The organism is Pseudomonas sp. Irchel 3A7, assembly GCF_900187565.1.
GTDB lineage: Bacteria > Pseudomonadota > Gammaproteobacteria > Pseudomonadales > Pseudomonadaceae > Aquipseudomonas.
This window is the reverse complement of record NZ_FYED01000001.1, coordinates 1-55,162: the sequence shown is the minus strand read 5'-3', so window position 1 is coordinate 55,162 and position 55,162 is coordinate 1. Positions and strand designations below refer to the sequence as shown.

54 protein-coding genes and 1 pseudogene (1 of these 55 cut by a window edge) are annotated in these 55,162 nt (G+C 60.6%); 26 read left to right on the top strand and 29 right to left on the bottom strand.

Annotated elements, in window-relative coordinates; translation table 11 throughout:
* From CKW21_RS00280 to CKW21_RS00260, 5 genes are all read left to right on the top strand, one after another.
* Positions 1-178: the 3' end of an NUDIX hydrolase gene (locus tag CKW21_RS00280; RefSeq protein WP_095192036.1), read on the top strand. 392 nt of this gene lie to the left of the window's left edge; only the last 178 of its 570 coding nucleotides appear in the window; its start codon lies beyond the left edge, outside the window; its stop codon occupies positions 176-178.
* A gap of 272 nt (positions 179-450) precedes the next feature.
* Positions 451-822 carry a translation initiation factor Sui1 gene (locus tag CKW21_RS00275; protein WP_041068080.1) on the top strand — a complete coding sequence of 124 codons (372 nt, stop codon included), beginning with the start codon at positions 451-453 and terminating at the stop codon, positions 820-822.
* 219 nt (positions 823-1,041) lie between these two features.
* Positions 1,042-2,955, top strand: a complete 1,914-nt coding sequence (gene speA / locus CKW21_RS00270) for an arginine decarboxylase (protein WP_095192035.1) — start codon at positions 1,042-1,044, stop codon at positions 2,953-2,955.
* Positions 2,956-3,188: 233 nt separating this feature from the next.
* A complete protein-coding gene (locus tag CKW21_RS00265) occupies positions 3,189-4,511 on the top strand; it encodes a type VI secretion system Vgr family protein (protein WP_095192034.1) in 1,323 nt (440 codons plus the stop codon).
* Entirely contained in the window at positions 4,508-5,305 is a 798-nt protein-coding gene (locus tag CKW21_RS00260) for a DUF4123 domain-containing protein (protein ID WP_095192033.1), read from the top strand. The genes CKW21_RS00265 and CKW21_RS00260 overlap by 4 nt, the downstream gene beginning before the upstream one ends.
* Here the strand turns inward: CKW21_RS00260 and CKW21_RS00255 are convergent.
* Positions 5,302-6,660, bottom strand: coding sequence for an MATE family efflux transporter (locus tag CKW21_RS00255; protein ID WP_095192032.1), 1,359 nt, complete (start codon positions 6,658-6,660; stop codon positions 5,302-5,304). The genes CKW21_RS00260 and CKW21_RS00255 overlap by 4 nt on opposite strands.
* Before the next feature lie 166 nt (positions 6,661-6,826).
* Positions 6,827-7,120, bottom strand: a complete 294-nt coding sequence (locus tag CKW21_RS00250) for a hypothetical protein (RefSeq protein ID WP_095192031.1) — start codon at positions 7,118-7,120, stop codon at positions 6,827-6,829.
* Positions 7,121-7,379: 259 nt separating this feature from the next.
* Between CKW21_RS00250 and CKW21_RS00245 the strand changes: the two genes are divergently transcribed.
* The 5 genes from CKW21_RS00245 to CKW21_RS00225 all read left to right on the top strand — a co-directional run bounded on the left by CKW21_RS00245 (position 7,380) and on the right by CKW21_RS00225 (position 11,824).
* Positions 7,380-7,682: a MazG-like family protein gene (locus CKW21_RS00245; protein WP_095192030.1), complete on the top strand. Its 303-nt coding sequence runs from the start codon at positions 7,380-7,382 to the stop codon at positions 7,680-7,682.
* Positions 7,682-8,431, top strand: a complete 750-nt coding sequence (locus CKW21_RS00240) for a methyltransferase (protein ID WP_095192029.1) — start codon at positions 7,682-7,684, stop codon at positions 8,429-8,431. Before CKW21_RS00245 ends, CKW21_RS00240 begins: the two co-directional genes overlap by 1 nt.
* A gap of 12 nt (positions 8,432-8,443) precedes the next feature.
* On the top strand, positions 8,444-9,061 hold the full coding sequence (locus CKW21_RS00235) for a DUF4136 domain-containing protein (RefSeq protein ID WP_095192028.1): 618 nt from the start codon (positions 8,444-8,446) through the stop codon (positions 9,059-9,061).
* 54 nt (positions 9,062-9,115) lie between these two features.
* The gene (locus CKW21_RS00230; RefSeq protein ID WP_095192027.1) at positions 9,116-9,673 is read left to right on the top strand and encodes a DUF4136 domain-containing protein; all 558 of its coding nucleotides are present in this window, start codon (positions 9,116-9,118) and stop codon (positions 9,671-9,673) included.
* A gap of 228 nt (positions 9,674-9,901) precedes the next feature.
* Complete coding sequence (locus tag CKW21_RS00225; RefSeq protein WP_095192026.1) at positions 9,902-11,824, top strand: pilus assembly protein TadG-related protein; 1,923 nt, start codon at positions 9,902-9,904, stop codon at positions 11,822-11,824.
* On the opposite strand, the gene CKW21_RS00220 is transcribed toward CKW21_RS00225, so the two are convergent.
* Both CKW21_RS00220 and CKW21_RS00215 read right to left on the bottom strand, forming a co-directional pair.
* Entirely contained in the window at positions 11,809-14,562 is a 2,754-nt protein-coding gene (locus tag CKW21_RS00220) for an ATP-binding protein (protein ID WP_095192025.1), read from the bottom strand. The two genes, CKW21_RS00225 and CKW21_RS00220, sit on opposite strands and share 16 nt — an antisense overlap.
* Positions 14,559-14,999 (bottom strand): TadE/TadG family type IV pilus assembly protein, encoded by a 441-nt coding sequence (locus CKW21_RS00215; RefSeq protein WP_095192024.1) that lies wholly within the window; start codon positions 14,997-14,999, stop codon positions 14,559-14,561. Before CKW21_RS00215 ends, CKW21_RS00220 begins: the two co-directional genes overlap by 4 nt.
* A gap of 75 nt (positions 15,000-15,074) precedes the next feature.
* On the opposite strand from CKW21_RS00215, the gene CKW21_RS00210 reads away from it, so the two are divergent.
* From CKW21_RS00210 to CKW21_RS00195, 3 genes are all read left to right on the top strand, one after another.
* The gene (locus tag CKW21_RS00210; protein WP_095192023.1) at positions 15,075-15,545 is read left to right on the top strand and encodes a prepilin peptidase; all 471 of its coding nucleotides are present in this window, start codon (positions 15,075-15,077) and stop codon (positions 15,543-15,545) included.
* A gap of 101 nt (positions 15,546-15,646) precedes the next feature.
* Positions 15,647-16,438, top strand: a complete 792-nt coding sequence (locus tag CKW21_RS00205) for a response regulator transcription factor (RefSeq protein WP_095192022.1) — start codon at positions 15,647-15,649, stop codon at positions 16,436-16,438.
* A gap of 895 nt (positions 16,439-17,333) precedes the next feature.
* The gene (locus tag CKW21_RS00195) at positions 17,334-17,597 is read left to right on the top strand and encodes a DUF6124 family protein (protein WP_095192020.1); all 264 of its coding nucleotides are present in this window, start codon (positions 17,334-17,336) and stop codon (positions 17,595-17,597) included.
* Between the two features lie 130 nt (positions 17,598-17,727).
* On the opposite strand, the gene CKW21_RS00190 is transcribed toward CKW21_RS00195, so the two are convergent.
* The 8 genes from CKW21_RS00190 to cpaB are packed head-to-tail and all read right to left on the bottom strand — an operon-like array spanning position 17,728 to position 25,215.
* On the bottom strand, positions 17,728-18,003 hold the full coding sequence (locus CKW21_RS00190) for a DUF3613 domain-containing protein (RefSeq protein ID WP_095192019.1): 276 nt from the start codon (positions 18,001-18,003) through the stop codon (positions 17,728-17,730).
* A gap of 12 nt (positions 18,004-18,015) precedes the next feature.
* Complete coding sequence (locus tag CKW21_RS00185; protein WP_095192018.1) at positions 18,016-18,729, bottom strand: hypothetical protein; 714 nt, start codon at positions 18,727-18,729, stop codon at positions 18,016-18,018.
* A gap of 10 nt (positions 18,730-18,739) precedes the next feature.
* Entirely contained in the window at positions 18,740-19,618 is an 879-nt protein-coding gene (locus tag CKW21_RS00180; RefSeq protein ID WP_371917488.1) for a type II secretion system F family protein, read from the bottom strand.
* Between the two features lie 8 nt (positions 19,619-19,626).
* Positions 19,627-20,511, bottom strand: a complete 885-nt coding sequence (locus tag CKW21_RS00175; RefSeq protein WP_095192016.1) for a type II secretion system F family protein — start codon at positions 20,509-20,511, stop codon at positions 19,627-19,629.
* 10 nt (positions 20,512-20,521) lie between these two features.
* Entirely contained in the window at positions 20,522-21,802 is a 1,281-nt protein-coding gene (locus CKW21_RS00170) for a CpaF family protein (protein ID WP_095192015.1), read from the bottom strand.
* Positions 21,799-22,986, bottom strand: coding sequence for a pilus assembly protein (locus tag CKW21_RS00165; RefSeq protein WP_095192014.1), 1,188 nt, complete (start codon positions 22,984-22,986; stop codon positions 21,799-21,801). The genes CKW21_RS00170 and CKW21_RS00165 overlap by 4 nt, the downstream gene beginning before the upstream one ends.
* A complete protein-coding gene (locus CKW21_RS00160; RefSeq protein ID WP_095192013.1) occupies positions 22,983-24,245 on the bottom strand; it encodes a type II and III secretion system protein family protein in 1,263 nt (420 codons plus the stop codon). Before CKW21_RS00160 ends, CKW21_RS00165 begins: the two co-directional genes overlap by 4 nt.
* Positions 24,246-24,267: 22 nt before the next feature.
* A complete protein-coding gene (cpaB, locus tag CKW21_RS00155) occupies positions 24,268-25,215 on the bottom strand; it encodes a Flp pilus assembly protein CpaB (RefSeq protein ID WP_095192012.1) in 948 nt (315 codons plus the stop codon).
* 325 nt (positions 25,216-25,540) lie between these two features.
* Here cpaB and CKW21_RS00150 point away from each other — a divergent pair, with 325 nt between their 5' ends.
* Positions 25,541-25,750, top strand: coding sequence for a Flp family type IVb pilin (locus CKW21_RS00150; protein WP_095192011.1), 210 nt, complete (start codon positions 25,541-25,543; stop codon positions 25,748-25,750).
* A 74-nt stretch (positions 25,751-25,824) separates the two neighbouring features.
* Positions 25,825-26,253, top strand: a complete 429-nt coding sequence (locus CKW21_RS00145; protein WP_095192010.1) for a response regulator — start codon at positions 25,825-25,827, stop codon at positions 26,251-26,253.
* Between the two features lie 131 nt (positions 26,254-26,384).
* On the opposite strand, the gene CKW21_RS00140 is transcribed toward CKW21_RS00145, so the two are convergent.
* Together CKW21_RS00140 and CKW21_RS00135 are read right to left on the bottom strand one after the other, a co-directional pair.
* Positions 26,385-27,239 carry a MaoC/PaaZ C-terminal domain-containing protein gene (locus CKW21_RS00140; protein ID WP_095192009.1) on the bottom strand — a complete coding sequence of 285 codons (855 nt, stop codon included), beginning with the start codon at positions 27,237-27,239 and terminating at the stop codon, positions 26,385-26,387.
* 2 nt (positions 27,240-27,241) lie between these two features.
* On the bottom strand, positions 27,242-28,594 hold the full coding sequence (locus CKW21_RS00135) for a 3-oxoacyl-ACP reductase (protein WP_095192008.1): 1,353 nt from the start codon (positions 28,592-28,594) through the stop codon (positions 27,242-27,244).
* A 263-nt stretch (positions 28,595-28,857) separates the two neighbouring features.
* Between CKW21_RS00135 and CKW21_RS00130 the strand changes: the two genes are divergently transcribed.
* Positions 28,858-30,135, top strand: a complete 1,278-nt coding sequence (locus CKW21_RS00130) for an acetyl-CoA C-acetyltransferase (protein WP_095192007.1) — start codon at positions 28,858-28,860, stop codon at positions 30,133-30,135.
* Positions 30,136-30,326: 191 nt separating this feature from the next.
* A complete protein-coding gene (locus tag CKW21_RS00120) occupies positions 30,327-31,118 on the top strand; it encodes a helix-turn-helix transcriptional regulator (protein WP_095192005.1) in 792 nt (263 codons plus the stop codon).
* A gap of 102 nt (positions 31,119-31,220) precedes the next feature.
* Here CKW21_RS00120 and CKW21_RS32100 read toward each other — a convergent pair whose 3' ends face one another.
* Positions 31,221-31,949, bottom strand: a complete 729-nt coding sequence (locus tag CKW21_RS32100) for a methyl-accepting chemotaxis protein (protein WP_371917492.1) — start codon at positions 31,947-31,949, stop codon at positions 31,221-31,223.
* Positions 31,950-32,078: 129 nt separating this feature from the next.
* Positions 32,079-33,011, bottom strand: a pseudogene (locus CKW21_RS32095) (cache domain-containing protein); the annotation flags it as partial.
* A gap of 453 nt (positions 33,012-33,464) precedes the next feature.
* Here CKW21_RS32095 and CKW21_RS00110 point away from each other — a divergent pair.
* Complete coding sequence (locus CKW21_RS00110) at positions 33,465-34,358, top strand: PA4780 family RIO1-like protein kinase (RefSeq protein WP_095192003.1); 894 nt, start codon at positions 33,465-33,467, stop codon at positions 34,356-34,358.
* Between the two features lie 161 nt (positions 34,359-34,519).
* On the opposite strand, the gene cueR is transcribed toward CKW21_RS00110, so the two are convergent.
* The 3 genes from cueR to CKW21_RS00095 all read right to left on the bottom strand — a co-directional run bounded on the left by cueR (position 34,520) and on the right by CKW21_RS00095 (position 37,898).
* On the bottom strand, positions 34,520-34,933 hold the full coding sequence (gene cueR, locus CKW21_RS00105) for a Cu(I)-responsive transcriptional regulator (protein ID WP_095192002.1): 414 nt from the start codon (positions 34,931-34,933) through the stop codon (positions 34,520-34,522).
* The gene (locus CKW21_RS00100; RefSeq protein ID WP_095192001.1) at positions 34,930-37,323 is read right to left on the bottom strand and encodes a heavy metal translocating P-type ATPase; all 2,394 of its coding nucleotides are present in this window, start codon (positions 37,321-37,323) and stop codon (positions 34,930-34,932) included. Before CKW21_RS00100 ends, cueR begins: the two co-directional genes overlap by 4 nt.
* Before the next feature lie 191 nt (positions 37,324-37,514).
* The gene (locus CKW21_RS00095; protein ID WP_095192000.1) at positions 37,515-37,898 is read right to left on the bottom strand and encodes a hypothetical protein; all 384 of its coding nucleotides are present in this window, start codon (positions 37,896-37,898) and stop codon (positions 37,515-37,517) included.
* A gap of 161 nt (positions 37,899-38,059) precedes the next feature.
* Between CKW21_RS00095 and CKW21_RS00090 the strand changes: the two genes are divergently transcribed.
* Positions 38,060-38,257 carry a heavy-metal-associated domain-containing protein gene (locus tag CKW21_RS00090; RefSeq protein ID WP_095191999.1) on the top strand — a complete coding sequence of 66 codons (198 nt, stop codon included), beginning with the start codon at positions 38,060-38,062 and terminating at the stop codon, positions 38,255-38,257.
* A gap of 91 nt (positions 38,258-38,348) precedes the next feature.
* Complete coding sequence (locus CKW21_RS00085; RefSeq protein WP_095191998.1) at positions 38,349-39,545, top strand: multidrug effflux MFS transporter; 1,197 nt, start codon at positions 38,349-38,351, stop codon at positions 39,543-39,545.
* A gap of 8 nt (positions 39,546-39,553) precedes the next feature.
* On the opposite strand, the gene CKW21_RS31425 is transcribed toward CKW21_RS00085, so the two are convergent.
* The 3 genes from CKW21_RS31425 to CKW21_RS00075 all read right to left on the bottom strand — a co-directional run bounded on the left by CKW21_RS31425 (position 39,554) and on the right by CKW21_RS00075 (position 41,276).
* Complete coding sequence (locus tag CKW21_RS31425) at positions 39,554-39,724, bottom strand: hypothetical protein (RefSeq protein WP_008066222.1); 171 nt, start codon at positions 39,722-39,724, stop codon at positions 39,554-39,556.
* A gap of 213 nt (positions 39,725-39,937) precedes the next feature.
* Entirely contained in the window at positions 39,938-40,951 is a 1,014-nt protein-coding gene (locus tag CKW21_RS00080) for a zinc-binding alcohol dehydrogenase family protein (protein ID WP_095191997.1), read from the bottom strand.
* A gap of 31 nt (positions 40,952-40,982) precedes the next feature.
* Complete coding sequence (locus tag CKW21_RS00075) at positions 40,983-41,276, bottom strand: putative quinol monooxygenase (RefSeq protein ID WP_095191996.1); 294 nt, start codon at positions 41,274-41,276, stop codon at positions 40,983-40,985.
* A 116-nt stretch (positions 41,277-41,392) separates the two neighbouring features.
* Between CKW21_RS00075 and CKW21_RS00070 the strand changes: the two genes are divergently transcribed.
* Together CKW21_RS00070 and CKW21_RS00065 are read left to right on the top strand one after the other, a co-directional pair.
* Complete coding sequence (locus CKW21_RS00070) at positions 41,393-42,322, top strand: LysR family transcriptional regulator (RefSeq protein WP_095191995.1); 930 nt, start codon at positions 41,393-41,395, stop codon at positions 42,320-42,322.
* Positions 42,323-42,482: 160 nt separating this feature from the next.
* On the top strand, positions 42,483-43,217 hold the full coding sequence (locus CKW21_RS00065; RefSeq protein WP_095191994.1) for a helix-turn-helix transcriptional regulator: 735 nt from the start codon (positions 42,483-42,485) through the stop codon (positions 43,215-43,217).
* A gap of 141 nt (positions 43,218-43,358) precedes the next feature.
* Here CKW21_RS00065 and CKW21_RS00060 read toward each other — a convergent pair whose 3' ends face one another.
* A complete protein-coding gene (locus tag CKW21_RS00060) occupies positions 43,359-44,312 on the bottom strand; it encodes an adenosine deaminase (protein ID WP_095191993.1) in 954 nt (317 codons plus the stop codon).
* Positions 44,313-44,499: 187 nt separating this feature from the next.
* Here CKW21_RS00060 and CKW21_RS00055 point away from each other — a divergent pair, with 187 nt between their 5' ends.
* Positions 44,500-45,591, top strand: a complete 1,092-nt coding sequence (locus CKW21_RS00055; protein WP_095191992.1) for a calcium:proton antiporter — start codon at positions 44,500-44,502, stop codon at positions 45,589-45,591.
* Positions 45,592-45,712: 121 nt separating this feature from the next.
* Here the strand turns inward: CKW21_RS00055 and CKW21_RS00050 are convergent, their stop codons facing one another.
* The 3 genes from CKW21_RS00050 to CKW21_RS00040 all read right to left on the bottom strand — a co-directional run bounded on the left by CKW21_RS00050 (position 45,713) and on the right by CKW21_RS00040 (position 48,385).
* Positions 45,713-47,071 carry an 8-oxoguanine deaminase gene (locus CKW21_RS00050; RefSeq protein WP_095191991.1) on the bottom strand — a complete coding sequence of 453 codons (1,359 nt, stop codon included), beginning with the start codon at positions 47,069-47,071 and terminating at the stop codon, positions 45,713-45,715.
* Between the two features lie 252 nt (positions 47,072-47,323).
* Positions 47,324-48,010 (bottom strand): SDR family oxidoreductase, encoded by a 687-nt coding sequence (locus CKW21_RS00045; RefSeq protein WP_095191990.1) that lies wholly within the window; start codon positions 48,008-48,010, stop codon positions 47,324-47,326.
* A gap of 24 nt (positions 48,011-48,034) precedes the next feature.
* A complete protein-coding gene (locus tag CKW21_RS00040; protein WP_095192468.1) occupies positions 48,035-48,385 on the bottom strand; it encodes a MerR family transcriptional regulator in 351 nt (116 codons plus the stop codon).
* Between the two features lie 82 nt (positions 48,386-48,467).
* Here CKW21_RS00040 and CKW21_RS00035 point away from each other — a divergent pair, with 82 nt between their 5' ends.
* Positions 48,468-48,935, top strand: coding sequence for a hypothetical protein (locus CKW21_RS00035; RefSeq protein ID WP_095191989.1), 468 nt, complete (start codon positions 48,468-48,470; stop codon positions 48,933-48,935).
* Between the two features lie 379 nt (positions 48,936-49,314).
* On the opposite strand, the gene CKW21_RS00030 is transcribed toward CKW21_RS00035, so the two are convergent.
* The 3 genes from CKW21_RS00030 to CKW21_RS00020 all read right to left on the bottom strand — a co-directional run bounded on the left by CKW21_RS00030 (position 49,315) and on the right by CKW21_RS00020 (position 51,590).
* Positions 49,315-49,896: a YigZ family protein gene (locus CKW21_RS00030; RefSeq protein ID WP_095191988.1), complete on the bottom strand. Its 582-nt coding sequence runs from the start codon at positions 49,894-49,896 to the stop codon at positions 49,315-49,317.
* A 7-nt stretch (positions 49,897-49,903) separates the two neighbouring features.
* The gene (locus CKW21_RS00025) at positions 49,904-50,554 is read right to left on the bottom strand and encodes a TetR/AcrR family transcriptional regulator (protein ID WP_095191987.1); all 651 of its coding nucleotides are present in this window, start codon (positions 50,552-50,554) and stop codon (positions 49,904-49,906) included.
* A gap of 115 nt (positions 50,555-50,669) precedes the next feature.
* Positions 50,670-51,590 carry a LysR family transcriptional regulator gene (locus tag CKW21_RS00020; protein WP_095191986.1) on the bottom strand — a complete coding sequence of 307 codons (921 nt, stop codon included), beginning with the start codon at positions 51,588-51,590 and terminating at the stop codon, positions 50,670-50,672.
* A 138-nt stretch (positions 51,591-51,728) separates the two neighbouring features.
* On the opposite strand from CKW21_RS00020, the gene CKW21_RS00015 reads away from it, so the two are divergent.
* Entirely contained in the window at positions 51,729-53,078 is a 1,350-nt protein-coding gene (locus CKW21_RS00015) for an aspartate aminotransferase family protein (RefSeq protein ID WP_095191985.1), read from the top strand.
* Positions 53,079-53,152: 74 nt separating this feature from the next.
* Positions 53,153-54,646 (top strand): CoA-acylating methylmalonate-semialdehyde dehydrogenase, encoded by a 1,494-nt coding sequence (locus CKW21_RS00010; RefSeq protein ID WP_095191984.1) that lies wholly within the window; start codon positions 53,153-53,155, stop codon positions 54,644-54,646.
* The last annotated feature ends 516 nt before the right edge of the window (positions 54,647-55,162 follow it).

Here is a 55,162-nt window from a genome sequence, read left to right as displayed (position 1 = left end):
TTCGGCGGTGTGGGACGGTCCGTTGATCCTGCAACCGGAAGAGGTGCTCGAAGCGCGCTTTTTGCCGATCGGGCAAGTGCTGCGGGAAATCGAGGAAAAGCCTTATTGCCCGGACTCTTTGGCAGCATTGAAACGCTATCTGAGGTCTTGCGGGGAAGACGTCGCAAAAGAGCTATAAATTGGCGCCGATTGGCTCTTAGCAATCGGCGTTTTTGCCGTTACACTGCGCGACCTTTTGTAGGAGCGAGCTTGCTCGCGAAAAACGCATGGACGACATGTGCTGCCTGATGCCGCGCGTTATCGTTGACGTCCATCGCGAGCAAGCTCGCTCCTACAGTGAAATGAATGTTTTACCGTTTCAGTAGCGCTGCCCCTGCCTGAGTGGGGCTTCGCGGTCGATAGCCTTCCCAAGTGCTGCGACCAGTCTTTGTCCTCCCAAGAGGATTGCCGGTGGCCAAAAAAGCCGCATCCTTCGCCGCCCTTGGTGGCCTGGTATTTTCCACCGACGCAGGTCGTCATTGCCCGGAATGCAGTAAACCGGTGGACGCCTGCATCTGCAAACAGACCGTTATCCCGGCCGGCGACGGCATCGCTCGCGTGCGTCGCGAAAGCAAGGGCCGTGGCGGCAAGACGGTGACCACCATCACCGGCGTGCCGTTGGCCGAAGACGCACTCAAGGAACTGGCGACCACGTTGAAGAAACGTTGTGGTACCGGTGGGGCGTTGAAAGACGGGGTCATTGAAATCCAGGGCGATCATGTCGAGCTACTCTTGGCCGAGTTGATCAAGCACGGTTTCAAGGCGAAGAAGTCCGGCGGCTAGCAGCCTCTGTGAAAACCACCCGCGGCTTGATCCGGTCCTGATTGCCTTCAGGGCCGGCGTCGTCACCATGGTTTTCACAGAGCCTGTTCATGACCGGTTTCTAAACTCGTTGCGGTTGGCGGGGTCTACCCCCTCGTTGACGAACCGTCATTTTCATTCTTTAGACTGCGCCGGCCTGAATCCAGGCGACGCACCATGACTTCTTTATAGGGGACTTCGATGTCCGTACGACGCACACGCAAAGACGATGGCAGCCAATGGACAGTTGCGGACAGCCGCAGTGTTTATGGGATCCGCCATTGGGGGGCCGGGTATTTCGCGATCAATGACGCCGGTCGCGTCGAGGTTCGTCCGAACGGCCCGAGCAGTTCGCCTATCGACCTGTTCGAGCAAGTCGACGAGTTGCGCAAGAGCGGCTTGTCGTTGCCGTTGCTGGTGCGTTTCCCGGATATCCTGCAAGACCGCGTGCGTCAGCTGACCGGCGCGTTCGACGCCAACATCGAGCGCCTGGAATACCAGAGCAAGTACACCGCGCTGTACCCGATCAAGGTTAACCAGCAGGAAGCGGTGATCGAAAACATCATCGCGACCCAGAACGTGTCCATCGGTCTGGAAGCGGGCTCCAAGCCTGAGCTGTTGGCAGTGCTGGCGCTGGCGCCGAAGGGCGGCACCATTGTCTGCAACGGCTACAAGGACCGCGAGTTCATTCGCCTGGCCTTGATGGGCCAGAAGCTTGGTCACAACGTGTTCATTGTGATCGAGAAAGAATCCGAAGTCGGCCTGGTGATTGAAGAGGCCGCTTCGCTCAAGGTCAAGCCACAGGTCGGCTTGCGCGTGCGCCTGTCGTCCCTGGCGTCGAGCAAGTGGGCCGACACGGGTGGCGAGAAATCCAAGTTTGGTCTGTCGGCGGCGCAACTGCTGTCGGTGGTCGAGCGTTTCCGCGCAGCGGGCCTGGATCAGGGCATTCGCCTGCTGCACTTCCACATGGGGTCGCAGATCGCCAACCTGGCGGACTACCAGCATGGTTTCAAGGAAGCGATCCGTTACTACGGCGAATTGCGCAACCTTGGCCTGCCGGTGGACCACATCGATGTCGGTGGCGGTTTGGGCGTTGACTACGACGGTACGCACTCGCGTAACGCCAGTTCGATCAACTACGACATGGACGATTACGCCGGTGTCGTGGTCGGGATGCTCAAGGAGTTCTGCGACGCGCAGAGCCTGCCGCACCCGAACATCTTCTCCGAGAGTGGCCGCTCCCTGACTGCGCACCATGCGATGCTGGTGATCCAGGTGACCGACGTCGAGAAACACAACGACGACGTGCCGCAGATCGAAAACAAGGAAGCGCTACCGGAAACCGTGCAGTGGCTGGTGGACCTGCTGGGTCCGACCGATATCGAAATGGTCACCGAAACCTACTGGCGCGCCACGCACTACATGAGCGATGTCGCCGCCCAGTACGCCGATGGCAAGCTGACCCTGGCCGAAAAAGCCCTGGCCGAGCAATGCTACTTCGCCGTATGCCGTCGCCTGCACAACTCGTTGAAGGCGCGTCAGCGTTCCCACCGTCAGGTGCTGGACGAACTCAATGACAAGTTGGCCGACAAGTACATCTGCAACTTCTCGGTGTTCCAGAGCTTGCCGGACACCTGGGCCATCGACCAGGTACTGCCGATCATCCCGTTGCATCGCCTCGACGAAGAGCCGCTGCGCCGTGCGGTGCTGCAAGACCTGACTTGCGACTCCGACGGCAAGATCAACCAGTATGTCGATGAGCAGAGCATCGAAACCAGCCTGCCGGTGCACGCGCTGAAAGACGGTGAAGACTATCTGTTGGGCGTGTTCCTGGTGGGTGCTTACCAGGAAATTCTCGGCGATATGCATAACCTGTTCGGTGACACCGACTCGGTGAACATCTACCAGAACGCCGACGGCAGCGTGTACCACGCCGGTATCGAAACCCACGACACCATCGAAGACATGCTGCGTTACGTGCACCTGTCGCCGGAAGAGCTGATGACCCACTACCGCGACAAGTGCGCCAGTGCCCGCATCAGTGCCAGCGAGCGCACCCAGTTCCTCGACGCCTTGCGCCTGGGCCTGACCCGTTCGTCTTACCTGTCTTCCTGAGGTAAGCCGCGCTTTCATCAGGTTGTCTGAAAATGTTCCGCCAAGCTGCGGAAGTTTCAGATGACCTGGTGCGGCGATTCTCTTTTTTCCTATCGAAATTACCTACGACTTCGGCTTTTCCAGTCATTGGTCCTCTTTTCGCGTAGGTCATTTCCTAAGTTGTAGTTCGCCTCTCTACTCGGCCGTGCCTCTCGGCGAAAATCTTCGGCCGCCCCTCTTGTAGAGAATCGCCGATGTTCGATCCAGTCAACGAGTCTGAATTTCGTCTGGACGTAGCAGGTCTGTCCGACGCCTTCGAAGTCCTGGCCTTTACCGGTAGAGAAGCCATCAGCGAGCCGTTCGTGTTCGACGTGGATCTGCTGATCGATGACCCTGCCCTCGACCTCGCCAGCCTGATGTATCGCTCGGCCACCTTGCATTTCGGGCCGGCCGGAAACAGCGTCCAGGGACAATTGCATGAACTGGTCCAACGTGACCATGGCTCGACAGTCAGGCTTTGCCATGTGCGCCTGGGGCCGAAACTGGCGTGCCTGGCCCAGCGGTTCAGCCAGCGCATCTTCAGTGCACGTTCGGTGCCGCAAATCCTCGATCAGGTGCTCAAGGAGCACGGGATAGTCGGTCATGACCGGCGCTTTGAACTGGGCGGTGACTATCCACTGCGGGAGTTCTGCACCCAGTACCGAGAATCGGACCTGCAATTTCTTCAACGGCTGTGCGCCCAGGAACGGCTTCACTACCACTTTGAACGCCAGGCACGGGGTCATTGCCTGGTGTTCGCCGATGGACAGGGGCATTTCCCTGTGGGCGAAACGGCGGTTTTCAGCATCGACGCTGAACAACCGGCGGTACGTCGTTTCGAAGTTCAGCGATGTGCCGACAGCGTGCAGGACAGTGCCGAATGCCACACGGATCTGGCGGCGTTGCGCAGCGGTCAATTGATGCCGCTGGCCGACCATCCAGTGACCGAATGGAATCAGCTGTGGCTGCTGACCCATGTCGAGCATCAGGGTGGCCAGGATCCGCTCCTCCCTTACAGCAATAAGGTGCGTGCGATGCACTGGTCAACACCGTTCAAGTCTCGCCGTTGCGCGGTGAAACCCAGGATGCACAGCCTGCAACGGGGGTGGGTGGTGAGCGTTGATGAGCCTCAACCGGATCCTTCGCGACCGGTGGCCGTGCAGTTTGACTGGTCGTATCAGGGTGAGGGGGCGACGCCCGGTCACTGCTGGCTGCCGTTGGCGCCGCAGTTGCAGGCAGCCGGTGGTGCGCAGTTGGGCGAAGGCGCTGAGGTGGTGGTGAGCTTTATCGAAGGCGATCCGGATCAACCTCTGATTACCGGGGTTCTTCACCAGCCAGTGCCTGTTCAAGTGCTTGATGCGACGCCGGTGACGTGTGCCGCTGAGCACCCGCCTGAAGGGGTTGAGGGCTGGCTGCGTTCGGGGGAGCCCTTGCTGTTGTTGTGTCTGCTGCCCGGTGGAGGGAGCTTCAATCATTGTGCGCAGGCGTTCTGCACCTGTCGGGCGGCCGTGCGGCTTGGCCAGAGCGGTGCAGCATGATCGCCGTACAAACGGCCGATGCGACCCCGCAATGGTTGTTGCTGGATGCGTCGGAGGCGTCGCAGGCAGGGGTGACGTTGAAACACCGTTTTGCCCAGGCTCGGTGCTTCTGGCTGTTCGAAGGCACCGAATGGCACGCAGTGCGCGAACAAGGCCCGAGACTGGTCGACCTGCGGAGCTGCCCGATACTGGCCGAAGTGTGTCAGCGCGATACGCAGCACTGGCGGGGGTTGCTGTTGAACAGCGAGGCGTCGGCGTCGACATTGCTGGCGCACCTGCGACGCATGTTGACAGTCAGTTTCGGCCTGCACCATCGGGCCTTGCTGAGTTACTACAACCCGTACACCGCCAGTTACTTTTTCGATGCCTGTGACGCGGGTGAACTGAGTCGTTGGTTGGGGCCGATCAGCCAATTGCGTTGGTTTGGCGGTACATGGGCCGACCGGGCGATCGGCAGTCAGGGCTGGCAGCGATTGCTCAATCCGGGGCTTGCCGTTAGCTCCCTGGACGTCGAAGAGAGACTCAGCCCCAGACAGCGGGAAAAGCTGCAAACCTGTCTGATGGAGCAGCATGCCTGGCACTGGAGCCGTACCACCTCGACGGATTACACCCACCTGTGGAACTGTTTGCAGGAAGGGTTGGCGCTGGGTTTCAGTGAGCGGCCGGTGCTGGATGGCTGGTTATGGCTGCGTCTGCAGCACCCTGACGCAGTGGCTGAATCGCCGTTGTCGGGTCGCACGCAACAGGAACGGCTCGACAGCCTGCGCAACCGCTGGCAGAACGATCAGCCCTAAGCTCCAGGCCAGTGCGCGTGGGTGAACCAGCCGTCGTGGCGACGCAGGCGCCAGGCAATCACACCGAGGGTCAGGCTGCGCAGCAACATGAACAGCAGGAAGGTTATCCACAGGCCGTGATTGCCGAAACCTTGCAGCGCCCAACCAAACGGCACCAGCAAGGCCACCGTCAGCAGCATGCCGTTGCGCATTTCCCGAGCGCGGGTGGCGCCGATGAACAGCCCGTCGAGCAGGTAGCTCCAGACGGCGATCAGCGGCAGCGCGGCGAGGTAGGGCAGGTAGATGAATGCGGTGTCACGCACGCTGGCAATGTCGGTCTGCATCTCGATGAACAAATGCCCGGCAAAGAGAAACAACACCGCAAATCCCAGGCTCGCCAACAACGACCAGCCGCAGGCTACCACCAGCGAGCGGCGCAGGGCGTCACGGTCGCGAGCGCCGATGGCATGCCCGCACAGGGCTTCCACGGCATGGGCCAGGCCATCGAGCGCGTGGGCGGTCAACAGCAAACCATTGAGCAGCAGGGCGTTGGCGGCGACCGTGGCATCGCCCAATCGCGCGCCTTGCACGGTGATCAGAAAAAACACCGATTGCAGGGCCAGGCTACGGATGAATATGTCGCGATTGACCGCCAGCAGTGGACGCCAGCTCTGCCACAGCCCCAACGCAGCCCAGACGATATGGCCGGGGTAAGCGCGCAGGGCCTGGCGCGTCATCAGCAGGCCGATCAGGGCACCGGTCCATTCGGCAATCACCGAAGCCCTGGCCGCGCCGACCACGCCCCATTCCAGGCCGAGGACAAACCACAGGTTCAGGGCGATGTTCACCAGGTTGGTGCTCAGCAGAATCACCAGCGGCGCGCGGGCGTTTTGCGTGCCGAGAAACCAGCCGACCAGCGCATAACTGGCCAGCGCCGCGGGCAGGCCGAACAGCCGTGTGTGGAAGAATTCGCGGGTCATCTGGTCCAGCTCCGCCGACGGCTGCATGAAATGCAGCGCGACCCCGCTTAACGGTACGCCCACGGCACCCAGCACGATGGCCAGTCCCATGGCCAGCAGCAGGCCCTGCAACAGAATTTGCCTCAACGCCGCGCCATCTCCGCGCCCGGCGGCCTGGGCGGCAAATCCGGTGGAGCCCATGCGCAGAAAGCCCATGGCCCAGGCCAGAAAGGTGTACAGACTGGCCCCGACCGCGACGGCACCGAGCTGATGGGCATGGGGAAGATGACCGATGACGGTGCTGTCGACCAGCGCCACCAGCGGTACGGAAATATTCGAGAGAATCATCGGCGCAGCCAGCGCCCAGACCCGACGATGGGTAGGACGATCGCGCCAGTCGGCAATCAGGTTGGACATGCAGGCTCCTTGGGGGAGCGTGCATTGTAGCGGTGACCCAATCTTCCAGACACCAGAGATCCAATGTGGGAGCGAGCCTGCTCGCGAAAGCGATCTTTCAGTCACATCAATGTTGAATGTGCTGCCGCCTTCGCGAGCAGGCTCGCTCCCACAGTGTCTTGTGGTGTCAGTGGATGATCCAGCTGAGCAACCACAACCCCAGCATCAACCAGATGATCCCCATGATGAACGATGCATTCATGAACGCGCGGATCGCTGACCACAGCAGCACCAGGCCGATGATCAGTGTAATGATGCTGACGATCGAGGTGTCCATGCCCAGCGTGCGGGCCAGACCTTCGACAAAGTTGCTGCTGGCACGGCTCAGCAGTTCGAACAGGCCGCTGAGGGCGTCAACGATGAAACGGATGACAGAACCGAGGACCTGGCCGAGCCATTCGAAAAAACCTTCTACCTGCATGGAATGAGCGTCCTGATGAATTCGAGTGTTGGGCCATTGAGGGCGGTGGCGAGTTCCCCACAAGCATAGAGCGTTGCGCACAACCTGTGGGAGCGGGCTTGCTCGCGAAAGCGGTGTGTCAGTCAACGATGATGTCGACTGACACAGCGCTTTCGCGAGCAAGCCCGCTCCCACATAAAAAACAGGGCTGACCACTCAATCTTTGTCACTTGCCTTCACTCGCCATCCCCCCGAAGCTATACCCCTTCAGGAGAGCCCGATGAACCTTGTTGAATTGACCGAACGCCTGCACGCCATCCGTGACCGCAATGACTGGCAGCCCTTTCACAGTCCGAAAAACCTGGCCATGGCCGCGAGTGTCGAAATGGCCGAGCTGGTGGAGATTTTCCAGTGGCTGACCGAAGACCAGTCGCGGCAGTTGCCGGCGGAAAAACTGGCCCATGCCGGGCAGGAGATCGGCGACATCGTGCTTTATCTATTGCTGCTGTGCAGCGAGCTGGGTCTGGATATGAATGACGTAGTACGTAGCAAACTGGCCGACAGCGAACGGAGGTTCAGCTGATGAGCGACCGTCATTTCGATCAACTGGCAACGCGCTTCGCGGAAAAAATCTACGGCGGCGCCAAAGGTGCGATTCGCCTGGCGGTGTTGCAGGCTGATCTGGCCGAAATCCTGCCGGACCGGCCGCTACGGGTCCTGGATATCGGCGCCGGCCTGGGCCATATGTCATTGTGGCTGGCCGAGCGCGGGCATCAGGTGACCTTGGCCGAACCCGCCGAGCCCATGCTTGAAGGCGCCCGTCAGCGTTTCGCCGAGGCCGGGCAAACGGCAACGTTCATTCAGGCGCCGTGGCAGGACCTGCTCGGCCAGCTCCACGAACCTTACGACCTGGTGCTGTGCCACGCCGTGCTTGAATGGCTGGCCGAACCCCACGCGATCCTGCCGGTGCTGCATCAACTGACCAAGGCCGACGGCTGGCTGTCCCTGGCCTTCTATAACCGCGACGCGCTGATTTATCGCAACTTGCTCAAGGGCCATTTCCGCAAGATGCGCAAGAACGATATGGCCGGCGAGAAGCAGAGCCTGACCCCGCAACAACCCCTGGATCCACGGGAATTGGCGGCGCAACTTGAAGGCTTGTGGCAGGTCGAAACCCAGAGTGGAGTGCGGGTTTTTCACGATTACATGCCCGTGGAATTCCAGGCTCGCGCCGAGCTGCTGGATTTGCTGGAAATGGAACTGGCGCACCGCCGTCACCCAAGCTTTGCCGGGCTTGGGCGTTACTTGCACTGGATCTGCCGGCCGGTCTGATCGGAGCGCGAAATGAAAAGTCGTTCAGGGTTGTTGGTGATCTGCCTGGGTCTGGCTGCCTGCCAGGGCAGCAACCCGTATGTGGCGTCCTCCAACCCCATCCCACCGGCACCGCCGCAGGCGGCCAACACCTTCGACCGCAGCGCTTACCCGGCACCACCGCGAGACTACGGACGCTACCGCAGCTGGGCCTGGCTCAACGGGCATCTGCCGCCGGGCACTGCGTGGGCGGACTCGGCGCAAGTCGCCGAAGCGGTCAGCAATGCCCTGGACCAACGGGGTTTGCGCCCGTTGCATGACAATCGCCCGGCAGATCTGTTTGTCAGCGCCGACCTGCGTCTGGAAACCCGCTTGCGCCAGGTCCGGGACGACTACGGCTATTACGGCGGTTACGGCGGCTACAACCGCTATGGCTATGGCCCGGGCTACGGCATGTACGGCAGCGTACCGATCGTGCGGACTTATGAGGAACAGGTCGTCGTGGTGCAGGTGGACATGTTCGATGCACAAAGCGGTCAACCGGTGTGGAGTTCCAGCGCTGAAACCAGCAAGCGGGGCACCCAGAGCCAGCAAGCGGATGCCATCCGGGAGGCTGTGGAAAAGGCGATGTCGGCGTATCCTCCTAGTTAACTTCTGCAGATAAGAAGCGTTTCACAGGTGCATGTCTTCAACCGGAGAACCATCATGTTCCGCCGTCTCGTTCTACTGGCAGCGGCCGCGCTGCTCAGTGCCTGTGCCGCCAACCAGGTCAACCATGACTTCGATGCCAGCCGCGACTTCGCCGCCTATCGCAGCTGGAGCTGGAAAGAACCCGCCCTGCAATATCGCCCCGATGATCCACGGATCAAGAGCGACCTGACCGAGCAACGGGTGCGCCAATCGGTGGCCGATCAACTGGATCAGCGCGGCCTGCGCCCTGCCGGAGGGAGTGGCAAGGGTGATTTGAATGTGCAGACTTATCTGATTGTCGAGGAGCGCCAGCAACAGGTGACCACCAACTATGGCGGTGGTTGGGGTAATCCGTGGTACGGCTACTGGGGCGCGCCGATGTACAACGAAACCCGCAACGTCAGTTATAAAGTGGCGACCATCCAGATCGACCTGCTCGACGGCAAGGACGGCAAACTGGTGTGGCGGGGCAGTGACGAACAGATCCTCAGCCGCACACCAAACCCCTCCGATCGCAGCAATGCAATACGCGAAACCGTCACCCGGATACTGGCCAACTACCCACCCAAGTAACCACCACAAACCCCTGTAGGAGCGAGCTTGCTCGCGAAGAACGCAAGGACGACGCGTGCTGCCGGAAGGTGCGCGTTATCGTTGACGTCCATCGCGAGCAAGCTCGCTCCTACAGGGTTTTTTTGTTGTCAGGGGTGGCGAGTTGCCAGCAGTGGCCTGAACCCTTGTCTACACTGCTTCACACCAACGGAGGTAGCGCTCGGCAGTGCGCCGGCAAAGGAGTGCGCGATGTCACCTCGCATGCAGTTTCGCGGTCCGGCCCGGCAGCGGGGGGCGATCGGTTTGATGGCGGTGGGAACCCTGGCACTGGCGCTGGGCTTCATGCTGCTGGTCATCGATTCCGGCAGGCTGTATCTGGAACAGCGCAAACTGCAACGGGTGGCGGACACCGCGGCGCTCGAAGCCGTGACCCGCGATGGCAACTGCCAGTCCGGGCAGAGTGCCGCCGTTTACGCCACTGAAAGTGCGGCGCGCAACGGATTTACCGTCAGTACGGACAACACGCTGACGGTCAGTTGCGGCACCTTGCAGACGGGTGCCGAAAACCTGCGAACCTTCGCCGTCGACCCAACCAAAACCGCTACCGTACAAGTGATCGTCACACGTCCCGTTGTCACCAGCGTGGCCGCAGGGATCGGTGCGTTGCTGTCCGGCGGACCGGTCAGTCTCACGACCCGTCTCAGTGCCACCGCGGTTGCCGCCGAGCCCAAGCAGACGTTGGCGCAACTGAGTATCCGCAGCACATTGCTGGGGGCCGACAGTGCAAGGTCGAACCTTCTGAACCCGCTGTTCTCGACGCTGTTGGGGGGCAATGTCAACCTGACCGTCGGCGGCTGGGACGGCTTGATCAAGACCGATATCAACCTGCTGAAATTCATGGATCAGCTCGCCATTGAACTGGGCGTAGCGGCCGGCAACTACACCGCGTTGCTGAACACCCAGGCCAGTGTGACCTCATTCATCAAGGCCTCCGCCGAGGTGGCCAACCGCAGCGGCGCCACCGTTGAAGTCAAAGCGGCGTTGGTCAATCTACAGCTCGCGGCCACCAGCGCCTCGCCGATCAAACTGGGTGATTTACTGGCCTTGCAAACCGGCACGCAAGCCGCCGGGCTGGACGCCACGGTACAGCTGTTTCAATTGATTCAGGGCTTTGTCCAACTGGCGAACAAGAACAGCGCGGTGAACGCGGTGTTGCCGGTGAACGTGTTGGGATTGGCGGGCGTGACCACCCGCATCAAGGTCATTCAGCCGCCGCAGTTCTCGGCGGTCGGCAACCCGGCGCTGGCGAAACTCGCCCCGTTGGGGCCGAACAGAATTTACGTGCGCACCGCGCAGGTCCGTATTCTGGTCTCGGTTGACCTGTCGTTGATCAACAGCGTTCTGCAGTTGGTCAACACCTTGTTGACGCCTGTGGTCGGGCTGGTCAATACGTTGCTGGCACCCGGTTGCATCCTCGGCAACTGCACCCAGACCGATCTGAAAATACTGCCTAACGGACTGAACCTGGATCTCGGTCTTGAAGCCGGCACAGGCAGCAGCCATGTTACCGACTATTCCTGCGCCAGCCCGGCCAGCAAGAGCCTCACCGCCACCACCAACATTTCGGCCTTGCAAGTCAAAGTCGGTCAGATCGACGACGCGATCTGGCTCTCGTCCTCGCCGGCGCCAAGCCTGTCACCGCTGACCCTGGTCGATATCGGCTCGAAAACCTGCCACCTGTTGAACTGCGGCGCGCGCACCCCCTTCGGCGGTGGCGGCAGCCAAATCATGATCGACAGCCCGATCGCCGGCAAAAGCGAACCCAACTACACCTTTGCCAATCCCCATGAGGTCAATGTGCCGCCGATCCCGACGCATCCAGTCACGCTGTCCGGAGTGGTCGGCAGTTTGAAGAGCACGCTGGGAGGGATCACGCTGATTCAACACACCCCGACCATCGGCAGCCTGCTGGGGAGCCTGTTGAGTACGTTGCTGTCGACGCTGTCGAATGTGACTACGCTGTTGAACACGGCGATCAGCGGATTGCTCGCGCCGTTGGTTGACCCGATCGTGGACAGCCTGTTGATGAACCTGGGGATCGACGTCAACAAGGTCGACGTCGGTTTCAACCTGACCTGCGGCGAGAAAGGCAAAGCCTATCTGGTGATCTGATCGGCCGGCACAACCGGCAACTCGATGCAGAACCGCGCGCCCTGGGTCGAGTTTCTGACGCTGAGTTTGCCGCCCATGTTCTCGACGATGCCATAACTGACCGACAGCCCCAGACCAGTGCCGACGCCCACCGGTTTGGTGGTGAAAAACGGCTCGAAAATCCGCTCCAGCAACCGTGGATCGATGCCGCCGCCGTTGTCCTCGACCCACAGTCTCACCGACTGCGCATCCCGTTCGGCGTACAACGAAATCCACGGTTTGAACGCCGGATCTTTTTCGCACTTGCCCAGCAGTGCATCCCGCGCATTGACCATCAGGTTGATCAACACTTGTTCAAGCTGATCGACATGCCCGCGAACCTGCACCTCGAACCCTGTTTCGCTGACGCGCAAATCCACCCCTTTACCGCGCATGCCTTCGGCCAATAGCGAGAGCGTGCCTTCGATGGCCTGGGCCGGGTTGAACGGATGCTGCTCGATCTCCGAACGCCGGCCGAACACCCGCATGTGATCCACCACCCGCGCGGCGCGCTGCACCTGCGCATCGATGCGATTGAGTTTGTCGGTCAGGTAGTCGATCTGCGCATCGCCGTTGCCCAGGCGCTTGAGCACATTGACGATGGCCATGCGCATCACGTTCAGCGGCTGGTTGATTTCATGGGCGAGCCCCGTGGCCATTTCGCCGAGGGTGGCCATTTTCGCGCTTTGCGTGAGTTGCTGCTGGGAGCGACGGACTTCGGTGTTGTCGCGGCCCACGGCTTGAATCTCCAGCAACCGGCCTTGCTGATCGAACACCCCACGATCCGACCAGACCCACCAGGCGTGTTCCCGGCCGGGCAATTGCAGGTTGATTTCGGCGGTACTGACCGGGAACTCGGGACTCAACTGGCTCAGGCGCTGAGTGAAGGCATCACGCTGCTCCGCGGACATCCAGTTGCCCAGATTCACCCCCGGCAATTGTTCCGGCGAGCACTCCAGATAAGTCGCCAATGGTTTGTTGCCGAACGTCAGGGTCAGGTCAGGGAGGTAGCGGCAGATCATTGCCGGCGAGTCCTCCACCAAAATCCGATAACGCTCCTCGCTTTGCTTGACCTGCTCGGTGGCCAGGGTCGCTTCGGTGACGTCCAGCCACAGGCCCACGGCCTCGACCGGCAGGCCCAGATCGTCGCGCAGCAACTTGGCTTCATCGAGCAACCAGTGGTAATCGCCGCGATTGTCGCGCAGTCGATAACGGGCACTCACCGATCCCTCGCGCAACAACTGGCGGGTGCGCTCGAAATAGCCGTTGCGGTCGTCGGGGTGAAGCCGTTCGACCAGCGCGGCACCGCTGCAATCGGCGAGTGTCCAGCCGAGCAGGGGTAGCAGGCTATCGCTGAAGAAGGTCGGTTGCAACGCACCTTCGACATAGCGCTGCACGTAAATCACGGCGGGCGAACGGGCGATCAGATTGTCCAGCCGCGCATGGGCTGCCGCGGCCTGCTGTTCCTGATTCTTGATGTCGCTGATGTCGAGCATGAAGCCCACTACGCGCCTGTTCTTGCCAAGACCCAGTGCCTGGCCTTGCAGGCGATACCAACCGGGGGCCGAGTCAGCGTCGACATGATGCAGGCGCACGCATATCAGCAGTGGTGTGCCTTCGTCCTGCAAGGCTTGCAGACGACTGCGCAGCTCTTCGCGATCGGCCGGGTGTACTTGATCGAGCCAGTCGGCCAATGGCAAGGGTGTACTGGCCAGGTTCAGGGCGGCGGCCAGCGAGGGCGCCAATCGCACTTCGGCACGGTCGCCGAACACTTCCCACCACCCTGTGCCGAGTAACGCTTGCAGCGATTCAAGGCGCTCCAGTTGCAGGTGATGCCGATGCTCGCGCAAGCGCTCCAGCAAGGGACTGGCGAGCGCGGCGGCGAATTGCAGCCAGTCGCGATCGCCGACGTCGGGTGCCCGTTGCTGCGCCGAATAGCAACCACAGAGCAGCCAGGCCGCCACACCTTGCGCATCGTGATAAGGCACGACGAAACCCTCGGTGTTGCCGAAGGTACGTTGCAGGCGCGGGTGTTCCATCAGTTTGAGATGCTGAGGGGCGGAGCCGTTCAGGCTGTCGAGGCCGGTGCCCAGGCGCTGACCGTTTTGCCACAGTTGGGGCGCGTCGAACGCCGCGTAGTGCTGGTGAATCTGCCAACCTTGTTCCTGCTCGTCGAGCAACGCCAGGGCGATGCACGGGATGTGAAAGCGCTGGGCCAGGGCTTGCAGTTGTTCGCTCAACACATCGGGCAGGCGCGTCAGGCTGCACAGGCGCAATTGCTCGCCGATGTGCACCGCCAGCAACTGGCATTGCTCGCGCAGACGCGACTGCCGGCGTTCGAGCAACAGGTCACCGATGTCCAACAGCTGCAGCAGCCAGGCATCGGCCAATGGCTGGACCCAACCACGCAGATGCAGGGGTTGGCCGCTCAGACCGTAAAAGTCCAGGTCAAGCAACTGCCCCTGCCAATCTGCGGGTGTGCCCTCGATGGCGAGGCTGCTGTGAGGTAACAGGAAATCGAGCAGATGCGGTGCTTGCGCGCCGGGTATCTGTTGCGCCAGCAGATGCCTGATCGGGCCGGTCAGGTGCAGCACCCGACCTTCGGCATTCAGATGCATCTGCAGGCCGACACTGAGCAGGCTCGGCGGCTGCAGGGTGTCCTGAGGCGGCGAGGGGTGGCGGTTGAGAAGACGCCCGAAGAGTTTGTCGCCGGCACTCAAAATTGCAGGCTCGAACTGGCGGTGAGCGTCGGCGGCAAGCTCGGCACCGGACCGATCCCCGGCAGGTTCAGGAAGGGAATGACCGCACTCAATTTGTTGGTGGGGTAATTGATGCTGACCTTCAGCACGCCGGCGGTGAGGGTGGTGGCCGTGTCGGTGTCGACATTGAAATTCAGCCCGGCGGGAATCCACGCCAACTGCCGGGTCAATTCGTCCTTGACCACGGTTTTCAACGCGGTTTCGTAACCGGGCGTGTTCGGGTCCAACGCCACGCTACGGCGCACGGCTTCAGCGGTGGACTGGTTGAACGATTGCATCAGCAACAGCGGCAGGCTGTAGGTGACGATCGCGTAGAACACGGCGAAAAAAATGACGAACACCAAGGCAAATTCAATCGCGGCGGCGCCTTTTTGCTTACGGGGGAGGTTGATTTTCATGAGTGCGTCTACCCTGACCATCACTACGTAATGTCAGCATAGAATCATTCAGCCAAAAGGGACGGTTTTTAAGGGATGCAGAGTGTAGTCCTGTTGATCTGGCTGACGCTTTGCGCAGCCCAGGATGCTCGGGAACGCCACATCGCCAATGGCCTGACCTTGGGTGTCGGCGCGCTGGCATTGGCCTGGCTGCTGTGGAGCGGCACCACCTGGCTGGGGGCGACGGCAGAGCAGGGCGGCTGGGCTGCGTTGCTGGCGCTGGCCTTCACCTTGCCCGGCTATGCGCTGGGTCGGCTGGGTGCCGGGGATGTGAAACTCATGACAGCCTTGGGGCTGGCGACCGACGGTCGGCATGTACTCGGCGTGTTCATCGGTGCCGGATTGGCCAGTGTGTGCTGGTTGCTGCTGGCGCCAAGCGTCTGGCGTCTGATCGGTCAATGGCTTAGAGAACGCCTGCGATACCTGGCGCCTGGACTGTCAAAAAAACAACCCTTTGCGCCCTTTCTGTTGGTGGGGTTGTTGCTGACGTTTGTCTGGTTCGGCTAGTTGTACAGAGTCGGGAGTGCGGCTACTTTCATACAGTAGTTGTACAGCTTCTGGCTGTGAGTACAGGAACGGTCAGCGTTTGACCAGGCAGGGAGTTGCACGTGAACAAGCGTACCTCGGCAGTAAAAGTCCTTGTGGTCGACGACCAGCCATTGATCGTTGAAGAGCTCTGCGAATTTCTCGAGAACAGCGGTTACCGTTGTGTGCCCTGCCAGTCCAGCCATCAGGCCATCGAACGTTTCAATGAAGACATCGACATCGGCCTGGTGCTCTGCGATCTGCACATGCCTGGCCTGGACGGGATTCAACTGGTCCAGGAGCTGCAACGCCTGTCCGGCAAACACCGCGCGTTCGAAGCGATCATGCTCACCGGGCGTGCGGACAAGCAGGATGTGATCAAGGCCTTGCGCGCCGGGGTGGCCGATTACTACCAGAAGCCGATTGATCTGGGCGAGTTGCTCGAAGGCCTGCAGCGTCAGGAAGTGGCCGTGCACGAGCGGCACAAGACGTTGCAACTGGGGCACCTGAATCAGAAGCTGCAATACCTGTCCGAGTCGATCGATGACCTGTATCAGGACCTGGACAAGGTTCGGCGCGCGCCCTATCCGTCGGCTTCGGCGGATGAGGGTGAGAGCGATGTCAGCGACGTGGATCGGCGGGAGATTCCGGCGATTTTCAATCAGCTGTCACCGCGGCAGCTGGAGGTGGCGCGGTTGGTGGGCAAGGGGCAGACCAATTATCAGATTGCCTGTGAGTTGGGGATTACCGAGAACACGGTGAAGTTGTATGTGTCGCAGGTGTTGAGGTTGACGCATATGCATAATCGGACGCAGTTGGCGTTGGCGCTATCGCCCAGTCATTCCGGTTTGCGTCAGAGAGTTACTGCCCACTGAAGTTGTCACCGAACACTGTGGGAGCTGGCTTGCCAGCGAAGGCGGCCTGACAGCCGACCTATGTTTTGTTGACTGAGTGCATATCCGTTTCTTCGGTAACGGCGACTTATGGTTTCGCCCTTACGGCGAGTCCCTTTTGTCAAACGACACAAAAGGAACCAAAAGGTCTCGCCCCGGCGTCCGGCCCCTCGCCAAGGCTCGGGGTTCCTTCGCTCCGGCATCCATCCGGGGGCATTGCCCTCCGGTTGGCTTCGCTGCACCTACATGCAATGTGTTCGACTGCGTCGAACGGCGCTGCGCGCCAATCCCCGGATGAACACCTCCACTCAGCCTGCCGAAGGGGCGGGTGGATCAAAATCAAAAGCTTAAGGCGAGCTAACGCTCGGCCTGATGAGTGGTGAAAAGCGGGTGTACACCAGTTTGCTTTTGCTTTTGCTTTTGCTTTTGCCTTTGTAGGAGCAAGGCTTGCCCGCGAAGGCGGCCTGACAGCCAACCAATCCCTCACAGATATACCCAATCCAACTGTGGGAGCGAGCCTGCTCGCGAAGGCGGCCTGACGGACAACGATGTTTAACGACCGATAAAAACCCCAGAACCTTCCCACACGTTTTTCAGGTTGTCCGTCGGAAGCGCCATCTCTAGCCTTTGTCTGTCACTGCAAAAAAACAGTGATCGGGCTGTCGCGGCCTGTTCAATCTACTTGGTGCATAATTCACACCTTCCAAACCCTGGCGCTTCGGTGCTTGTCGTTTGGAGTAATGGTGGCTGTGCGCGGGATACCTTCGGGTATGCCGGGTTTCCAAGTAGCTCGGTCCGCGACCCCGCGTACAGCTGCCACCCTTGATCGCTGTCGCGGCGAACAGTGGCAGCTCCATCTCATACTTGGAGTTTCACCATGATCAAACCAACCCCAAATCCGCCCGAAACCGACCCCGTCGTGCGCAAACCCAGCACGATGTTTTTCATCTCCCCCGATGTCGATACCGAAACCCTGCTGGCCCACGCCTGTGAATCGCTGGCTTCAGCCAGTGTCATGGCCAGTGATTTCGCGACGTTTCTGGAAGGCTCGCAGCGCAGCACATTGCTGGGGATAGCGCAGGTGATCATGCTTGGCGAGTTGGCGGTGAATCGGGCGCTGGATAATCTCGATCCTCCGTAACCGTATACGGCCAGTCAGACCGCGTTATCGTTCTTCGCGAGCAGGCTCGCTCCCATAGGAGGAAGGCATTTCAATTGTGGGAGCGAGCCTGCTCGCGAAGGCGGCCTGGCAGGCGCAAAAAAATCCAGGCCTATTCCCCCGACCCACTGTCCACCTTGCCCCCTTCATACTGGTCAAAGTACTCCGGAATCTCATGCTGATAACTCTTCAGCCAGCGCTGCATCGCCAATTCGCGCTCGGTCGCGGTGGCGGTCTGGCGTTTTGTTGAGGCCGCGGCGTTGCTGTTTTGCAATTGCAGCCAGCCTTCGGTTTCCTGTTGTTGTGGCGAGGCAGGGCCGGGGTCGATGGCGTGGGTGTAGAGGGGCAGGGCCAGCAGGCCGAGGCAGCAGAGGGTGGTCGGTTTCATTCTGTGTACTCCCTACTGAAGCGCCGGGTTGGCGACGGCGGCGACTTGCGCGGCAACGCTTGGACCTGACTTGGCGGGCGTCTTGAGTTTTTCGGCGCGGGCCTGGGCTTCGGTGACCTGGGCCGGGCTCAGGCCGAGACGGCTGACCAGTTCGGCGGCGCGGTTCCAGTCGTCCTGGTAGATCAGCAGGGTCACCAGGTTGACCGCCGCCAGTTGATCGCTCTGCTTGAGCTCCATGGCGGTGAGGAATTCGAATCGGGCGTCTTCAACGCGCAGTTGATTGAGGTAGACCACGCCCAGGTCGTTGCGGATTTTTTCGTCGGTGGGCGCAAGGCGTGCGGCCCGTTGCAGGTGGGACTGGGCCAGGCCGTTGTCACCGTGGGCGGCGGCGAGTTGGCCCAGACCGTGTTCAGCTTCAGCGGCCAGGCAGCCGCCGAGCAGGCTGCGGTACAGCGGCTCGGCTTCGCTGCGGCCCAGCAACCGATACACCTTGGCCTTGCGCAAGCGCACGTCGGCCAGGTTGTCCGGCAGGCTTTGCAGGTTGGCCAGGCTGGCGTGCAGTTTGCCGTCGTTGGCCATGTCATTGGCGAGGTTCAGCGACAACTGTTGTTCGGAGCTCAATTTTCCGCAACTGGCGGAGTCGGTCAGGGCGGCCCAGGGTGTTGGGCCGTTGCTCGCACAGCCACCCAGCAACAGCAGACTCAAACCGGCAATCATTGCTTTCATCGGGTTCCCTCTAGGAAGCAAAGGCTCGAGCCAGGGCGGTGAAGCCCGGGCCGGCCAGTACGATCAATAACGCCGGGAAGAGAAACAGCATCATCACGACGGACATTTTGGCGGACATCTTGGAGATGTATTCCTGCAGGCGCGTCAGGCGCCGGTCATCAAGCAACAGCTTGAGTGCCAGCAGGGATTTCATTGCGCCGCCGCCCTGATGGATCAACTGCTGGAGGATCACGCAGGTGTCGGTAAATTCATCCACCGCCATCAAACGACTGGCCTTGTTCAGTTCTTCGCCCAGTTCCAGCCCGGAATCGACCCGGGCCAGTACCAGCTGCAATTCATGGGTCAGGATCGGCAGCAATTGCTTGCCGTCATGGCTCAAGACGCGCAGCGACTGCTCCACGGCCATGCCCGACTCGAACAGGATGCGCAGCAGCGGGATGAAGGTGGAAATCTCGATCGCCAGTTTCTTTTGTCGATGGTGCGCCGCTGCCGCCAACAGGCGTTTGGGCAAGAGATAACCGACGCCGGTGGCGAACGCCGGGGCGACCCACTGGTTGCTCACCTGCGGGAACAACAGGGTCTGGATCAGCACACACAGGACCAGCGCCAACAAGGGAACACCGACCTGACAGGCCGCGAACAAGGCGCGTTTGCGCGCGGTGCGCCAGCCCAGGCAGTTGAGCAGCGTTCGGGTTTCGTTATCCAGATTGACCGACTGCTGACCGACCCGACTGGTGCCCAATGCATGTAGCCACTGACTGAAACGGTGCTCGCTCGGCAGGTTTCCGTCCAGGCGTTGCACCACCTGGCGTGCGCGTCGACGCCATTGGAGCACGACACTGAGCAGCAGCAGTGATGCAATCAGAAACAGCAGCGAGCTCAGCAGCATGGACAGGTTCATAGGCTACGCAACATGCGCCACAGCGCCAGACAGCCGAACACCTGCAATGCGGCCGCGCTGACTAGCATCATCTGCCCCGAAGCGTCGTTCCACATGGTCAGCAGGTATTTGGGATTGGAGACCAGGAAGTAACCGGCGACGGTGACCGGCAAGAGTGCCAGGACCAGTGCCGTGACCCTTGTTTCACCGGTCATGGCACTCAGCTGGTGAGCGGCCTGTTCGCGTTCGCGGATCATCTTGATCAGGTTTTCCAGCAGTTCACTGGCATTGCCGCCGTAGCGATGGTTGACCTTCAAACCGAGGGCGAACAGGCGCAGTTCGTCTTTGTCGTAGAGCTCGGCGAAATCCGAGGTGGCCTCCGGCAGACTGATGCCCAACTGCACATTGCGCTGGACCCGACCCATCGCGTTTCTCAGCGGGTCTTCGGCAGTATTGATGGCGCCGAGCACGGCATCGGCCAGGGTTCGGCCGGACTTGAGGCTGCGCACTGTGTGATCGAGCAGCGGTGGCAATTGTTCGATCATGCGCTTGAGCCGGCGTTGGTAACGCCACTGCACATACAGGCGCAGAAGCACGGGCGGCAGCAGCAACAGGACCAGCAGACCCAACCAGCCGCCCGCCAACAGACCGACCAACCCGCCCAAGCCCCACAGCGTCAGCCATAACCCCAGCCGTTCCGTGGGCCGCCCCAGGCCCGCGCGCAAAAAAGCGCGCTCCAGCGCCACCCACGAGGTTTTCTGTACCACGCGCTCCGGTTGCCCTTGGGTCAGGCGCTCCAGTGCGCGTTCGGCGCCCGGTTGGCGCAAGCCACGCTGAAGCAAGCGCACCGACAGGCCGAGCAGGGCCAGGCAAACGAGGGTGAGCAGCAACGGTTTGAGCATGCCGTGGCCTTCAGTACGCCGAGGAAGAGATCGCCGACTCGCGACGCAGTTTGTCGCCGGCGGGGTTGACCGCCTCGCGCATGAAGCCGAAGCCGCTGCGCCGGTCGAGGCGGAACAGGGTATTGGTGACATACACGTCTTCACGGATGCCGACCACCTCCACCACTTCGCTGACGCAACGGCGGCCATCGGGCATGCGCGTCAACTGGATCACCACGTCCAGTGCCGCGCAAATCATCTGGCGCAAGGTCCGTTCGGCGATGCTGCGACCGGTCAGGCCGACCAGGGTTTCCAGGCGCAGCAAGGCATCCTGGGCGTTGTTGGCGTGCACGGTACTCATGGAACCGTCGTGGCCGGTGTTCATCGCGGTGAGCACGTCGAGCACTTCAACGCCGCGAATCTCGCCGAGGATGATCCGGTCCGGACGCATGCGCAGGGCGTTGCGAATCAGGTCGCTGGCCTTCACCTCGCCGTGGCCTTCGGCGTTCGGCGGGCGGGTTTCCAGGCGGACGACATGCGGGTGGCCGAGTTGCAGTTCGGCGACGTCTTCGATGGTCACGAGTCGTTCGTGGGGGTTGATCAACTGGCTGAGAATGTTCAGCAGCGTGGTCTTGCCGGTGCCGGTGCCACCGCTGATCAGGATGTTGCAGCGCTTGCCCACGGCTTCCTGCAGGAATTCGTAGATCGCCTGGTCGATGGTTTGCATGGCCATCAGATCGGTGCTCTTGAGCATGTCCTGGCGGAATTTCCGGATCGACAGGCACGGGCCGTCGAGGGCAATCGGTGGAATGATCGCGTTGACCCGACTGCCGTCCGGCAGGCGCGCATCGACCATTGGCGATGACTCGTCCAGTCGCCGGCCCATTGGCGCGAGAATGCGCTGGATGACCCGCTCGACGTGATGCGCATCGATGAAACGCAAGTCACTTTGATGCAGGACACCGTCGCGCTCGATGAACACCCGGTGCGGGCCGTTGACCAGAATCTCGGTCACCGCCGGGTCGCGCAGCAGCACTTCCAGCGGGCCGAAACCGGTCAGCTCGTCGACGATCTCTTCGGCCAGGCGCTCCATTTCATAGCGGGAAATCGCCAGGTGCAGCCGCGCGATGTACTCGGCCACTTTGTCGATGACGAACTGCGACAGCACCTGCCGCGAACCTTCCAGCAGGTTTTTGCCGGACTCTTCGATGGCATCGATGATGTAGCGGTGCAGTACCAGTTTGAGGCCTTCGTGGTCGGTATTGCCGGCCACCCCGCGCGAAGGCGCGCCGAACAGTTTTTCAGCGCTCATTGCACACCTCTCAAGCGACTGAACCAGGACTTGGGTTTGGCCAGGCTTTCGGAGCGCTTGGCCAGGCGTTCGCCGAGGGTGCGCAGGCTCTGGGTGAGCACTTCCCGTGGCGCCAGTTCGAACAGGGTCACGCCCTGATTCTTGGCATTGAGGCGCACCTCCGGGCTGTAGGCGAGGGTGGCGATGATCTCCATGCCGAAGCTTTTGCCCAGCGCATCGGAATCCGGTGCGACGCTGCGCAAGTAGCGGTCCACCAGCAGCCTGGCGTGATCGAGCTTCATGCCTTTTTCGCGCCACAGGTTGAGCACCGCGAGGTTGCGACGGCAGTCGATCACGTTCTGGTCGGTGTACCACAACAGCTTGTCGCAGTGACTGACGAAGGTGCGCAAGGCTTCGCTGTCCGGTTGCCCCGTGACGTTCACCACGATGTGCTGGAAGTGTTGGCGCAGGGCGCTGAGCAGCATGTACAACTCGGCAGCGCTGGTGTGCTCCAGCGATTCATCGTTGCTGGCGTAGGCGAGGATGCGCAGCCCCACTTCACAGCGGGTGAAGGCGCTGTCGATCATTGTGGCGTCGAGGCGGCGCACGTGGCGCAAGGCATCGCCGAAATGAAACGAGCTCTCCAGGCCGAGCAACGCCAGGCTGTCGCCCCGTGGCAGCCCCAGATCGAGCAGCAGGGTTTGCTGGCCGCTCTTCTGCACCACCTGCGCCATGTGGTTGGCGAGCAGCGCACCATCGGCGTTGCTCTGCACCCCGTACAGCACGGTCAGGCCGCCGAGCTGGGTGTTCGGCGCCACGGGCGGCAGGCGTTTGCTCAGGCGTCGCACCAGTCCGGCGACTTCGCTGGAACGCGAGCCATAGGCGACGAAGTCCCGCGCTCCGGCGCGCATCGCGTTCAGCACAAGCTGGTTGTCCATGCCGTCGCCCAACGCGACGATGGCCAGCATCGGTTTGGCTTCCAGCGCGCCTTCGATCAGCGCGCTCTGGGCCACCAGGTGATCACGATCAAGGCCGACGAACACCAGGTTGGCAAACGTTACGTCGACCAGCGCCAGCAGCTCGTCGAGGCTGCCGCCACCAGCGCTGACCACCTGGCCCAATGGGGCGAGGGCGCCCTGCAACCATTCGAGGTCAGTGCTGTTGCGCGTGATCGCGAGGAAGGTTTGATTCAGGTTCTGGCTCATTGCGATAACCCGCTGCGTTTGTCGAAGTCGCCGTTTTCGAGGAAATACAGGCGATACCAGTTGGGGTCGTAATTGCGCAGTTTTTCACCGGGCAACGACGGCAACTGGGCATTGGCGGCCAATGGCTGCACCAGGTGCGGCGTGACGATCATCAGCAGTTCGCGTTCTTCACGGTTGATCGAGGAACTGCGGAAAAACGCACCGAGAATCGGAATGTCGCCCAGGCCCGGAAACTTGTTCACCTGCGACGTGTTTTGCGTGCTGATCAAACCGCTGATGACGAAACTTTCGCCATCGGCCAGGGAGATGCTGGTGTCGGTGCGGCGAATGGTGAACGCCGGGACCGTGGTGCCGCCGATCGTCACGGCGTTGTTGTAGTCCAGTTCGCTGACCTCGGGTGCGACCTTGATCGCGATGCGGTCGTTGCTGACGACCGTTGGCGTGAGCGTCAGGCGGATGCCGAACTCCTTGTATTCGATGGAGTAGCTGTTGCTGTTGGCGCTGGGGATCGGGATCGGGATTTCACCGCCGGCCAGGAAACTGGCGCTCTGTCCGCTGAGTGCGACCAGGCTTGGCCGGGCCAGTGTGTAGGCGAAGCCGCTGCCCTCCATGGCGTTGATGATCGCCAGGAAATTACCGCCGCCGGCGACGATGTTGTACATGTCGTTGGCCAACGGAATGCTGGGCACGGCAATGCGCGGATCGAGGTTGCGCAATGGGAACACGCGCGGTGTCACGGCCGTGTTGGGAACCGTGCCGGGGGAGCCGAACAGGAAGTTAGAATTTTTGCCGTAGATCGAGGTGCTGGCTTCCTTGAGTTTGGTACGGCTGACTTCGACGAAACGGATGTCGGTCTGCACCTGCGACGGCAGCACCGGGTCATCGGACGGTAGGCGCGCGGCGCTGGTCATGGCGGCGGTGGCGCGGCCCTGGACGAACACCATGCTCTGACGCGGCGCGCTGGCGCAGGACGTCCAGACCATCAGGCTGGTGGCGCCAGTGGCCATGCCGGTGAGCAGGAAGGCCTGATTGCCATTGACCCGCACGTCGGCGATTTTCGGATCACCTACGGCTATCCGGGTAATCGGCACGGGCGACTGCACTTCCTGTTGCTGACCTTCGCCGACTTCCAGCACGGCCGGCATCGGCCCCAGCGCCCCGCAATTGCCGGTTGCCGCCACGGCCGCCGTCACCGGCACGCCGCTCAGCAAGGTGGCCCAGATCAAGCCGTTGAACAACGGCATAAAACGTCTGCGCATTAAAAAGGCGTCCTTGCTCGATTCAGGGGGTCTGTTGAGTGATTTCATTGCCGCGGATGACTTCCACACCCGCCTTGCGCGCCGGTGCGGAGGCACCCATGGCCACGACAGTCTTGGGCGGCGCCGTCATGGCCAGTTGATTGAACTGGATCAATTCGCGGTCGGCGTTGGCGAGGTTGGTCGGGGAGTCGCTTTCACCGGCCCAGTAGCGTGAAAGGCGTTTTTCATCCGCGCTGCGCACAGCCAGGCGCAACACCCCGGCTTGCGCCGCGAGCATCAGGCGGCTCAGCAGTTGTTCGGGCACGGCGAGCAGTACGGTGCGGGCGCTGGCGCGTTGTTCCTGGCGGGTTTTTTCATCGTTGCCATGAACCGGGCTGGCGGGCTGGCCATCGTTGGTCAGGCCCATTTGTTCGCCCACCCCAAGTACGCGCAATGCCGGGACTACGAGCTGGGCCGAGGGCTGGATGTTGTTGGTGTCCATGCGCAAAAACAGCAGCACATCGACGTAATCCCCCGGCGTCAGTTGACCGCCAGCGTTGATCACTTCATCCACGGCGACGGCGAGGGCGCGCTCATCGGGACGAATCATTCGCGCCAGCTTGCTGCCGGCTTCGAAGCTGTCGCCGCTGAGCCAGCTGCCGGCGCTGAGGGCACGCCAGGGAGCACGGCCTATGGCTTGATCGAGACGGGTCAGGCTGCCGGCGGGGACGGTACGGAGTTTTTCCAGGGCCACGTCAGCGGCGGTGATGGGCTCAAATGGCGCGATGTCTCGCTGTAGGACCACCACCGGTTGCCGGGTGGTGTCTTCTTGTGGCACCGGTGCCTGAGTGATGGATGACGGTGCAGTGCCCGCCGTTTGCGCAACAGGGACCGCGGCCGGTTGACGGCTCAGCGTAAGGCCCCAGTAACCGGCAATGACAGCGCCCACCAACGACAATCCGGCAAGGCCCAGAGTGATACGGCTGTTCATGACGGCTCTCCCTTTCCTGCTGCTTAAAGACCTCGCGTTATCCAGCGAGACAACTTCGCAATCAGGCAGCTATGAACATGAAACTATTTCGCTATTTGACCGTAGCGCAGGTAGAGCAAAACGCCATTACCGAACTGAAAAAAATCTAACGAAAGTAACGAATTAAGGTGAATTGAACGGGTTTTTGACGTCAACGAAACGACTAATACTTTTGTATTAATGCGTTGTTACAGTTGTTGACCGGGGGAATGCCGACAATGCTGGTGCTGGCATAGGGGAACCATGTTGCGCTCATGCAACACCCGGGTGTTTCAGGAGATAGGTCATGTCTTTTTCCAAACTTGTTCAGAAGGTCAAATCGGAAATCGCTTTTTACAAGGGACTTGCCAAAGATACCGAGGGAGCTTCGGGTATTGAGTATGCGATTGTGGCCGCTATGGTGGCGGTGGTAATTGCCGGGCTTAGTACTGGTATGGGGACGTCGATCACGACGCTCTTTGGAACAATCTCGACGGCGTTAATTCCTAAACCGTAATTAAGGTGCCAGTGATTTGTTAATGCTAAAAGCGGGTTCTTATGTCAGCGCTTAGCCCATTACAGGTGTTGCCCATGAACTCTCCAGCACTTTCGCGGCAACAACTTCTTCTGGTCGACGACGAAGAAGATGCATTGCTTGAGTTGGCGGAGTTGCTGGAGGGTGAGGGCTTTGATTGTTTTACCGCGACGTCGGTCAAGTTGGCGTTGAATCACCTGACGCGTCATCCGGACATTGCCTTGGTGATCACCGACCTGCGCATGCCTGAGGAAAGCGGCATGTCGTTGATCAAGCGCCTGCGCGAGCACACCTCGCGCCAGCATCTGCCGGTGATTGTGATGTCCGGGCATGCGGATATGGACGATGTCAGTGACATGTTGCGCTTGCAGGTGCTGGATCTGTTTCGCAAGCCGATCTATCACGTGCGGTTGCTGGAAACGTTGAACAACCTGTTTCCACAACCTGTAGGAGCGAAGCTTGCTGGCGAAGGCCGTGAACGATAACGCATGAATTCAGGCGCCCCGCGGTGTTCTCGGGTTTTTCGCGAGCAGGCTCGCTCCCACATTTGATCGATGGGAGCGAGCCTGCTCGCGAAAGCGATCTGACAGGCAACCGTAGCGCCCCTGTCGAAAGTTCAGGTAAGTGGCCGCCAAAGCCCGACCATGTGCTCCAGATCCCCGTCCCCGATCAATTGCAGTTCGCCACCGGACCCCGCTGCGCTGGCCAGTAGCGCCACACTGCTGGGCAGGCGCACCGGTTTCTTGAATTGCACCGCGACCTCGATGTTCGCCGCCGGTAAATGATCCTCCAGCGCGGCCAGTGTGCGCGCCTTGTTCCATAACCCGTGGGCGATGGCCGAAGGAAAACCGAACAGCCGGGCGCTGGCCGCACTCAGGTGTATCGGGTTGTAGTCCCCGGAGACCCTGGCGTATTGGCGGCCAATGTCCGAAGGCGCTTTCCATTGGGCGACTTGTGTCAGTGTCAGCGATGAAGCCAGCACCTCTTCGACGGGCTCGCCCTCAAGCTTGACGCCGCGACAGAGCATCTGGCTTTGCGCCTCCCACAGCGTCCCCAACTGATCATCCAGGGTCGTCACCAGATCGAACGTCGCACCCTTGGCATGGGGTTGCAGGTTCTGCACGTTCACGCCGATCCGCGCCCGATTGAGCCCGCCCATGGGGCGCAGCACACGGATGCGATTGTTCAGGTGAATCAGCCCCAGCAACGGAAACGGAAAGTCTTGGGCGGTGAGCAATTGCATTTGCAAGGCGAAGGCGAGGATGTGGGGATAGGTCGGTGGCAGCAGGCTGTTGTCATTGAATCCGCAGACTTTGCGATAGGCCGCCAGGCGCTTGGGCTCGACATCGACCCAGCAACGCAACCCCGAATCGGGCAGGGTGGTGCCGGTGATCCTGCGCCGCGTCGCGGCTTTTGCGTACAACGCCGGCAGAGCGGGTTCGCGAGTGAGTGTGTGCCAATCAGTCGTCATGCCTATGCCCCCAGAACACTTTGCCCGCAGACGCGCAAGGCTTGCCCGGTGAATGCGCCGGTGTCCGGTTGCGCCAGCCATGCCACCGCTTCGGCGACGTCCTGCGGCAGGCCACCCTGGCCCAGCGAACTCATGCGTCGCCCGGCTTCGCGCAAGCCGAAGGGAACCCGCGCGGTCATCTGGGTTTCGATAAAGCCGGGGGCCACGGCGTTGATGCTGATGCCCCGTTCGAGCAGCAAGGGTGCCCAGGCTTGCGCCAGGCCGATCAACCCGGCCTTGCTCGCCGCGTAGTTGGTTTGCCCGCGATTGCCGGCGATTCCGCTGATCGAGGCCAGCAGAATCACCCGACCGTTGTCGCGCAGCGTACCGCTGTCGAGCAGGGCCTGGGTCAGCACTTGCGGGGCGTTGAGGTTGACCGCGAGTACCGCGTCCCAGAAATCCGGGGTCATGTTGGCCAGGGTTTTATCCCGGGTGATACCGGCGTTGTGCACCACGATATCAACGCCATCGGGCAACTGTTCGAGCAATTGTGCGGCAGCGTCTTCGGCGCAGATGTCCAGCGTGATGCTGCGCCCGCCGAGGCGTGCGGCGAGGGCTTCGAGATCGTTTTTCGCCGGTGGCACGTCGAGCAGGATGACGTCGGCGCCATCGCGGGCCAGGGTTTCGGCGATGGACGCACCGATGCCCCGTGCCGCGCCGGTGACCAGTGCCTTGCGCCCGGCCAGCGGACGGGTCCAGTCCGTCACCTGAATGTCGCAGGGGTTCAGGCGAATCACCTGCCCGGAGACGAAAGCGCTTTTGGGCGAAAGGAAAAATCGCAGCGGGCCTTCGAGTTGATCTTCGGCGCCTTCACCGACGTAGATCAGTTGCAAGGTGCCGCCGCTGCGCAGCTCCTTGGCCAGCGAGCGGCTGAAACCCTCCAGGGCGCGCTGGGCGCTGGCGGCGAACGGGTCGCTTAACGTCTGCGGATCACGCCCGAGAATCACCAGGTGTGCGCAGTGATCGAGGTTTTTCAGCAGTGGCTGGAAAAACTCGCGCAGTTGTTTAAGCTGGTCGGTCTGCTGCAAATCGCTGGCATCGAACACCACGGCTTTGAGTTTCGGGCCGTGGCCGGGAATCCATGCCGTGGCCATCGAAGGGTCGGTGCCGTAGCCGTAGATCGCGTCGGTCAGGCGGTTGGCGAACGCGCTGACTTTCTCCGCCAGCGGCCCGCCACCGATCAGCAATGCACCCTCGACCGGACGCAGCCGGCCGGCCTGCCAGCGTTCCAGGCGTACCGGCGAGGGCAGGCCCGTGGCTGCGACCAGGCGATGTCCGATGGACGAATTGGCGAAGTCGATATAGCGGTCAGACATGGAACGCGCTCCGGTAGCTGGGATTCAAAGTGTGGACCATGAATGGCGATCAGTCGTTCGATCCACGAGATAAGGCCTACGCTTGTTCAAAGCAGATTAGTTTGTCCCGGAATTTTCAGGAGAACTCAGACCCTGTGGGAGCGAGCCTGCTCGCGAAGGCGGTAGCACATTCAATATTGTTGTGACCGACAAATCGCTTTCGCGAGCAGGCTCGCTCCCACAGGGATCGGCTCAACTTCGAGGAATGTCATCAGGAGCTTTTCATGACTCAACTGCGCCGCGTCGCGATCATCGGTGGTAACCGGATCCCCTTCGCCCGCTCCAACGGCCCGTACGCCACGGCGAGTAACCAGGACATGCTCACTGCCGCGCTCGAAGGATTGATCGAGCGCTACAACCTGCATGGCCTGCGAATCGGCGAGGTGGCCGCGGGCGCGGTCCTCAAATTGTCGCGGGACATGAACCTGACCCGCGAGTGCGTACTCGGTTCGCGACTGTCGCCCTCGACGCCTGCCTATGACATTCAGCAGGCTTGCGGCACCGGGCTGGAAGCGGCGCTGCTGGTGGCGAACAAAATCGCCCTGGGCCAGATCGAATGCGGTATTGCCGGAGGTGTCGATACCACCTCCGATGCGCCGATCAGTGTCAGCGAGGGTCTGCGCAAGATCCTGCTGCAAGCCAATCGCGCCAGGAGTACCGGCGACAAACTGAAAAGCTTCCTGCAATTGCGCCCCCGCCACCTGATCCCTGAATTCCCGCGCAACGGCGAACCGCGCACCGGTTTGTCCATGGGGCAGCATTGCGAGTTGATGGCCCAGACCTGGAATATTTCCCGTGAAGAACAGGATCAACTGGCCCTGGAAAGTCATCAGAAACTGGCCGCGTCCTACGCAGAGGGTTGGCACAACGATTTGATCACGCCGTTCCTTGGCCTGACCCGTGACAACAATCTGCGCCCGGACCTGAGCCTGGAAAAACTCACCTCGTTGAAAACAGCGTTCGAGAAGAGTGCCAAGGGCACCCTGACCGCCGGCAACTCCACACCGCTGACCGATGGTGCGTCGCTGGTGTTGTTGGGCAGTGAGGAATGGGCCAGGGAACGCGGCTTGCCGATCCTCGCCTATCTACGTGATGGCGAGGCGGCGGCGGTGGATTTCGTCAACGGTGCCGAAGGCCTGTTGATGGCGCCGGCGTATGCGGTGCCGCGGTTACTGGCGCGTAACGGGCTGACGCTGCAGGACTTCGACTACTACGAAATCCACGAAGCCTTCGCCGCGCAAGTGCTCTGCACGCTGAAGGCCTGGGAAGATCCGCAATACTGCAAAAGCCGCCTGGGCCTCGACGCGCCGCTGGGCTCGATCGATCGCAGTCGACTCAACGTCAAAGGCAGTTCACTGGCGGCGGGCCATCCGTTCGCTGCCACGGGTGGGCGCATTGTTGCCAACCTGGCGAAGTTGCTGGATGCGGCGGGGAAGGGGCGGGGACTGGTTTCGATTTGTGCGGCGGGGGGGCAGGGTGTCACAGCAATCATCGAACGTTAATCGCAAAAAATGAGTGAAACCCTGTGGGAGCGAGCCTGCTCGCGAAAGCGGTGTGTCAGCCAGCACCAACGTCGACTGACACTCCGTCTTCGCGAGCAGGCTCGCTCCCACAGAGGGCTATCGGTGTTGAATAGATGAGTGACATGGCTTAGCGTCGCGTTATCCGCCGTCCCGCAACACAAGGCCATTCAATGCCGACCAACGGACAAGTCTCCCTCGAACGCAGCATCCCACCCCTCACCGCATTACCGCGTCCGCTGTACGCCCGGGTGGAGAGCCTCAATGCCGGCTCCTGGACACCGTCCCATCGCCACGACTGGGTGCAATTTTCCTACGCCATCAGCGGGGTTCTGGGCGTGCACACCGCTGAGGGCAGCTTCTTCGCGCCGCCGCAGTGGGGGATCTGGATTCCGGCGGATCTTGAGCATCAGGTGGTGACGTCGATGCGCGCCGAAATGCGCAGCCTGTATGTACGTCGCGAGGATTGCCCGTGGGCGGACGAGCGTTGCCGGGTGCTGGAAGTGACGCCGTTGGCCCGGGAACTGATCAAGAGTTTTTGCCTGCTGCCCGTGGAATATCCACAGGGCGACAGCCAGGAAGCGCGACTGGTGAGCGTGCTGCTGGATCAGTTGGCAGCGCTGCCGGAGGTCGGCTTCTCCCTGCCGTTGCCCCGCCATGAACGGTTACTGGGGTTGTGCAACGAACTGATCGAAAACCCCGAAAGCGGCGTGACCTTGCAGGCGTGGGCAGAGCGTTTGGGCACGTCGGAGAAAACCCTGATGCGGCTGTTTCAGCGCGAAACCGGGTTGAGCTTTCGTGGCTGGCGCCAGCGCATGCGCTTGTTGTCGTCGTTGAGTTTGCTGGAGGAGGGGGACAGCGTGACCAATGCCGCACTGGCCTGTGGGTATGATTCGACGTCGGCGTTTATTGCGGCGTTCAAAGGCCTGTTCGGGTTTACCCCGGGAGAATTGTTTCGGCAGTAAAGGCCTCTTCGCGAGCAGGCTCGCTCCCACAAGGACAGCGAATAACCCTGTGGGAGCGAGCCTGCTCGCGAATGGCCGCGAAGCGGCCACCGGGATGTTGAATCAGGTACGGAACCGCCGCACCAACCCATCCAGTTCATTGGACAACCCGGCCAGGCTCTGGGAATCCAGCCGCGCCGAGTTTGCCAGTTCGGCCACCAATTGCGCATCGCCATGGATCTGGCTGATGTGCCGGTTGATGTCTTCGGCCACCTGGTGCTGTTGTTCCGCCGCCGTGGCGATCTGGGTGTTCATGTCGCGGATCACGTCCACCGATTCGCGAATCTGCCCGAAGCTGCTGCGAGCTTCGCCGATGCGCGTCACCGATTGCTGCGACACTTCCAGGCTGGCATGCATCTGCTGTGTCACCTGGCTTGTGCGTTTGGCCAGGTTACCCAGCAGCCCGTCAATTTCCGCCGTGGAATCCGCCGTGCGCTTGGCCAACGCCCGCACTTCGTCCGCCACCACCGCAAAACCACGGCCTTGCTCTCCGGCCCGTGCTGCTTCGATGGCGGCGTTCAACGCCAGCAGGTTGGTCTGTTCGGCGATCGAGCGAATGGTGCCGAGGATCGACTGAATGTCATTGCTGTCGCGCTCCAGCTGTTGCATCGACTGGGCCGACTGTTCGATTTCCTGGCTCAGGCGATCCACGCTGCTCACGGCGGCGTCGATCTGCTGCTGGCCTTCGCGGGCCTGGCGCTGGCCGCTGTCGGCCGACTCGGCGGCCTGGCTGCAAGAGCGGGCCACTTCGTTGGCGGTGGCAACCATTTCGTGGAACGCCGTGGACACCATGTCCACCGCTTCACGCTGGCGTCCGGCGGCTTCGGCCATGTCGCTGGAGACTTGGGTCGAACTCTTGGAGGTGGCCAGGATCTTGGTCGCGGCGCCGCCGATGTTCTGGATCAGGTTGCGGATCGCGGTCAGGAACTGGTTGAACCAGTTGGCCAGTTGCGCGGTTTCGTCGCTGCCACGCACTTGCAGGTTTTTGGTCAGGTCGCCTTCACCTTGGGCGATGCCTTCCAGGCCATCGGCCACGCTGCGGATCGGACGCACGATGACACTGGCGAAACTGGCGCCGACAATGGCGAAGATCACCGCCAGCACGGCTGCGATGATTGCGATCAACCAGGTCAGTTGGGTCGCGGTGCTCATTACGTCGTTTTGTTTGATCAGGCCGATGAAAGTCCAGCCCAGTTGCTCCGACGGCCAGACGTTGGCCATGTAGCGCTCGCCATTGAGTTCGACTTCGACCAGGCCTTTGCCGGCCTTGGCCAGTTGGGCATAACCCTCGCCGAGGCTGCCCAGGGCCTTGAAGTTGTGCTCCGGTTGTTTCGGATCGACCAGCACGGTGCCGGAGTTTTCCAGCAGCATCAGGTAGCCGGTTTCGCCGAGCTTGATCTGTTTGACCAGTTCGGTGAGTTGTTTGAGCGACACGTCGATACTGACGACACCGCCATTGGTGCCCAGCTTGTTGTCGATGGTGCGTACGGTACTGACGTAGGTCGTATCATTTTCGGCCCAGTAGTAGGCCTCGGTACGGAACGGCTTGCCCGGTTTGGCCTGGGCCGCCTTGTACCACGGACGCTGGCGCGGGTCGTAGTTGGCCAGCTTGGCATCGTCCGGCCACGACACGTAACCACCGGCGGCGGTGCCGAGGATGGCGTAGGCGTAGGATGGATGTGCGTTGCCCAGGTCCTGCAGGAAGCCAAAGACTTTTTTGTCCATCTCGCCTTGAGGAATGCTGGCGGCGTTGGCGTTCATGTAGGTCTTGAGGCTGTCGTCAGAGTTCGTGATCAGCGGTTGCTTGGCCAGGTATTCGACGTTCTGGCTGATGCCGTCGAAAAACAGTTGCATGGCATTGCTGACCTGACGGATTTCGCGACCGCTGTTGTCGACGAATTCGTCCTTGGCATCACTGCGCAAGTTCAGCACAACGAGGGTGGCGACCAGCACCACGGGCAAGCAGGCGATGATTGCAAACGCCCAGGTCAACTTCTGTTTGATGTTCATCCGCGCTCCAGATTTTCTTGTAGGCCCACGCAGTGCAGATGACTCGCGGTTTATTGGCAGCCGTAAACGTTGTTGATCAACCCTGTTCCCTGAGGGCGGCATCGTTATTGTTGTAGAAACGATTGTCGGACAAATCAGTTTGTCACTCAGGGCTTCGGCTGTTGCTTGCGGAAATTGAGGGTTGTTTTGAAAAATCACGCGAACGGTACGTCGGCACCCCCTCCCCCGATTGGATGGATTGCCGTATAACGAATGACTTTCGCGTGTTTGGTAATAAAGGACCCACAATAAAAGCTGATGAAGACTCCAAAACGCATTGAACCCCTGATCGAGGACGGTCTGGTCGACGAGGTGCTGCGCCCACTCATGAGTGGTAAAGAAGCAGCTGTTTACGTGGTGCGCTGCGGTAACCAGTTACGTTGCGCGAAGGTCTACAAGGAGGCGAACAAACGCAGTTTTCGTCAGGCGGCCGAATACCAGGAAGGCCGCAAGGTGCGCAACAGCCGTCAGGCCCGGGCCATGGCCAAGGGTTCCAAGTTTGGCCGCAAGGAAGCCGAAGACGCCTGGCAGAACGCCGAAGTGGCGGCACTGTTCCGCCTGGCCAACGCCGGTGTGCGGGTACCCAAGCCGTATGACTTCCTCGAAGGCGTGCTGCTGATGGAATTGGTGGCCGACGAGTACGGTGATGCCGCGCCGCGCCTGAACGACGTGGTACTGGAACCGGACCAGGCACGCGAATATCACGCCTACCTGATTTCTCAGATCGTGCTGATGTTGTGCACCGGTCTGGTGCACGGTGACCTGTCCGAGTTCAACGTCCTGCTGACCCCGACCGGCCCGGTGATCATCGACTTGCCGCAAGCGGTGGACGCGGCGGGCAACAATCACGCGTTCAGCATGCTGGAGCGGGACGTGGGCAACATGGCGTCCTACTTCGGGCGGTTTGCCCCGGAGTTGAAGAAAACCCGGTACGCCAAGGAAATGTGGGCCCTGTACGAGGCGGGCACCTTGCACCCGGCCAGTGTCCTGACCGGTGAGTTCGACGAACCGGAAGAACTGGCGGACGTCGGCGGCATCATGCGCGAGATCGAGGCCGCACGCCTGGATGAAGAGCGCAAACAAGCGGCCCGTGCCGCAGACGATGCGCCACCGGGCAAAACCGAAGAACCGCCTCCGCCCTGGATGCAGTGATCGGTTAATCAAAAAACCGGCTTCGGCCGGTTTTTTGTGCGCAACACAAAACCCAATGTGGGAGCGAGCCTGCTCGCGAAAACGTCGGCACATCCAACATCAGTGTGTCAGGCAGTCCGCTTTCGCGAGCAGGCTCGCTCCCACAGGGACGCCCGTGGCAATCAGGCCGAAACCGGTTTGGCACAACACCCCGACTCCAGATTCTTGAGAATCGGACAATCCGGTCGATGATCGCCCTGGCAATGCTCGACCAAGTCCTGCAACGTATCGCGCAATTGCCCAAGTTCACGAATCTTCTGGTTCAACTCGTCGATGTGCTGTCGGGCCAAGGCCTTCACATCGGCACTGGCACGCTGGCGGTCCTGCCAGAGGGTCAGCAGCTTGCCGACTTCTTCCAGGGAAAACCCCAGGTCCCGGGATCGCTTGATGAACGCCAGTGTGTGCAGGTCGTCATCGCTGTACACCCGGTAACCGCTGTCGGTGCGATGGGCCGCCTTGAGCAAACCGATGGACTCGTAGTAACGGATCATCTTCGCGCTAAGTCCGCTGTGGCGGGCCGCTTGGCCGATGTTCATCGTTTGTCCTCCAGATCCTCGGGTTTCCAGGTTTTCAACAGTAGCGCATTGCTCACCACGCTCACACTCGACAACGCCATCGCCGCACCGGCCAGCACCGGATTGAGGAAGCCGAAGGCCGCCAGGGGAATGCCGATCAGGTTATAGACGAAGGCCCAGAACAGGTTTTGCCGGATCTTCGCATAGGTCTTGCGGCTGATCTCCAGCGCCGCCGGTACCAGGCGCGGATCGCCGCGCATCAGGGTGATCCCGGCGGCGTGCATGGCCACGTCGGTGCCGCCGCCCATGGCAATGCCGATATCCGCCGCGGCCAGAGCAGGTGCATCGTTGATGCCGTCGCCGACCATCGCCACTACCCCTGTTTTTTTCAGAGCGGCGACTTCGGCGGCTTTGTCCGCAGGCAGGACTTCGGCGTGTACGTTCGTGATGCCCAAAGCATCGGCCACCACTTTGGCGCTGCCACGGTTGTCGCCTGTCAGCAAGTGACTGCTGATATGACGTGCGTTGAGTTGTTGCACGGCTTGCAATGCGCCAGGCTTGAGCGTGTCACCGAAAGCGAACAATCCCAGTACGCGCGGCGTGGGGTTTTGCTCGATCAGCCAGGACAGGGTCCGGCCTTCGGTTTCCCAGGCAGTGGCCGAACCGGCCAATTCGCCTGCGCTCAATCCGCTCTCTTGCAGCAGGCGCCGATTACCCAGCGCCATTCGACGGCCATCAAGACTGCCGGCAATGCCGCGCCCTGTCAGGGACTGACTGTCGCTGACATCGGCCACGGTCAGGCCGCGTTGTGCACACTCATCCAGCACAGCCTTGGCCAGCGGATGCTCACTGCCGCGTTGCAAGGCGCCGGCCAGTTGCAGCAGGCGGGAATCGTCACCGTCGATGGCACTCAGGTGGGCGATGCGCGGGGCGCCGGAGGTCAGGGTGCCGGTCTTGTCGAACACCACCGAACTGACTTCATGTGCACGCTCCAGCGCTTCGGCGTCCTTGATCAGAATCCCATGACGCGCCGCCACCCCGGTGCCGGCCATGATCGCCGTCGGCGTGGCCAGGCCCAATGCACAAGGGCACGCGATCACCAGTACAGCCACGGCATTGATCAGCGCGGTTTCCAGGGGCGCGCCATACAGCCACCAGCCGATCAAGGTCGCGAGAGCCAGCAGCAGGACCACCGGCACGAAGATCTGGCTGACTTTGTCCACCAGTTTCTGAATCGGCGCCTTGGCTGCCTGGGCGTCCTCAACCAGGCGAATGATGCGTGCCAGCACGGTTTCCGCGCCGAGTGCCTGGGTGCTAACCAGCAGGCGACCTTCACCATTGATCGCGCCGCCGGTGACTTTATCGCCAGGTTGCTTGGGGACCGGCAGGCTTTCGCCGCTGATCAGCGCTTCGTCGGCATGGCTCTGGCCGTCGACCACCTCACCGTCCACCGGGAAGCGTTCACCGGGTTTGACCAATACCAGATCATTGAGGCGCAGGGCGCTGATGGCGACTTCCTGCTCGCGGCCGTCAATCACCTGAATCGCCCGCTCCGGGCGCAGCGCCTCCAGGGCGCGAATGGCGCTGGCGGTCTGGCGCTTGGCGCGGCTCTCCAGGTATTTGCCCAGCAGCACCAAGGCGATCACTACCGCCGAGGCTTCGAAATACAGGTGCGGCATGCGCCCGGCGGCGGTGGCCCATTCATAGACGCTCAAGCCATACCCGGCGCTGGTGCCCAGGGCGACCAGCAGGTCCATGTTGCCGGCACCGGCGCGCACGGCTTTCCACGCCGCGACATAGAACCGCGCGCCGAAAATGAATTGCACCGGCGTGGCCAACGCGAATTGCACCCAGGCCGGGAGCATCCAGTGCACGCCGAAGGGTTGCAGCAGCATCGGCAATACCAGCGGCAAGGCAAGGGCAATGGCCGCGATCAAGGCCCAGCGCTCGCGATGCAGGCGGGCCTGTTGGGTATCGATGGGCGGATGTTCGGCTTCCCACACGCTGGCGGCGTAACCGGCCTTGGTCACGGCGGCGATCAAGGTTTGTGCATCGACATGCCCGAGCAGCTCCAGATGCGCGCGCTCGTTGGCCAGGTTCACGCTGACGCTCTTCACCCCCGGCACTTTGTTCAGTGCCCGTTCGACGCGGCCGACGCAGGACGCGCAGGTCATGCCGTCGATGCTCAGTTCCAGACTTTGCTGCGGCACGCGGTAACCGGCATTTTCCACAGCCGCCATCAGCGCCGGGAGGCTGTCGACAGGCGCCTGGACCCGTGCCTGCTCAGTGGCCAGGTTGACGCTGACAGCACTGGCGCCGATGACTTTGCTCAAGGCGCGCTCGACACGCCCGGCGCAACTGGCGCAGGTCATGCCAGCAATCGGCAGATCGAAAGTGGTGGATTCGGACATCGGTTGCACTCCCTGTAGAAGATGTCTACAGGATCAACCTTGCCATGCTGGCAAGGTCAAGCACCCATCTGCGGATTGTCGCAGGTCAAATGTGGGAGCGAGCCTGCTCGCGAAAGCGGTCGTCCAATCAGCATCATCGTTGACTGACACACCGCCTTCGCGAGCGGGCTCGCTCCCACAAGGGATTTGTTTCAGTAACCCAGGCCCGCACGCTTGAGATACATCCCTTCCTGCGTCATCGCAATCCGGTACTTCTGCACATCCCCGGCGCGCAGCGTGATGTTCTGCGAACCCGGTGCCAGCATGCCCGGGTTACAGCCTGGCACCTGGCCCGGCAGCAGTTTGAGGCGCAGGGACACGTTGCCCGGGGGCAGGTTGAACGAGGTGCTTTGCTCCTGGAACAGCCGCGCCGACAGTTGATCGTGGATGTACACGCCGATCTCGCAGTTGGTCGCGACTTCCAGCCGTTCGCGGGAAATGATCAGCACGCCATAGTCCTCCCCGGCGGCTTGGGCCGAAGGCATGGCGGAGAAGAGGCTGAGGAAGCCAAACAGGCTGAAAACTGACCAGCGCATGGCTGAATCTCCTGAGATCGAGTCATTGATGGACGCAGCTTGGCCGAGCGCGGCGACGATTGCCAGCCCGGCAGATCACTGCAGAACTTGACCTTGCCATGGTGGCAAGCTCGACACTGCGGGCAACCTCACTCAAACGCTTCACTAAAAGGAGTTGTCCCATGCAAGTATTCAATGTTGAAGGCATGTCCTGCGGTCACTGCGTCCGGGCCATCACCCAGGCCGTCCAGGCCAAAGACCCGGCGGCCAGCGTGCGCGTCGACCTGGCGGCGAAAGAAGTCGGCGTCGAGTCCGCGTTGAGCGCCGATCAAGTGATCGCGGCGATCAGCGAGGAAGGCTATGGCGTGAAACTGGCCTGATTTTTAATAGTTAGCGAGCTATCGGAATGTTCAAGGCGTCCTTGCGCGGCTAGACTGTCGGCCTGCCGACCTCTGTCCCACTGGATGCCTGATGAACTTTCGTACAATCCTGATTCTTGGCGCCTTGAGCGCATTCGGTCCGCTGGCGATCGATTTCTATCTGCCAGCGTTTCCGGCGATGGCGCTGGCTTTCGGTACGGACGAAAAACACGTTCAACTGACCCTGGCCGCTTATTTTTTGGGGTTGTCCATTGGTCAGCTGGCTTACGGGCCGGTGGCGGATCGTTTCGGGCGACGCCTTCCATTGTTGACCGGAGTCGGACTGTTTACCGCCGCTTCACTGGCGTGTGCCTACGCACCGAATCTGGAATGGTTGATCGGCGCGCGGTTTATCCAGGCGCTGGGCGGTTGCGCAGGGATGGTGATTGCACGGGCGGTAGTCAGCGATAAATGCGATGCGGTGGGCTCGGCCAAGGTCTTTTCGCAGTTGATGCTGGTGATGGGGCTGGCACCGATTCTGGCGCCGATGCTGGGCGGTTTGTTGGTCAATACCACCGGTTGGCAATCGATCTTCCTGGTGTTGACCGGTTTCAGCGCATTGGCCGGATTGGCCGTTGCCCTTGGCTTGCCGGAAAGCATGCCCGCGCATGTTCCACGTCAGCCCTTGTCGGGGGCATTGCGTCAGTACGGTCGCCTGTTGAAGGATCCGGTATACCTCGGTCATGCGCTGACCGGCGGCATCGCTATCGCCGGAATGTTTTCCTACATTGCGGGTTCACCGTTCGTCTTCATCAAACTCTATGGCATACCGGCGGAGCATTTTGGCTGGTTCTTCGGCGCCAATGCCGCCGGTTTCATTCTGGTGGCCCAGATCAATGCGCGGCTATTGGCCAAGCGCGGACCTGCGTCCCTGCTGACACGCACCGTGTGGATTTATCTCGGTGCCGGTCTGGCACTGCTCGCTGTCAGCGCGCTGCATACCGAGCAGCTCTGGCCGTTGCTGCTTCCCTTGTTTGTCTGCATTGCCAGCCTGGGTTGTATTCTGCCTAACGCTTCGGCCTGTGCCATGAACGGCCAGGGCGCCCGGGCCGGCAGTGCATCGGCAATGATGGGCTGCCTGCAATTCAGCGTGGCCGCCGGCGCTGCCGCGCTGGTGGGCGTTTTGCACGACGGCAGCGCCATGCCGATGGCCATGGTCATCAGCCTGTGCGGTGTTCTGGTGGTGAGCGTGGCGATGCTCACCCGACGGTTGCAAAATGCCCGGGCATTGGCGCAAGCCCAGGTTTGAGGGCGGACTCAGCCAACAGCGCGCTGCTGACGGTCGGGAATCTGATGGGGGGCGTGCAATCGCGCTTCGAGGGTATTGGTGAAGGCACGGGCTTCGGCTTCGCTGCGGAATGTCACCGCATGTTGGTCCAGGCGGACCTGCCACTGGGATTTTGCCAATTCTTTTATCAGGATCTTCATTACTGACCTCCTCATGTAAAAGATTGTCTCGCAGAGGTTTCGATTGTAGTCCTGAATACGATCACCATTGTGACAAGGGTCAACTGTCGGACTGACGGTTTGTAACAAAAAATCATCGCACGGAAAAATGCAGGAACCGGCGCAACCGGCGATCGTTTCAGGCCGTAAAACCAGCGTCGAAAGATCGCAGACTGCGCCAGCTTCTACAACAATCTAGAACCCTTCCAGCACGATCTTGCCCTTGGATTTGCCGCTTTCCAGCAGGGCATGTGCACGACGCAGATTGGCCGCATTGATGGTGCCGAAGTGCTCGCCAACCGTGGTTTTCAATGTCCCGGCATCGATCAGGCGCGCCACGCGGTTGAGCAGGTTGTGCTGCTCAATCATGTCTGCGGTTTCGAACAGCGACCGGGTGTACATGAACTCCCAGTGCAGCGACAGGCTCTTGCGCTTGAGCTTGGTCACGTCCAGGGTTTTCGGGTCATCGATCAGTGCCAGTTTGCCCTGCGGCGCCAGCGCCTCGACCAATTGATCCAGGTGATGATCAGTCTGGGTCAGGCTGGCGACGTGAGTCACCTGATCGATGCCTGCGCGCTTGAGTTTCTCGCTCAGCGGCTGGCTGTGATCGATCACCACATCGGCGCCCAGCGCTTTCACCCAGCTCTGGGTCTGCGGACGTGAAGCCGTGCCAATGACGTTCAGTGCGGTGAGCTGTTTCGCCAGTTGCGTGAGAATCGAACCGACACCGCCAGCGGCGCCGACGATCAGCAGGCTCTGGCCTTCATCGGTTTTTCCTTCGCGCACTTTCAGGCGTTCAAAGAGCAATTCCCACGCAGTGATCGCAGTCAACGGCAGGGCGGCGGCTTCGGCGAAACCGAGGGTTTTCGGCATATGGCCGACGATCCGCTCATCCACCACGTGCAACTCGCTGTTGCCGCCGGCGCGGGCGATGGAGCCGGCGTAGAACACCTTGTCGCCGGCCTTGAACAGGGTCACGTCACTGCCGACCGCCTTGACGACGCCGGCCACATCCCAGCCCAGCACTTTTGCGGCGCCGCCTTCAGGCTGGACGTTCTGCCGGACCTTGGTGTCCACCGGGTTGACCGAAATGGCTTTGACCTCCACCAACAAATCGCGGGGGCCGGCGACCGGCTCCGGCAATTCAACGTCTTGCAGGGCTTTTTCGTCGCTGATCGGCAGGGACGCGTAATAGGCAATGGCTTTCATCACAGGCTCCGAAAGTTAATAGAGAAAGAAATCAGGCGAGGGTACGCAGGCGCTTGAGTTCGAAGTGTTCGAGAAAGTCACCGGCCTTGGCGCGAAAGTTCTGGATATGCGTACTGGCGTCATGGGCTTGCAGGGCTTCGTCACTGCTCCAGTGTTCGATCATGTAGAAGGCCAGGGGATTGGCCAGGTCCTGATGCAAGTCGTATTGCCCACAACCGGCTTCGGCGCGGGTCGGCTCAATCAGTGCCCGCAGGTGCTGTTCAAGGGCATTCTGCTGGCCGGGTTTGGCGATGAGGGTGGCGATAGCGGTAAAAGGCTGGGACATCGGTAACTCCGGGAACGGGCTGATTTCGATGGGCAGATGATTGGCTATTTCTCCTGAAGATAAAAGCCGCTAAAAGAGCAGTCTCTTTCAATATTTTTTTGATAATCGGAGTTTAGATGCTGCGTTTCGATGACTTGCAGCTGTTCGTGCGGGCGGCGGACCTGGGCAGTTTGTCGGCGGCCGCGCGGGGCATGGACATGTCGGCGGCGGTGGCCAGTGCGGCGTTGAAACGCATCGAGCAACAACTGGGCGCCCGTTTGCTCACCCGCTCGACCCGCAGCCTGCGCCTGACCGCCGAGGGCGAAGGGTTTCTTGAGTATGCCCGGGCAGCCCTGGGCAACCTCGACGAGGGACGGCGTTTATTGGCCCGTGGCCAGGATCAGGTCAGCGGCGTGTTGCAGTTGTCGGCGCCTTCGGACTTCGGTCGTAACTTGCTGCTGCCCTGGCTGGACGAGTTTCAGCGCGAGCACCCCAAGCTCACCGTTCGTTTGTTGCTGGGTGATCGCATCGCCGATCTGTTCCGCCAACCGGTGGACATTGCCCTGCGCTACGGTGAACCGGAAGATTCCAGCCTGGTGGCGCTACCCATCGCCCCGCAAAACCGGCGCGTGCTCTGTGCGGCACCGAGTTACCTGGCCCGGCATGGCGAGCCGCGGCAATTGGAGCAATTGGCCCAGCATAATTGCCTGCTGTTCATGCTCGGCAGCCGGGTCCACGATCACTGGAGTTTTCACGACGGCAAACGCGAAGTCGGCCTGACCGTCAGCGGTGATCGTTTCAGTGACGATGCCGATGTCGTGCGGCTGTGGGCCATTGCGGGCGCCGGGATCGCCTACAAGTCGTGGCTCGATGTGGCCGCCGATGTGCTCGCCGGCCGATTGAAAGTGCTGATGCCGGAACTGCTTTGTGAGCGCGCTCCGCTGAATCTGCTGTGCGCCCATCGCGCACAATTGAGTAAGCCGGTGAACCTGTTGCGGGAAATGCTTGCCAGCCGATGCGCCCGGTTGAGCAGTCATTTTCCGGGGTTCTCGAGAATCGGTCATTAGTCGCAGGAAAAAAGCGAAATTTCCCTCAGGAACTATCACCACCAGCGGTTTACGGAGGGCAGGAACCGACGGTCAACCCGCCTATACTAGCGTTCGCCTCATGTACGCACCGTCTTTCGCAGACAGCAGTAGACGAAACGATTCAACAGGGAGTGAATTCATGGAACATGCACCTTGCATCAGCCAGATAGCCACCTTACTGGCTGACCCCAAGCGCAGCGCAATGATGTGGGCCTTGATGGACGGCTCGGCGCGCCAAGCCGAAGAATTGGCCCTATTGGCCGGTCTGTCACCGTCTTCGGCCAGCGCCCACCTCGGACGCTTGTCCGCCGGTGGTCTGTTGAAAGTCGAAACCCGGGGACGCAAACGCTTCTTCCGCCTGGCCGCACCCGAAGTCGGCGCCGCGATCGAAGCATTGGCAAGCGCGACGCTGGCCAGCACGCCTCGGGAAGTCCCGGATATTTTCCAATACTCCACACCTCTTGCCAAACCCCAGGCCAGGCGCTCGTCCTTGTTGCGCGCCCGGCTTTGCGATGACCATCTGGGAGGCACCCTCGCCGCCGACCTGTACCAGCGTTTGCTGGATGCGGGCTGGATTGAACAGTTCGATCAACGGGTCATGATCACGCTCAAGGGCTCCACCGAACTGGCGGCGCGGGGTGTATTCATCCAGGCGTTGGCCCATCGCAATGGCAAGTCTGCCTGTGCCTGTCCCGACTGGAGCGAACGACGCCCGCACATGGGTGGTTCGCTGGGAGCAGCGTTATTGCAGTTGTTCATGCAATCGGGCTGGCTGAGTCTGCCCTACGATTCACGGGCCTTGCAGGTCACCGCGGCGGGGCAGCGTGAAATCCACCGGTTCGCCAAGGAAACAGAGCTGGAGATGGTGCTGTAGGGTCCTTTAATGGCCTGGGTTTTGGCTCAGGCCCTGTGGGAGCGAGTCTGCCCGCAAATGCGCTCTTCCAGTCGACATCATCGTTGACTGACGCACTGTTTTCGCGAGCAGGCTCGCTCCCACATTGGATCTGCGCCGGTCTTACGGTTTGACCAACCGAGCATCCAGGCTGTTTTGCGCCAGGCGTTTGGCCTGATCCTGGGTCATGCCCAGATCGGTATACAGCGCATGGAAATTCTCGGTGACGTAACCGCCGAAGTACGCCGGGTCGTCCGAGTTCACGGTCACTTTCACGCCGCGTTCGAGCATCTCGAGGATGTTGTGCTGCGACATGTGATCAAACACACACAACTTGGTGTTGGACAGCGGGCATACGGTCAGCGGGATCTGCTCGTCGATGATGCGCTGCATCAAGCGTTCGTCTTCGATGGCGCGTACGCCATGGTCGATGCGCTGGATTTTCAGCAGGTCGAGGGCTTCCCAGATGTACTCGGGCGGGCCTTCTTCACCGGCATGGGCGACGGTCAGGAAGCCTTCGCCACGGGCACGATCGAATACCCGCTGGAACTTGCTCGGCGGGTGACCCATTTCAGAACTGTCCAGGCCTACCGCGACAAATGCGTCACGAAACGGCAGCGCCTGGTCGAGGGTTTTCTGTGCCTGTTCTTCGCTCAAATGACGCAGGAAACTCAGGATCAGACCGCTGGTGATGCCCAGTTGCTGTTCACCGTCCTTCAAGGCGGCGGCGATGCCGTTGAGCACCACTTCGAACGGGACGCCCCGGTCGGTGTGGGTCTGCGGGTCGAAGAACGGTTCGGTGTGAATCACGTTCTGTTCTTTACAGCGCAGCAGGTAGGCCCAGGTCAGGTCGTAGAAATCCTGGGAAGTGCGCAGCACGTCGGCGCCCTGGTAATACAGGTCGAGGAATTCTTGCAGGTTATTGAAGGCATAAGCCTTGCGCAGGGTTTCGACATCGCTCCACGGCAAAGCGATCTTGTTGCGTTCGGCCAGGGCGAACAGCAGCTCGGGCTCCAGCGAACCTTCCAGGTGCAAGTGCAATTCTGCCTTGGGCAGTGCGTTCAGCCAGTCGTACATATTCTTTTCTCATCAGGTGCAGATGGTGGGCATTCTACAGACGCTAGCAGAAACAATTGGCAAAACCTGACCGAAAGGTTCATTGCGCCGGGCCGGAGTATTTTCCGCTGCGCTAAGGTGTAACGAAACGTTAGCGTCCCACCGCAGTCAGTCGCTTAACCGCTTCTCCACGGCAAAAAGGCCCGTCATGCTCACGATCTTCAAGCAAGAAACCTTTCTGTTGCTGGCCCTGATCGCCGCCATCGTTGCATTCGCGCTGGAGCATTGGCTACTGCACAGCGGGCAGGGCGTTGCGCTGAGCGCCGGGCTGGTGCTGATTGCGTTTATCGTCGCCGCCTCGATGCGCGTCGCCCATCAGGCCGAGTTGTTGGCGGAAAAAGTCGGTGACCCCTATGGCACCATGATTCTGACCCTGGCGGCGGTGCTGGTGGAAGTGGTGATCCTGGCGATCATGATGAGCAACGAAGCCTCGAAGACACTCGTGCGCGACACGATCTATTCGGCCGTCATGCTCGATATCAACGGCATCCTGGGCCTGGCGGCGTTGATGGGTGGCCTCAAGCATGGTGAACAGTCCTACAACGATGATTCGGCACGCAGCTACAGCGTGATGATCCTCACGGCCATGGGGGTGTCGATGGTGGTGCCCGAGTTCATTCCCGAAACCAGCTGGAAGCTCTATTCGGCGTTCACCATCGGCGCGATGGTGGTGCTTTACGCGTTGTTCCTGCGCATGCAGGTCGGGCCGCACAGTTACTTTTTCAGTTACAGCTACCCGGAAAAGCGCCGCAAGAAGGAGCCCCCGGAAGAAGAGCCGGCACCGGTCAACCTGACGTTGTCCATTAGTATTCTGGTGTTCGGGGTGGTGGTGATTGGCGCATTGGCCGAAGTGATGTCCAAGACCCTGGATCTGGGGCTGGAAGGATCAGGTGCACCGCCAGTGATTACGGCGATCCTGGTGGCGGCGATCTCCGCGGCGCCGGAGATTATGACGGCGTTGCGCGCGGCGTTGGCCAACCGCATGCAGTCAGTGGTCAACATCGCGTTGGGCGCGTCGCTGTCGACAGTCATCCTGACGGTGCCGGTGATGGAAGCGATGGCGCTCTACACCGGCCAGCCCTTCCAGATGGCCATGACCCCGGTGCAGACCGTGATGATCTTCATCACCCTGATCGTCAGTGCGATCAACCTCAACGATGGAGAAACCAATGCCATCGAGGGGATGACGCACTTTGTGCTGTTTGCGACGTTCATCATGTTGTCGTTGCTGGGTCTCTGAAAACAGCACAAACCCCTGTGGGAGCGAGCTTGCTCGCGAAAGCGGCGGGTCAGGCAACCTATTTGTAGACTGACACGCCGCATTCGCGAGCAAGCCCGCACACATTGGGATCAGTGTTGTGTCAGGTACCCGCGATCAACTGCCGGGCCGCCTGGCTGTGATCGGCAATCAACCCCTTCAAATCCAGCCCCTCGACCTGCCCGTCAATCACTCGCCACTTGCCACCCACCATCACTCGATCCGCCCGGTCCGCGCCGCACAACAGCAGTGCCGACACCGGGTCGTGGCTGCCGGAGAATCGCAGCTCATCGAGCTTGAACAGCGCCAGGTCAGCCTGCTTGCCTACTGCCAATTCGCCAATGTCGCTGCGACCGAGCAACTGCGCCGATCCCTTGGTGGCCCAGCCCAGCACGCGTTCCGGGGTGATCTTCTCGGCGCCGTAGCGCAGGCGCTGGATGTACAGCGCCTGACGTGCTTCGAGGATCATGTTCGACGCGTCGTTGGAAGCCGAGCCATCCACACCCAGGCCCAGCGGCGCGCCGGCGTCGGTCAGTTCGATACTGGGACAGATGCCTGAAGCCAGGCGCATGTTCGAACTCGGGCAATGGCAGATGCCGGTGCCGGCCGCGCCGAGGCGGGTGATTTCGTCGGGGTTGAAGTGGATGCCGTGGGCCAGCCAGGTACGCGGGCCGAGCCAGCCGACGCTGTCCAGGTAATCCACGGTTCGCAGGCCGAAGCGTTGCAGGCAGAAGTCTTCTTCATCGAGGGTTTCCGCCAGATGCGTGTGCAGGCGCACATCGAGTTTGTTGGCCAGTTCGGCGCTCGCGGACATGATTTCCGGCGTGACCGAAAACGGCGAGCAAGGCGCCAGGGCGATCTGGATTTGCGCGCCGTCACCGCGTTCGTGGTATTGGGCGATCAAGCGCTGACTGTCGTCGAGAATCACCTGGCCTTCCTGTACGGTCTGTTGCGGTGGCAGCCCGCCGTCCTTTTCGCCGAGGCTCATCGAACCGCGGGTCAACATGGCGCGCATGCCCAGTTCGCGAACGCTCTCGACTTGCACGTCGATGGCGTTTTCCAGGCCTTGTGGAAACAGATAATGGTGGTCGGCTGCCGTGGTGCAACCGGACAGCAGCAACTCGGCCAACGCGACTTTGCTGGCGAGGGCGAGTTTTTCAGGGGTCAAGCGTGCCCAGACCGGGTACAGGGTTTTCAGCCACGGGAACAACGGCTGGTTGACCACCGGCGCCCAGGCACGGGTCAGGGTCTGATAGAAGTGATGGTGGGTGTTGATCAGCCCCGGCAGGATTACATGCTCGCGGGCATCGAAGACTTCATTGCAAGGTGTGGAGGGCAGCTGGCCCAGGCTGAGCACTTCGACGATCACACCGTCTTGCAGCACCAGGCCGCCACGGGCATCGAGACCATTGGCCGTGAAAATGGCGAGGGGATTTTTTAACCAGGTACGGGTCGCAGGCATGTTGGCCGGCTCCTCTGAAAGTTGGGTTCAGGGTTGCCAGCTCAGTGTTGCCCTGTCTGCTGATCCAGGGTCGCCGGGGAGGCGAGGTGCGAAGTGTCGAACAAAATCGCGTTACGGGCAAGCTTCGCCCGACAGGGGCGACGAACAACCCTGTGGGAGCGGGCTTGCCCGCGAAAGCGGTGTGACAGACACATTTTCGTTGGATGTGCCGCCGTCATCGCGGGCAAGCCCGCTCCCACAGTGGACGGTGGGTTACCAGGGAATAGTCTCACCCCGATAATTCACAAAATGATGCCCGCCCTTGCCGACATAGGCATTCACCTGCTCGACCAATCCGCGCGTACTCGTTTCCACATCGATATCGGCGCCTTCACCGCCCATGTCGGTTTTCACCCAGCCCGGGTGCAGCGACAGCACAGTGAGTTTTTGCTCGCCCAATTGCGTGACGAAGCTATTGGTCATGGAGTTCAGTGCGGCTTTGCTGGCCTTGTACAACGCCAGTTCCGGTGCGTCGGGCATGGTTACGCTGCCGAGTACCGAACTCATGAACGCCAGCACACCGGTGTCTGGACGAATCTGGCTGACGAAGCGCTGGGCCAGGTTGATCGGTGCCACGGCGTTGGTGAAAAACAGCTGCCCAACTTCGGCCAGCGTCGCACCGCCCGGTGTCTGCACGTCTGGCCCCTTGACCCCGGCATTGACGAACAGCAGGTCGAACACTTCGCCCTTGAGTTGCTGACTCAAGGCGATCACCGCCTGCTGATCGTCCATGTCGAGTTTCTCGACCCGCACTTTACCCAAAGCCTGCAAGGCTTCGGCGTTTTGCGGATTGCGCACGGTGGCGGTGACTTGCCAGCCGTCGGCCAGCAGGGTTTTCACCAGACCGAGGCCGAGCCCCCGGGAGGCACCGATGATGAGTGCGTTTTTTGCCGTGGACATGTGTGCTTCCTTGATAGTTGAGAATCACGGATTCAGTGGACAGCGTTGGCCAAGACGTTGCTGCAATTCGTCTCGCAGCGTACTCAGTTCGGCCATGCGGTTTTCGATCAGCTTGAGCTTGTCTTGCAGCAACTGTGTGACCGCGCTGTCCGGATCGGGCGACTGCCATAACGCAGCGACGTTATGACCGATCTCACCCAAGGTAAAGCCCAATCGTTGGGCCGTCTTGATGTACAGCACCAGTTGCACGGTGTCGGCCGGGTAATCGCGATAACCGTTGGCGCTGCGTTGCGCTGCGATCAATCCGCGTTGTTCGTAGAAGCGCAGCGTGTCGCGACTGACTTCGCTGGCCCGGGCTAATTCACCGATGCGCATCATGACATCTCGAGAGGGCTTGACCCTGGAGCATACTCCAGGCTTTAGCCTTGTTGCTCCCTGAATTGATGGAGCAAGGTCAATGTGGACTACAACGCAATATCGTCAACTGGTGCGCGGCAGTGCGTGGTACGACTTGATCGTCACGGCTGCGTTTGCCACGCCGTGGAGCTTTGCTGCGGTACACGGGCTTTTGTTGAGTCTGAGCCAGGCTTTCAACCTGCCCGGCGAGCTGCCACCGTTCGAGCCGGTGCACATGCTGATGGCGAATCTGCTGGGGTCGATTGTTTGCGTGTGGGCGGTGCTGCGTATTCGTGATCCGCAGCAGGTGTATGGGCGGTATGACGCGGTGGCGAGGTTCTTGTTTGCGGCTTGGCAGGTTTATGCACTGGCTCATGGTGCGAGTTGGCTTTTGGCGATCTTCCTGTTCTTTGAGTTGGCGTGGGGAGTTGTTCAAATATTGCCGGTAAAGCAGCTATCCAAATCAGGGCTGGCACCACTTGAGGGCAAGGCTGACGGGAGGGCTTCAGATGTGCTCAATATAAGCTGATCAAAAAATGAGCAACCTATGGCGGGCCATGCCGGATAGGGTGTCGAGAGACCCATGAACGGGTTATCCACAGATTGCTCCACAGTATTTGTGCGCAAGCGCAAAAGTCGGGCATAAGCGCAAGGCGGCTATCTTCTAAAGGTGATAAACCGCTCTAAGTCTATGTTTTTTCGTGAATTTTATCTTTTTGATGGCGATTTGGACGAAAAGTGAGCAAAGCCCGCAAAGCCGCATGACAGAAGGGTTACAGCGGTATGTGCTCAGGTTATCCACAGCCGGGTGCACAGCAGATGTGGGCAACTGTCAGATGCATCGACAATGGGAATGCCCCAAAAGATCGCAGCCATGCAGAGCAGCGAAGGCTGCGATCTTCAAATCTTTAACGCTCCAGCAAAATCCGCCCGCGGCTCAAATCGGCGAGGTGCGATTGCAACGTGGCGATCTGCTCCTCACCGACCGCCAACTGCAACTCAACGCCATTGGCCGTGAAATCCTCTTGAACGATCAGTCCTCCGAGTTCCGCGACCCTCAGTTTGACCAGCGCAAGTTCGCCAAACGCGCAGGCACAACGTAGCGGCACCCGACTGATCAACTCGATCTTCGGCGCCGCTTGCAGGCATTTGTTGGCACCACCGCCATAGGCCCGGGCGAGTCCGCCGGTGCCCAGTTGAATGCCGCCATACCAGCGAATCACCAACACCGCGACCTGATCGCAATCCTGCGCGTCGATCGCTGCCAGTATCGGCCGGCCAGCAGTGCCCCCCGGTTCGCCGTCATCGGTGCTGCGGTACTGATCACCGAGCTTCCACGCCCAGCAATTGTGCGTGGCGTTCAGGTCGCTGTGCTGTTCGATGAACGCCTGGGCTTCAGCGGGGCTGCCGATTGGCGCGGCGAAGGTAATGAAGCGGCTTTTGCGGATCTCTTCGCGGTATTCGCAAAAGCCACTGAGGGTAAAAGGCATAAGCGTCTTAAATGGTTGGCTTCAGGCCGCAGCCTTTGAGAATGATGTGGATCAGGTTGTTGCCGGCGTCTTCCATATCCTGCTTGGTCAACTTGGAGCGACCGGTGACACGGCAGATCTGCGTAGCGAAGTCGGCGTAATGCTGGGTGCTGCCCCACAGCAGGAAGATCAGGTTGACCGGATCGACCGGGTCCATTTTGCCAGCGTCGATCCATGCTTGAAACACCGCGGCCCGGCCCTGGAACCAGGCGCGGTAGTCCTGATTGAAATACTCGGTCAGGCATTCGCCACCGCTGATGACCTCCATGGCGAAGATTCGCGAGGCTTGTGGCTGGCGTCGTGAAAACTCCATCTTGGCGCGGATGTAGCGGGTCAACGCTTCGGCCGGATCGTCCTCGGCAGTCAGGGTGTTGAAGGTGCTGTCCCACAACTCGATGATGTTGCTCAACACCGCCACGTACAAACCGAGCTTGTTGGTGAAGTAGTAATGCAGGTTTGCTTTTGGCAACCCGGCATTCAGGGCGATGGTGTTCATGCTGGTGCCTTTGAACCCGTGACGGGCGAACTCGTCTTCGGCGGCTTTGATGATGGTCTCTTCGTTCTTCTGACGAATTCGGCTGGCGGGTTTGCCGCCGTGAGCTGGGACTTCAAAGGTCATAGGCACTTCCGGTCAGGTGGGTGGGTGCGGCCAGTGCGTTGATAGCGCACCCATAAGTTACACACAAGTCCTGAGACGATAATTCCAGGACTGCCACCCTACAGGTACGGTGCTGTCAGCGCGTTGCCGCCAGGCTCTCGAGAAAACTTTCCAGCACCAGATGAGGGCGGCGGCCCTTGCGCGTGACCGAGGCGAGGCTCAAGTCATAGAAGCGCGCCTGTGGTTTCAGCGCACGCAATCGACCCTGTTGCACCCAGAGGCTGGCGTAATGATCCGGCAGATACCCGATGTAGCGCCCGGTCAGGATCAGGAAGGCCATGCCTTCACGGTCCGACGCACTGGCGGTGCAATTGAGCGCCTGGTAGTGGGCCTGGATGTCCGCTGGCAAACGGAAGGTCGGTGCGATGGCGTCCTGATGGTTGAGGCGCGCATCGTCCAGTTGCTTGTCATCGACATAAAACAGCGGGTGGCCAACCGCGCAATACAGCAGCGAGCGTTCACTGTAGAGCGGTTGATATTCCAGCCCCGACAGCGCACTCGCCTGCGGTACCACGCCGACGTGCAAGCGACCGTCGAGCACGCCTTGCTCCACTTCGTTGGGGGCGATCATGCGGATCTGGATCTGCACGTCCGGCCCGCGCTCCTTCAATTGCGCCAGGGCATGGGTAATGCGCATGTGGGGCAGGGTGACCAGGTTATCGGTGAGTCCGATGGTCAGTTCTCCCCGCAAGTGCTGGTGCAGGCCATTGACCTCGGTACGGAAACTTTCCAGCGCACTCAATAGCTGCAGAGCCGATTGATAAACCTCGCGGCCTTCTTCGGTCAGGGAAAAGCCGGCGCGGCCACGTTGGCACAGGCGCAAACCGAGGCGCTGCTCCAGATCGCTCATCTGTTGGCTGATCGCCGAGCGGCCAATGCCAAGCACGCTTTCGGCTGCAGAAAAACCACCGCATTCGACCACGCTGCGAAAAATCCGTAGCAGGCGTATGTCGAAGTCGCTGACTTGCGCCAGTGGATCGGGGCGGCGGCTGCTCATGGTTGTTACTCGATAGTTTAGTAGAAAGCTGACTAAAGGTTACAAAAGTTGAATTTCACCGACTTTATCCCCGTGGCAATTTAGCTGCAACACCGGTTTTCAATCCCTACGCCGCTTATTGCCTTGCGAGGTTTCCCGATGAACTTGCCTGAAAACGCCCCGACTTCCCTGGCCAGCCAGCTCAAGCTCGACGCGCACTGGATGCCATACACCGCCAACCGTAACTTTCAGCGCGATCCGCGTTTGATTGTGGGCGCCGAAGGCAGCTGGCTGATCGACGACAAGGGCCGCAAAGTCTATGACTCGCTGTCGGGTCTGTGGACTTGCGGCGCCGGGCACACCCGTAAGGAAATTCAAGAGGCGGTGGCCAAGCAGCTGGGCACCCTCGACTACTCGCCAGGCTTCCAGTACGGTCACCCACTGTCCTTCCAGCTGGCAGAAAAAATCACTGACCTGACCCCGGGCAACCTGAACCACGTGTTCTTCACCGACTCCGGCTCCGAGTGTGCCGACACGGCCGTGAAGATGGTGCGTGCCTACTGGCGCCTCAAAGGCCAGTCGACCAAGACCAAGATGATCGGTCGCGCCCGTGGCTACCACGGCGTGAACATCGCCGGCACCAGCCTCGGTGGCGTCAATGGCAACCGCAAGCTGTTCGGTCAGGCGATGATGGACGTCGATCACCTGCCGCACACATTGCTGGCGAGCAACGCTTACTCGCGCGGCATGCCGGAGCAGGGCGGTATCGCACTCGCCGATGAGCTGCTCAAACTGATCGAACTGCACGATGCTTCCAACATCGCCGCCGTGTTCGTCGAGCCATTGGCCGGTTCCGCTGGCGTGCTGGTTCCGCCACAGGGTTACCTCAAGCGTCTGCGCGAGATCTGCGATCAGCACAACATCCTGCTGGTGTTCGACGAAGTAATCACCGGCTTCGGCCGTACTGGCACTATGTTCGGTGCCACAACCTTCGGTGTGACCCCGGACCTGATGTGCATCGCCAAGCAAGTCACCAATGGCGCGATCCCGATGGGCGCGGTGATTGCCAGCTCCGAGATCTACCAGACCTTCATGAACCAGGCGACGCCTGAGTACGCGGTGGAATTCCCTCACGGCTATACCTATTCCGCCCACCCGGTGGCGTGCGCCGCGGGCCTGGCAGCACTCGACCTGCTGCAAAAGGAAAACCTGGTACAGAGCGTGGCCGAAGTCGCACCGCATTTCGAAAATGCGCTGCATGGCTTGAAAGGCACAAAAAACATCATCGACATCCGCAACTATGGCCTGGCCGGTGCCATCCAGATCGCACCGCGTGACGGCGATGCCATCGTGCGTCCATTCGAAGCGGGCATGGCGCTGTGGAAAGCCGGGTTCTACGTGCGCTTCGGCGGTGACACCCTGCAGTTCGGCCCAACCTTCAACAGCAAGCCACAAGACCTTGATCGTCTGTTCGACGCGGTCGGCGAAGTGCTGAGCAAGATCGACTGATTTCTCCCTCTATATAGATGCAAACGACAGGCGCCCTGAAGCGGCGCCTGTGGACAACTTTTTCAGGAGCTTCCATGAGCGTTATTCCGCATTTGATCAATGGTGAGCTGGTTACCGAAACCGGTCGCAGCACTGACGTGTTCAACCCGTCCACCGGCCAGGCTATCCACAAGCTGCCGCTGGCCAGCCGCGAAACCATTCAACAAGCCATCGATGCTGCCAAAGCCGCGTTCCCGGCCTGGCGTAACACACCAGCGGCCAAGCGTGCCCAAGTGATGTTCCGTTTCAAGCAGCTGCTGGAGCAAAACGAATCGCGTATTGCCCAACTGATCAGCGAAGAGCACGGCAAGACCCTGGAAGACGCTGCCGGCGAATTGAAGCGTGGTATCGAGAACGTTGAATTCGCTTGCGCTGCACCGGAAATCCTCAAGGGCGAATACAGCCGTAACGTCGGCCCGAACATCGATGCCTGGTCGGACTTCCAGCCACTGGGTGTAGTGGCCGGTATTACACCGTTCAACTTCCCGGCCATGGTGCCGCTGTGGATGTATCCCTTGGCGATCGTGTGCGGCAACTGCTTCATCCTCAAGCCGTCCGAGCGTGATCCGAGCTCGACATTGCTGATTGCGCAACTGCTGCTGGAAGCCGGTCTGCCGAAAGGTGTGCTGAGCGTGGTTCACGGAGACAAGGCTGCAGTGGATGCGCTGATCGAAGCCCCGGAAGTCAAAGCCCTGAGTTTCGTGGGTTCGACACCGATTGCCGAATACATCTACGCCGAAGGCACCAAGCGTGGCAAGCGTGTCCAGGCACTGGGCGGGGCGAAGAACCATGCGGTGCTGATGCCGGATGCGGATCTGGATAATGCCGTCAGTGCACTGATGGGCGCCGCTTACGGTTCCTGCGGGGAGCGCTGCATGGCAATCTCGGTGGCTGTCTGCGTGGGTGATCAAGTTGCCGATGCGCTGGTGGCCAAGCTGACGCCGCAGATCAAGGCGCTGAAAATCGGCGCGGGCACTTCGTGCGGTCTGGACATGGGGCCTCTGGTCACCGGCCAGGCGCGAGACAAGGTCAGCGGTTACGTCGAAGACGGCGTAGCGGCGGGCGCGACGCTGGTAGTGGACGGTCGTGGCCTGAGCGTAGCCGGTCACGAAAATGGCTTCTTCCTCGGTGGCTGCCTGTTCGACAACGTCACGCCAGAGATGCGCATCTATAAGGAAGAGATCTTCGGGCCGGTATTGTGCGTTGTCCGGGTTAACAGCCTGGAAGAGGCGATGCAACTGATCAACGATCATGAATATGGCAACGGCACCTGCATCTTCACCCGCGATGGGGAAGCGGCGCGGTTGTTCTGCGATGAGATTGAAGTCGGTATGGTCGGTGTCAACGTGCCGTTGCCAGTCCCGGTGGCTTATCACAGCTTCGGCGGTTGGAAGCGCTCGTTGTTTGGTGACCTGCATGCTTATGGTCCGGATGGCGTGCGTTTCTACACCCGCCGCAAAGCCATCACCCAGCGCTGGCCACAGCGCGCGAGTCATGAAGCGTCGCAGTTCGCGTTCCCTAGCTTGTAATTAGAAGGGAAGAAGGCCGGCCTCTTTAGGCCGGCCTTCGCGTTTTTGGGGCTTTTTTGACCTATGTGACAGATTTATGAAAATAGCTGTTGACGGCAGATCTCAGGTGTCTATAATTCGCCCCACTTCCGGCGCAGTCGAAACGGAAAACTCCTTGGTAAACAATGAGTTACGCAGTTTTCGGCAGCGGGTTGCTTCAGGTCATCGAAGCCGAAAGGAAGTTGAAAAAGAGGTGTTGACAGCAGCGAGTAACGCTGTAGAATTCGCATCCCGCTGACGAGAGATCGAAAGCGCAAGTGGTTGAAGTTACAAAGGATTCTTTGAAAACTTCTGAAAATAACCGCTTGACAGCAAATGAGGCTGCTGTAGAATGCGCGCCTCGGTTGAGGCGAAAGCTCTTAACCAACCGCTCTTTAACAACTGAATCAAGCAATTCGTGTGGGTGCTTGTGGTATCAGACTGCTAGTCAACAGATTATCAGCATCACAAGTTACTCCGCGAGAAATCAAAGATGTA

Excerpts from the sequence above, each read along its gene's own strand:
- speA (WP_095192035.1), top strand. The coding sequence starts at position 1,042 with ATGTCCGTACGACGCACACGCAAAGACGATGGCAGCCAATGGACAGTT.
- CKW21_RS00265 (WP_095192034.1), top strand. The coding sequence starts at position 3,189 with ATGTTCGATCCAGTCAACGAGTCTGAATTTCGTCTGGACGTAGCAGGT.
- CKW21_RS00260 (WP_095192033.1), top strand. The coding sequence starts at position 4,508 with ATGATCGCCGTACAAACGGCCGATGCGACCCCGCAATGGTTGTTGCTG.
- CKW21_RS00255 (WP_095192032.1), bottom strand. The coding sequence starts at position 6,660 with ATGTCCAACCTGATTGCCGACTGGCGCGATCGTCCTACCCATCGTCGG.
- CKW21_RS00250 (WP_095192031.1), bottom strand. The coding sequence starts at position 7,120 with ATGCAGGTAGAAGGTTTTTTCGAATGGCTCGGCCAGGTCCTCGGTTCT.
- CKW21_RS00245 (WP_095192030.1), top strand. The coding sequence starts at position 7,380 with ATGAACCTTGTTGAATTGACCGAACGCCTGCACGCCATCCGTGACCGC.
- CKW21_RS00240 (WP_095192029.1), top strand. The coding sequence starts at position 7,682 with ATGAGCGACCGTCATTTCGATCAACTGGCAACGCGCTTCGCGGAAAAA.
- CKW21_RS00235 (WP_095192028.1), top strand. The coding sequence starts at position 8,444 with ATGAAAAGTCGTTCAGGGTTGTTGGTGATCTGCCTGGGTCTGGCTGCC.
- CKW21_RS00230 (WP_095192027.1), top strand. The coding sequence starts at position 9,116 with ATGTTCCGCCGTCTCGTTCTACTGGCAGCGGCCGCGCTGCTCAGTGCC.
- CKW21_RS00225 (WP_095192026.1), top strand. The coding sequence starts at position 9,902 with ATGTCACCTCGCATGCAGTTTCGCGGTCCGGCCCGGCAGCGGGGGGCG.
- CKW21_RS00215 (WP_095192024.1), bottom strand. The coding sequence starts at position 14,999 with ATGAAAATCAACCTCCCCCGTAAGCAAAAAGGCGCCGCCGCGATTGAA.
- CKW21_RS00210 (WP_095192023.1), top strand. The coding sequence starts at position 15,075 with ATGCAGAGTGTAGTCCTGTTGATCTGGCTGACGCTTTGCGCAGCCCAG.
- CKW21_RS00195 (WP_095192020.1), top strand. The coding sequence starts at position 17,334 with ATGATCAAACCAACCCCAAATCCGCCCGAAACCGACCCCGTCGTGCGC.
- CKW21_RS00190 (WP_095192019.1), bottom strand. The coding sequence starts at position 18,003 with ATGAAACCGACCACCCTCTGCTGCCTCGGCCTGCTGGCCCTGCCCCTC.
- CKW21_RS00185 (WP_095192018.1), bottom strand. The coding sequence starts at position 18,729 with ATGAAAGCAATGATTGCCGGTTTGAGTCTGCTGTTGCTGGGTGGCTGT.
- CKW21_RS00180 (WP_371917488.1), bottom strand. The coding sequence starts at position 19,618 with ATGCTGCTGAGCTCGCTGCTGTTTCTGATTGCATCACTGCTGCTGCTC.
- CKW21_RS00175 (WP_095192016.1), bottom strand. The coding sequence starts at position 20,511 with ATGCTCAAACCGTTGCTGCTCACCCTCGTTTGCCTGGCCCTGCTCGGC.
- CKW21_RS00170 (WP_095192015.1), bottom strand. The coding sequence starts at position 21,802 with ATGAGCGCTGAAAAACTGTTCGGCGCGCCTTCGCGCGGGGTGGCCGGC.
- CKW21_RS00165 (WP_095192014.1), bottom strand. The coding sequence starts at position 22,986 with ATGAGCCAGAACCTGAATCAAACCTTCCTCGCGATCACGCGCAACAGC.
- CKW21_RS00160 (WP_095192013.1), bottom strand. The coding sequence starts at position 24,245 with ATGCGCAGACGTTTTATGCCGTTGTTCAACGGCTTGATCTGGGCCACC.
- cpaB (WP_095192012.1), bottom strand. The coding sequence starts at position 25,215 with ATGAACAGCCGTATCACTCTGGGCCTTGCCGGATTGTCGTTGGTGGGC.
- CKW21_RS00150 (WP_095192011.1), top strand. The coding sequence starts at position 25,541 with ATGTCTTTTTCCAAACTTGTTCAGAAGGTCAAATCGGAAATCGCTTTT.
- CKW21_RS00145 (WP_095192010.1), top strand. The coding sequence starts at position 25,825 with ATGAACTCTCCAGCACTTTCGCGGCAACAACTTCTTCTGGTCGACGAC.
- CKW21_RS00140 (WP_095192009.1), bottom strand. The coding sequence starts at position 27,239 with ATGACGACTGATTGGCACACACTCACTCGCGAACCCGCTCTGCCGGCG.
- CKW21_RS00135 (WP_095192008.1), bottom strand. The coding sequence starts at position 28,594 with ATGTCTGACCGCTATATCGACTTCGCCAATTCGTCCATCGGACATCGC.
- CKW21_RS00130 (WP_095192007.1), top strand. The coding sequence starts at position 28,858 with ATGACTCAACTGCGCCGCGTCGCGATCATCGGTGGTAACCGGATCCCC.
- CKW21_RS00120 (WP_095192005.1), top strand. The coding sequence starts at position 30,327 with ATGCCGACCAACGGACAAGTCTCCCTCGAACGCAGCATCCCACCCCTC.
- CKW21_RS32100 (WP_371917492.1), bottom strand. The coding sequence starts at position 31,949 with ATGGTGTCCACGGCGTTCCACGAAATGGTTGCCACCGCCAACGAAGTG.
- CKW21_RS00110 (WP_095192003.1), top strand. The coding sequence starts at position 33,465 with ATGAAGACTCCAAAACGCATTGAACCCCTGATCGAGGACGGTCTGGTC.
- cueR (WP_095192002.1), bottom strand. The coding sequence starts at position 34,933 with ATGAACATCGGCCAAGCGGCCCGCCACAGCGGACTTAGCGCGAAGATG.
- CKW21_RS00100 (WP_095192001.1), bottom strand. The coding sequence starts at position 37,323 with ATGTCCGAATCCACCACTTTCGATCTGCCGATTGCTGGCATGACCTGC.
- CKW21_RS00095 (WP_095192000.1), bottom strand. The coding sequence starts at position 37,898 with ATGCGCTGGTCAGTTTTCAGCCTGTTTGGCTTCCTCAGCCTCTTCTCC.
- CKW21_RS00090 (WP_095191999.1), top strand. The coding sequence starts at position 38,060 with ATGCAAGTATTCAATGTTGAAGGCATGTCCTGCGGTCACTGCGTCCGG.
- CKW21_RS00085 (WP_095191998.1), top strand. The coding sequence starts at position 38,349 with ATGAACTTTCGTACAATCCTGATTCTTGGCGCCTTGAGCGCATTCGGT.
- CKW21_RS31425 (WP_008066222.1), bottom strand. The coding sequence starts at position 39,724 with ATGAAGATCCTGATAAAAGAATTGGCAAAATCCCAGTGGCAGGTCCGC.
- CKW21_RS00080 (WP_095191997.1), bottom strand. The coding sequence starts at position 40,951 with ATGAAAGCCATTGCCTATTACGCGTCCCTGCCGATCAGCGACGAAAAA.
- CKW21_RS00075 (WP_095191996.1), bottom strand. The coding sequence starts at position 41,276 with ATGTCCCAGCCTTTTACCGCTATCGCCACCCTCATCGCCAAACCCGGC.
- CKW21_RS00070 (WP_095191995.1), top strand. The coding sequence starts at position 41,393 with ATGCTGCGTTTCGATGACTTGCAGCTGTTCGTGCGGGCGGCGGACCTG.
- CKW21_RS00065 (WP_095191994.1), top strand. The coding sequence starts at position 42,483 with ATGGAACATGCACCTTGCATCAGCCAGATAGCCACCTTACTGGCTGAC.
- CKW21_RS00060 (WP_095191993.1), bottom strand. The coding sequence starts at position 44,312 with ATGTACGACTGGCTGAACGCACTGCCCAAGGCAGAATTGCACTTGCAC.
- CKW21_RS00055 (WP_095191992.1), top strand. The coding sequence starts at position 44,500 with ATGCTCACGATCTTCAAGCAAGAAACCTTTCTGTTGCTGGCCCTGATC.
- CKW21_RS00050 (WP_095191991.1), bottom strand. The coding sequence starts at position 47,071 with ATGCCTGCGACCCGTACCTGGTTAAAAAATCCCCTCGCCATTTTCACG.
- CKW21_RS00045 (WP_095191990.1), bottom strand. The coding sequence starts at position 48,010 with ATGTCCACGGCAAAAAACGCACTCATCATCGGTGCCTCCCGGGGGCTC.
- CKW21_RS00040 (WP_095192468.1), bottom strand. The coding sequence starts at position 48,385 with ATGCGCATCGGTGAATTAGCCCGGGCCAGCGAAGTCAGTCGCGACACG.
- CKW21_RS00035 (WP_095191989.1), top strand. The coding sequence starts at position 48,468 with ATGTGGACTACAACGCAATATCGTCAACTGGTGCGCGGCAGTGCGTGG.
- CKW21_RS00030 (WP_095191988.1), bottom strand. The coding sequence starts at position 49,896 with ATGCCTTTTACCCTCAGTGGCTTTTGCGAATACCGCGAAGAGATCCGC.
- CKW21_RS00025 (WP_095191987.1), bottom strand. The coding sequence starts at position 50,554 with ATGACCTTTGAAGTCCCAGCTCACGGCGGCAAACCCGCCAGCCGAATT.
- CKW21_RS00020 (WP_095191986.1), bottom strand. The coding sequence starts at position 51,590 with ATGAGCAGCCGCCGCCCCGATCCACTGGCGCAAGTCAGCGACTTCGAC.
- CKW21_RS00015 (WP_095191985.1), top strand. The coding sequence starts at position 51,729 with ATGAACTTGCCTGAAAACGCCCCGACTTCCCTGGCCAGCCAGCTCAAG.
- CKW21_RS00010 (WP_095191984.1), top strand. The coding sequence starts at position 53,153 with ATGAGCGTTATTCCGCATTTGATCAATGGTGAGCTGGTTACCGAAACC.